Annotated in this window: 53 protein-coding genes, 1 tRNA gene and 2 pseudogenes (2 of these 56 cut by a window edge); 24 read left to right on the top strand and 32 right to left on the bottom strand. The window is 50.7% G+C overall.

The annotated features are described in order from the left end of the window. On the bottom strand, positions 1–18 hold the start of the coding sequence (locus BZK42_RS12670) for a glycoside-pentoside-hexuronide family transporter (protein WP_016155017.1). It extends 1,365 nt beyond the left edge of the window; 18 of the gene's 1,383 nt are visible here — the first part of the coding sequence; its start codon is at positions 16–18; its stop codon lies beyond the left edge, outside the window. A 290-nt stretch (positions 19–308) separates the two neighbouring features. On the opposite strand from BZK42_RS12670, the gene BZK42_RS12665 reads away from it, so the two are divergent. From BZK42_RS12665 to BZK42_RS12650, 3 genes are all read left to right on the top strand, one after another. Continuing rightward, positions 309–403: transfer RNA gene (locus BZK42_RS12665), tRNA-Sec, on the top strand. Between the two features lie 720 nt (positions 404–1,123). Next, entirely contained in the window at positions 1,124–2,302 is a 1,179-nt protein-coding gene (locus BZK42_RS12655; protein WP_080859265.1) for a reverse transcriptase family protein, read from the top strand. Further along, positions 2,299–2,514 carry a retron Se72 family effector protein gene (locus BZK42_RS12650; protein WP_080859264.1) on the top strand — a complete coding sequence of 72 codons (216 nt, stop codon included), beginning with the start codon at positions 2,299–2,301 and terminating at the stop codon, positions 2,512–2,514. The genes BZK42_RS12655 and BZK42_RS12650 overlap by 4 nt, the downstream gene beginning before the upstream one ends. Before the next feature lie 7 nt (positions 2,515–2,521). Here BZK42_RS12650 and BZK42_RS12645 read toward each other — a convergent pair whose 3' ends face one another. Continuing rightward, complete coding sequence (locus tag BZK42_RS12645) at positions 2,522–2,713, bottom strand: toxin-antitoxin system HicB family antitoxin (protein ID WP_080859263.1); 192 nt, start codon at positions 2,711–2,713, stop codon at positions 2,522–2,524. A 126-nt stretch (positions 2,714–2,839) separates the two neighbouring features. On the opposite strand from BZK42_RS12645, the gene BZK42_RS12640 reads away from it, so the two are divergent. Then, positions 2,840–3,130, top strand: coding sequence for a SymE family type I addiction module toxin (locus tag BZK42_RS12640; protein ID WP_080859262.1), 291 nt, complete (start codon positions 2,840–2,842; stop codon positions 3,128–3,130). Positions 3,131–3,266: 136 nt separating this feature from the next. Here the strand turns inward: BZK42_RS12640 and misL are convergent, their stop codons facing one another. Next, positions 3,267–6,101: an intestinal colonization autotransporter adhesin MisL gene (misL, locus tag BZK42_RS12635; RefSeq protein ID WP_080859261.1), complete on the bottom strand. Its 2,835-nt coding sequence runs from the start codon at positions 6,099–6,101 to the stop codon at positions 3,267–3,269. A gap of 75 nt (positions 6,102–6,176) precedes the next feature. After that, the gene (locus BZK42_RS12630; protein ID WP_016157783.1) at positions 6,177–6,794 is read right to left on the bottom strand and encodes a helix-turn-helix transcriptional regulator; all 618 of its coding nucleotides are present in this window, start codon (positions 6,792–6,794) and stop codon (positions 6,177–6,179) included. A gap of 577 nt (positions 6,795–7,371) precedes the next feature. Here BZK42_RS12630 and BZK42_RS12625 point away from each other — a divergent pair. The 3 genes from BZK42_RS12625 (at position 7,372) to BZK42_RS12615 (ending at position 10,446) form a co-directional block, all read left to right on the top strand. Continuing rightward, the gene (locus BZK42_RS12625) at positions 7,372–8,145 is read left to right on the top strand and encodes a winged helix-turn-helix domain-containing protein (protein WP_080859260.1); all 774 of its coding nucleotides are present in this window, start codon (positions 7,372–7,374) and stop codon (positions 8,143–8,145) included. Next, on the top strand, positions 8,142–8,606 hold the full coding sequence (locus BZK42_RS12620; protein ID WP_016155024.1) for a hypothetical protein: 465 nt from the start codon (positions 8,142–8,144) through the stop codon (positions 8,604–8,606). The genes BZK42_RS12625 and BZK42_RS12620 overlap by 4 nt, the downstream gene beginning before the upstream one ends. A 343-nt stretch (positions 8,607–8,949) precedes the next feature. Beyond that, positions 8,950–10,446, top strand: coding sequence for a C69 family dipeptidase (locus tag BZK42_RS12615; protein ID WP_016155025.1), 1,497 nt, complete (start codon positions 8,950–8,952; stop codon positions 10,444–10,446). Positions 10,447–10,508: 62 nt separating this feature from the next. On the opposite strand, the gene BZK42_RS12610 is transcribed toward BZK42_RS12615, so the two are convergent. Continuing rightward, positions 10,509–11,171, bottom strand: coding sequence for a LuxR C-terminal-related transcriptional regulator (locus BZK42_RS12610; RefSeq protein ID WP_016157786.1), 663 nt, complete (start codon positions 11,169–11,171; stop codon positions 10,509–10,511). A gap of 481 nt (positions 11,172–11,652) precedes the next feature. Here BZK42_RS12610 and BZK42_RS12605 point away from each other — a divergent pair, with 481 nt between their 5' ends. The 4 genes from BZK42_RS12605 to BZK42_RS12590 are packed head-to-tail and all read left to right on the top strand — an operon-like array spanning position 11,653 to position 16,419. Beyond that, positions 11,653–12,234, top strand: a complete 582-nt coding sequence (locus tag BZK42_RS12605) for a fimbrial protein (protein ID WP_080859259.1) — start codon at positions 11,653–11,655, stop codon at positions 12,232–12,234. A gap of 54 nt (positions 12,235–12,288) precedes the next feature. Next, positions 12,289–12,993 carry a fimbrial biogenesis chaperone gene (locus tag BZK42_RS12600; protein WP_049282831.1) on the top strand — a complete coding sequence of 235 codons (705 nt, stop codon included), beginning with the start codon at positions 12,289–12,291 and terminating at the stop codon, positions 12,991–12,993. A 25-nt stretch (positions 12,994–13,018) separates the two neighbouring features. Continuing rightward, on the top strand, positions 13,019–15,481 hold the full coding sequence (locus BZK42_RS12595) for a fimbria/pilus outer membrane usher protein (RefSeq protein WP_080859258.1): 2,463 nt from the start codon (positions 13,019–13,021) through the stop codon (positions 15,479–15,481). Continuing rightward, positions 15,472–16,419: a fimbrial protein gene (locus tag BZK42_RS12590; RefSeq protein WP_080859257.1), complete on the top strand. Its 948-nt coding sequence runs from the start codon at positions 15,472–15,474 to the stop codon at positions 16,417–16,419. The genes BZK42_RS12595 and BZK42_RS12590 overlap by 10 nt, the downstream gene beginning before the upstream one ends. A 60-nt stretch (positions 16,420–16,479) precedes the next feature. Here the strand turns inward: BZK42_RS12590 and BZK42_RS12585 are convergent, their stop codons facing one another. Both BZK42_RS12585 and BZK42_RS12580 read right to left on the bottom strand, forming a co-directional pair. Further along, positions 16,480–17,316, bottom strand: coding sequence for a helix-turn-helix domain-containing protein (locus tag BZK42_RS12585; protein ID WP_080859256.1), 837 nt, complete (start codon positions 17,314–17,316; stop codon positions 16,480–16,482). 355 nt (positions 17,317–17,671) lie between these two features. After that, the gene (locus BZK42_RS12580; protein WP_080859255.1) at positions 17,672–18,577 is read right to left on the bottom strand and encodes a LysR family transcriptional regulator; all 906 of its coding nucleotides are present in this window, start codon (positions 18,575–18,577) and stop codon (positions 17,672–17,674) included. A gap of 110 nt (positions 18,578–18,687) precedes the next feature. Here BZK42_RS12580 and BZK42_RS12575 point away from each other — a divergent pair, with 110 nt between their 5' ends. From BZK42_RS12575 to BZK42_RS12565, 3 genes are all read left to right on the top strand, one after another. After that, positions 18,688–19,695, top strand: a complete 1,008-nt coding sequence (locus BZK42_RS12575; RefSeq protein WP_016155033.1) for a zinc-binding alcohol dehydrogenase family protein — start codon at positions 18,688–18,690, stop codon at positions 19,693–19,695. Between the two features lies 1 nt (position 19,696). After that, complete coding sequence (locus tag BZK42_RS12570) at positions 19,697–20,002, top strand: putative quinol monooxygenase (RefSeq protein WP_016157793.1); 306 nt, start codon at positions 19,697–19,699, stop codon at positions 20,000–20,002. A 118-nt stretch (positions 20,003–20,120) separates the two neighbouring features. Continuing rightward, entirely contained in the window at positions 20,121–21,023 is a 903-nt protein-coding gene (locus tag BZK42_RS12565) for a carboxylate/amino acid/amine transporter (protein WP_080859254.1), read from the top strand. A 28-nt stretch (positions 21,024–21,051) separates the two neighbouring features. On the opposite strand, the gene nlpA is transcribed toward BZK42_RS12565, so the two are convergent. From nlpA to BZK42_RS12550, 3 genes and pseudogenes are all read right to left on the bottom strand, one after another. Further along, positions 21,052–21,870 carry a lipoprotein NlpA gene (gene nlpA / locus BZK42_RS12560; protein ID WP_016157795.1) on the bottom strand — a complete coding sequence of 273 codons (819 nt, stop codon included), beginning with the start codon at positions 21,868–21,870 and terminating at the stop codon, positions 21,052–21,054. 128 nt (positions 21,871–21,998) lie between these two features. Then, positions 21,999–22,115, bottom strand: a pseudogene (locus BZK42_RS29285) (ISNCY family transposase); the annotation flags it as partial. A gap of 30 nt (positions 22,116–22,145) precedes the next feature. Continuing rightward, a complete protein-coding gene (locus BZK42_RS12550) occupies positions 22,146–22,562 on the bottom strand; it encodes a GNAT family N-acetyltransferase (RefSeq protein WP_016155037.1) in 417 nt (138 codons plus the stop codon). 130 nt (positions 22,563–22,692) lie between these two features. Here BZK42_RS12550 and BZK42_RS12545 point away from each other — a divergent pair, with 130 nt between their 5' ends. Together BZK42_RS12545 and BZK42_RS12540 are read left to right on the top strand one after the other, a co-directional pair. Next, entirely contained in the window at positions 22,693–22,986 is a 294-nt protein-coding gene (locus BZK42_RS12545) for a YicS family protein (RefSeq protein WP_019078023.1), read from the top strand. A gap of 92 nt (positions 22,987–23,078) precedes the next feature. Continuing rightward, positions 23,079–24,461 carry a glycoside hydrolase family 1 protein gene (locus BZK42_RS12540; RefSeq protein ID WP_080859253.1) on the top strand — a complete coding sequence of 461 codons (1,383 nt, stop codon included), beginning with the start codon at positions 23,079–23,081 and terminating at the stop codon, positions 24,459–24,461. Positions 24,462–24,516: 55 nt separating this feature from the next. Here the strand turns inward: BZK42_RS12540 and nepI are convergent, their stop codons facing one another. The 9 genes from nepI to rbsK form a co-directional block, all read right to left on the bottom strand. Next, on the bottom strand, positions 24,517–25,701 hold the full coding sequence (nepI, locus tag BZK42_RS12535) for a purine ribonucleoside efflux pump NepI (RefSeq protein WP_016155040.1): 1,185 nt from the start codon (positions 25,699–25,701) through the stop codon (positions 24,517–24,519). A gap of 168 nt (positions 25,702–25,869) precedes the next feature. Beyond that, positions 25,870–26,322 carry a DUF1198 family protein gene (locus BZK42_RS12530; RefSeq protein WP_016157801.1) on the bottom strand — a complete coding sequence of 151 codons (453 nt, stop codon included), beginning with the start codon at positions 26,320–26,322 and terminating at the stop codon, positions 25,870–25,872. 148 nt (positions 26,323–26,470) lie between these two features. Beyond that, positions 26,471–27,862 carry a hexose-6-phosphate:phosphate antiporter UhpT gene (gene uhpT, locus BZK42_RS12525; RefSeq protein WP_003023929.1) on the bottom strand — a complete coding sequence of 464 codons (1,392 nt, stop codon included), beginning with the start codon at positions 27,860–27,862 and terminating at the stop codon, positions 26,471–26,473. 142 nt (positions 27,863–28,004) lie between these two features. Further along, complete coding sequence (uhpC, locus tag BZK42_RS12520) at positions 28,005–29,333, bottom strand: MFS transporter (RefSeq protein WP_046276191.1); 1,329 nt, start codon at positions 29,331–29,333, stop codon at positions 28,005–28,007. 9 nt (positions 29,334–29,342) lie between these two features. Beyond that, positions 29,343–30,845, bottom strand: a complete 1,503-nt coding sequence (uhpB, locus tag BZK42_RS12515; protein ID WP_016157802.1) for a signal transduction histidine-protein kinase/phosphatase UhpB — start codon at positions 30,843–30,845, stop codon at positions 29,343–29,345. Continuing rightward, the gene (gene uhpA / locus BZK42_RS12510; protein WP_016157803.1) at positions 30,842–31,435 is read right to left on the bottom strand and encodes a response regulator transcription factor UhpA; all 594 of its coding nucleotides are present in this window, start codon (positions 31,433–31,435) and stop codon (positions 30,842–30,844) included. Before uhpA ends, uhpB begins: the two co-directional genes overlap by 4 nt. Positions 31,436–31,630: 195 nt before the next feature. Beyond that, positions 31,631–32,644 carry an aldose 1-epimerase family protein gene (locus BZK42_RS12505; RefSeq protein ID WP_019078019.1) on the bottom strand — a complete coding sequence of 338 codons (1,014 nt, stop codon included), beginning with the start codon at positions 32,642–32,644 and terminating at the stop codon, positions 31,631–31,633. Between the two features lie 11 nt (positions 32,645–32,655). Continuing rightward, complete coding sequence (gene fucP / locus BZK42_RS12500) at positions 32,656–33,972, bottom strand: L-fucose:H+ symporter permease (protein ID WP_003023919.1); 1,317 nt, start codon at positions 33,970–33,972, stop codon at positions 32,656–32,658. 27 nt (positions 33,973–33,999) lie between these two features. After that, positions 34,000–34,920 (bottom strand): ribokinase, encoded by a 921-nt coding sequence (gene rbsK, locus BZK42_RS12495; protein ID WP_003827124.1) that lies wholly within the window; start codon positions 34,918–34,920, stop codon positions 34,000–34,002. Between the two features lie 325 nt (positions 34,921–35,245). Between rbsK and BZK42_RS12490 the strand changes: the two genes are divergently transcribed. Continuing rightward, positions 35,246–36,031, top strand: a complete 786-nt coding sequence (locus BZK42_RS12490; RefSeq protein WP_016157805.1) for a DeoR family transcriptional regulator — start codon at positions 35,246–35,248, stop codon at positions 36,029–36,031. 1 nt (position 36,032) lies between these two features. Here BZK42_RS12490 and ilvN read toward each other — a convergent pair whose 3' ends face one another. The 3 genes from ilvN to ivbL form a co-directional block, all read right to left on the bottom strand. Then, positions 36,033–36,323, bottom strand: coding sequence for an acetolactate synthase small subunit (gene ilvN, locus BZK42_RS12485; protein ID WP_003023914.1), 291 nt, complete (start codon positions 36,321–36,323; stop codon positions 36,033–36,035). Positions 36,324–36,326: 3 nt separating this feature from the next. Further along, positions 36,327–38,015 carry an acetolactate synthase large subunit gene (ilvB, locus tag BZK42_RS12480; protein ID WP_080859252.1) on the bottom strand — a complete coding sequence of 563 codons (1,689 nt, stop codon included), beginning with the start codon at positions 38,013–38,015 and terminating at the stop codon, positions 36,327–36,329. A 107-nt stretch (positions 38,016–38,122) separates the two neighbouring features. Next, entirely contained in the window at positions 38,123–38,221 is a 99-nt protein-coding gene (gene ivbL / locus BZK42_RS12475) for an ilvB operon leader peptide IvbL (RefSeq protein ID WP_003827118.1), read from the bottom strand. Between the two features lie 522 nt (positions 38,222–38,743). Here ivbL and tisB point away from each other — a divergent pair. From tisB to emrD, 3 genes are all read left to right on the top strand, one after another. Beyond that, on the top strand, positions 38,744–38,833 hold the full coding sequence (gene tisB / locus BZK42_RS12470) for a type I toxin-antitoxin system toxin TisB (RefSeq protein ID WP_003023909.1): 90 nt from the start codon (positions 38,744–38,746) through the stop codon (positions 38,831–38,833). 123 nt (positions 38,834–38,956) lie between these two features. Beyond that, positions 38,957–39,790, top strand: a complete 834-nt coding sequence (locus tag BZK42_RS12465; protein ID WP_049042671.1) for a DMT family transporter — start codon at positions 38,957–38,959, stop codon at positions 39,788–39,790. A 193-nt stretch (positions 39,791–39,983) separates the two neighbouring features. Next, positions 39,984–41,168: a multidrug efflux MFS transporter EmrD gene (gene emrD / locus BZK42_RS12460; RefSeq protein WP_075848952.1), complete on the top strand. Its 1,185-nt coding sequence runs from the start codon at positions 39,984–39,986 to the stop codon at positions 41,166–41,168. Here the strand turns inward: emrD and BZK42_RS12455 are convergent. Beyond that, positions 41,095–42,177: a cellulase family glycosylhydrolase gene (locus BZK42_RS12455; protein WP_080859251.1), complete on the bottom strand. Its 1,083-nt coding sequence runs from the start codon at positions 42,175–42,177 to the stop codon at positions 41,095–41,097. The two genes, emrD and BZK42_RS12455, sit on opposite strands and share 74 nt — an antisense overlap. Positions 42,178–42,255: 78 nt before the next feature. Beyond that, complete coding sequence (gene dsdC / locus BZK42_RS12450) at positions 42,256–43,182, bottom strand: DNA-binding transcriptional regulator DsdC (protein WP_016155054.1); 927 nt, start codon at positions 43,180–43,182, stop codon at positions 42,256–42,258. 229 nt (positions 43,183–43,411) lie between these two features. Between dsdC and dsdX the strand changes: the two genes are divergently transcribed. Together dsdX and dsdA are read left to right on the top strand one after the other, a co-directional pair. Beyond that, positions 43,412–44,749 carry a D-serine transporter DsdX gene (gene dsdX, locus BZK42_RS12445; RefSeq protein ID WP_016157809.1) on the top strand — a complete coding sequence of 446 codons (1,338 nt, stop codon included), beginning with the start codon at positions 43,412–43,414 and terminating at the stop codon, positions 44,747–44,749. A gap of 17 nt (positions 44,750–44,766) precedes the next feature. Then, on the top strand, positions 44,767–46,089 hold the full coding sequence (gene dsdA / locus BZK42_RS12440; RefSeq protein ID WP_080859250.1) for a D-serine ammonia-lyase: 1,323 nt from the start codon (positions 44,767–44,769) through the stop codon (positions 46,087–46,089). Positions 46,090–46,101: 12 nt separating this feature from the next. Here dsdA and BZK42_RS12435 read toward each other — a convergent pair whose 3' ends face one another. The 5 genes from BZK42_RS12435 to BZK42_RS12415 all read right to left on the bottom strand — a co-directional run bounded on the left by BZK42_RS12435 (position 46,102) and on the right by BZK42_RS12415 (position 51,214). Continuing rightward, complete coding sequence (locus BZK42_RS12435; RefSeq protein WP_158083359.1) at positions 46,102–47,214, bottom strand: anaerobic sulfatase maturase; 1,113 nt, start codon at positions 47,212–47,214, stop codon at positions 46,102–46,104. Beyond that, entirely contained in the window at positions 47,211–47,573 is a 363-nt protein-coding gene (locus tag BZK42_RS12430; protein ID WP_019078012.1) for a DUF202 domain-containing protein, read from the bottom strand. Before BZK42_RS12430 ends, BZK42_RS12435 begins: the two co-directional genes overlap by 4 nt. After that, complete coding sequence (locus BZK42_RS12425; RefSeq protein WP_016157812.1) at positions 47,563–47,910, bottom strand: YidH family protein; 348 nt, start codon at positions 47,908–47,910, stop codon at positions 47,563–47,565. Before BZK42_RS12425 ends, BZK42_RS12430 begins: the two co-directional genes overlap by 11 nt. Positions 47,911–48,008: 98 nt before the next feature. Next, positions 48,009–49,502: a sulfatase-like hydrolase/transferase gene (locus tag BZK42_RS12420; RefSeq protein WP_080859248.1), complete on the bottom strand. Its 1,494-nt coding sequence runs from the start codon at positions 49,500–49,502 to the stop codon at positions 48,009–48,011. Beyond that, complete coding sequence (locus BZK42_RS12415) at positions 49,499–51,214, bottom strand: solute:sodium symporter family transporter (RefSeq protein ID WP_046276207.1); 1,716 nt, start codon at positions 51,212–51,214, stop codon at positions 49,499–49,501. Before BZK42_RS12415 ends, BZK42_RS12420 begins: the two co-directional genes overlap by 4 nt. Before the next feature lie 167 nt (positions 51,215–51,381). On the opposite strand from BZK42_RS12415, the gene BZK42_RS12410 reads away from it, so the two are divergent. Further along, entirely contained in the window at positions 51,382–52,275 is an 894-nt protein-coding gene (locus BZK42_RS12410) for a helix-turn-helix transcriptional regulator (RefSeq protein WP_029139706.1), read from the top strand. Here the strand turns inward: BZK42_RS12410 and BZK42_RS12405 are convergent. Together BZK42_RS12405 and BZK42_RS29490 are read right to left on the bottom strand one after the other, a co-directional pair. Next, entirely contained in the window at positions 52,272–53,594 is a 1,323-nt protein-coding gene (locus tag BZK42_RS12405) for a 6-phospho-alpha-glucosidase (RefSeq protein WP_019078008.1), read from the bottom strand. The two genes, BZK42_RS12410 and BZK42_RS12405, sit on opposite strands and share 4 nt — an antisense overlap. Then, positions 53,591–55,217: pseudogene (locus BZK42_RS29490) on the bottom strand (alpha-glucoside-specific PTS transporter subunit IIBC). The gene BZK42_RS12405 and the pseudogene BZK42_RS29490 overlap by 4 nt, the downstream one beginning before the upstream one ends. 223 nt (positions 55,218–55,440) lie before the next feature. On the opposite strand from BZK42_RS29490, the gene BZK42_RS12395 reads away from it, so the two are divergent. Next, positions 55,441–56,157: a GntR family transcriptional regulator gene (locus BZK42_RS12395; protein WP_046276201.1), complete on the top strand. Its 717-nt coding sequence runs from the start codon at positions 55,441–55,443 to the stop codon at positions 56,155–56,157. Here the strand turns inward: BZK42_RS12395 and BZK42_RS12390 are convergent, their stop codons facing one another. Further along, positions 56,158–57,671 carry the 3' portion of a putative transporter gene (locus BZK42_RS12390; protein ID WP_046276202.1) on the bottom strand. It continues 148 nt past the right edge of the window, so only the last 1,514 of its 1,662 coding nucleotides appear in the window; its start codon lies off the right edge, out of view — the gene reads right to left on this strand; the stop codon is at positions 56,158–56,160.

Raw genomic sequence — 57,671 nt, 5'->3', positions numbered from 1 at the left:
CAGAATTTCACTTTTCATTACGCATCCTTGTTAGCACTTTCACACGCCCTGATACCGGTTACAGTTCTTGTAAACCATCCCTGTGAGCGCGGGTATTCCGATATCTCGTTATCAAATTACGATTCTTGTTTTCTGTGATCAGCGTAGCGTCTAAAAATGTGTCTAAGTGTAAGTAATGGATTTTGCGGGGATTTATTTGAAACTGGTCATGGTATAGAGAAACGGAAGTTAAAAAAGTGAGTGAGGGGGTGTGGAAACCTTTGGAAGTAGCTATAATGCGCCCCGCCTCCATGTAGCAATCGAGGCGCGGAAGATCGTCATCTCCGGTGAGGTGGCTGGACTTCAAATCCAGTTGGGGACGCCAGCGTTCCCGGGCAGGTTCGACTCCTGTGATCTTCCGCCAAAGTTCCTCAAGTAAGATCTTCTTAAATCACATCTCTTTTTAGCTTTCTTTATCCTGTGTTGTTCTCTGGCATACTACGTTGATTGTAGCGTTATTAGTCAGGTAACAACGGAGGCTACATGACAGATATGCCACCCCCCACAATCCCTATATTCAGCTATTGCCAATAGAGAGAATTTAAGTATAGAATAAATCTGCAACATTCGGGTGAACTTCGCCTGTTGCTGCTCTTTAAAATGTCACTTTAGAGAAGGTATCGATGCCGAAAGGCGATCCCTTTGGGATCATGACCGGTCATGCGGATATATTGAAAGTTTATGTGCGTTCGGAAGATTGCATCATAATCTATGCAAAATATAGCCGACAGTTGTCTGGCGTATAAGGTTAGGAGTTGTCAGGTCGACAATATTACCTTCATATAAGTTATCTCGGTCTGGCGGCGTAATTTTGCGTCTAAAATCGAGAAATCAACTATGTTTAGTATCTCTTTAAACATGCAAGTGACATTCAAAAAAACGAAGAGCTCAATTTCAGAGAAAATAGATAGTCCTGAAGTTGATATGCAAGTCGACCAAAACAAAAAAAGCAGCCCCAAGACTACGTCAGTGGATTGGTGGAAGCTTGTCAAAGTTACGTATTATCTCTCGCGATTCACTGCGTGGATAGTGACTCTGATTAACTCCTAACCTTTTTTACGTCTCCTCTACAATCGGTATTGCTATGGACAAGCCTTATTACCCTTTCCGCCCAATATCTTCAATAGCTATTCTTGCAAAAACGTTAGGTATCCATGAAAAAATGCTGCTTAATTTAGCAAACAAAGTGGATGATTCTTATACAGAGTTCTTAATTAACGTAAAGGGCAAAGATCGGACTGTGTATGAACCCAAACACGACCTAAAAAAATTACAGAAAAGAATAAATCATAGAATTTTTGAGAAGGTGCAATATCCCGTTTATCTTCAGGGAGGCATAAAAGATCCTTCAAACAAAAGAGACTATGTTGAGAATGCAAAAATTCATTGTGAACGCGATCCTAACATAATTATAAGTATAGATATAAAGTCCTTTTATGACAACATAAAATCAGATTATGTATTTAATGTATATAAAAATTTTTTTATCTTCCCTGATGAAGTTTCTGAAATATTAACAAAATTAACAACCTTCAAAAACAAAGTTCCTCAAGGTGCTTGTACATCTTCATATTTGGCTAATTTAATTTTCTTTAATACTGAATATAGTTTAGTCTCAAAATTTAGAAGTACAGGGATTTGTTATACAAGACTACTTGATGACGTAACTCTCAGCTCAAATAAATTTTTATCTGAAGAAAAAATTTCCTCATCGATTAAAGATGTGGTTGCAATGTTTAGAAAGTACAAACTTAAACATAATAATAAAAAAACTAAAGTTGAGTGTCAAAAAAATGCAAAAAATAGTTTCAAAATAACTGGATTATGGGTTGGTCATTCAAAACCTAAAACAACTCGTCATGATAGAAGATATATTAGATTACTAGTTAAAATTTGTGAAAATAAATTTAAAGATGATAAATACTCTCTTGAATACCACACATTCTGGAACAAAACATCTGGATTGGTTGCAAAATTATCACGCTTAGAACAATCTAATCATGTGAGTCTTCGAGAAAGGATGAGTATGATTCTTCCTCTTTATGATGACAAAGAAAAAGATAAAATAATTCGTGAGTGCAAGGCAATTCTTAAATTTAACAATAAAGTAGCTTTTACTATTGGCCAAGTTGAAACCATCAATAAGGTGATAGGAAAGTTAGGTATATTAGCCAGAAATAATAAGTCTCTTAGCAAGATTTGGCGTAGTCGTATTCGCAAACACTGTCAATCTCTACCATCAAAAAGGAGTATGTGGTTATGAGTGATATTAAAAATAAGGCTTATGGAATTGTTAAAACCTTTGACTCCTTTAAAGGCTATGGATTTATTACTCGTGAAAAAGGAAAAGATGTGTTTTTCTTTTATGGTGAAATAACTCATGAGGATAAATATCTTACTCCAGGGGATAAAGTATCTTTCGAATTAAGAATGATGGATAAAGGTCCAAGGGCATTTGCAATTCAGAAAGTTTAGAGAACAATTATCCTTTAGGTTCTATTCCCTTTTTTAGTAAGGCCTCCCTCGCCAGTTCTTTCAACCAACTGGCGAGACTTACCCCTTCTTCTGCCGCCACAGCATCCAACTGTTCCTTCAATGCCGGATCAATACGCATCTTAAACTGCGGAGATTGCCCGCCGCCTTTTGGTTTTTTTTCGCGCGATATGATTGACATAGGGCCACCTATCCAACTATCTTAATCATATAGGAGGCCACCTAAAAGCCTTCTACACTAGCAACGCCTCGTTGTGCGGGAACACAACCGGAGCGTCTAACCTCACCAACTATCAAGGAGTTGATTATGGCTGATTCGCATTCTACCCCAGACACCGACCAAACCGGAACCGAGCGTTCGGTAATTGTGGGATATCGCCCGAATATTTTCGACAAATCCACACCCAAAATTATTCTTTCTGGCAAGTGGCTACGCGAAGCGGGGTTTGATACCGGCCAACAGATTACCGTAAAAGTGATGAATGGCTGTATCGTCCTGATGGTCTATGGCGAGCAGGAGCAACGCCTGCAGGATGAGCTGAAAGAGGCAAATCAGAAGCTGAACAGAATTGAGAGCACACTGGCTACTCTCCAGTGAAGTACGACTGAGCCTGTAAGCGTTAATTACAGATTTACCAGATGCCGGATGGCGCTAACGCTTATCCGACCTCCCCCCCACAAAAAATAAAGCCGCCGATCGGTTAATCAGCGGCTTTTTGTCACCTGCAGTTACGTCAGAAGTTATATTTCACGCCCAGCATACCGCGGGTATCGCTGTAGCCTTTGTCACCAACCTGTTGGGCCACGTTGCTCCACACGTTGAGGCGCGGAGTGATTTGACCTTCAACACCGACTTTCAGCTCGCCAATGTTCTTGGTGCCACGCATGTCGTTGCTCACATCATCCATCTTCACGCGAGTCGTCTGCGTGTTGTGGATCCAGTTGGCTTCAACAAACGGCTGGAACTCACGAGATTTACCGTCGTCGATGGCGTTGTGACCGTTGATAAAGGCTTTTACCCCCAGACGGGTCATCAGGTTGCCATCGGTGTTGTCCTTCACGCGGGTGCCGTTCGCTTCGCGGTGGCTGTCGGCCTGCACGTCCATCCACACCACCTGAGCTTTCGGTTGCAGCCAATAGCTGTTGCGCTCGTTTTCACCCAGTTTGAAGCTGTAACCGGCTTCAACAGAAGCGGTGATCCCGCTGGATTTATATTTCTCCGTCGCCTGCTCCTGACCCATCACCTTGTTATCAAACCAGTTGTACAGCATCCAGGTGTCTACATAAGTGCCGGTCTTGTCAGCGTCATTGGCATACCAGGTGCCGTACAGTCCCACGCTGTAACCGGTGACCTGACCACGTGAATGGTAGCCGGTCAGACTGGACTGCGTACGGTTCTGGCTGTTGGCATAACCAGCCATCGCGCCGAGGTGCCAGCGGTCGAGGCCGTCGCTGCTCCACTGCGCCAGGTCACCGCCTAACTGCAGGACATAGCTGTTGCTTTGGGTTTTCAACTGTCCGCTACCGTCTTTGAAGCGGGTATGTGCCCCGACGTTACGCATCCACAGACTGGTGACTTTTTTCTCGCCCGTCAGCATATCGACGTACTGCGTTTCCCCCAGACGATCGTGGAGTCGGGTCATGAACAGCGTGTTAGCAGCGTAGTTGTTCGCCAGATAACTGCCTGCTTCCGGGCGGTACTGCTGCTCAGTGACAGGGGGCGCAACAGGTTCTTCCGGCTCAGGGATAATCGGGTCGACAGGATCGACCGGGTCCGGGTCAACAGGACCTGGGTCAATAGGGTCAACCGGGTCCGGGTCAACGGGATCTGGGTCAATAGGGTCAACCGGGTCCGGATCGACGGGGTCCGGCTCTTCCGGATCCGGCGGAGCAGGAATAAAGCTGGTCAGATACCAGTTGCTGCCCTTTTGCACCACGTTATAGTCGTACGCACCGGCAACAATACGGCCCGCTTTCTCAAAAGTACCGTCAGAATTACCGGCCACTTCGATGATCTCAATACCTTCAATGGTTTGCGCCCCGGTTCCGCCAATATTGTTCACTGCCACAAATGCGTTACCCGCGGTGTTGCCGAGCACTTTCAGCTTGTCGGTTTCAGAGGCATCGTCATTCAGGACGGTATTGAAAACGAGTTTTCCGCCGTTGCCGGTAAAATCTTCATTGATAGTAAGCGTCTGCCACGGTTCGCCGTCAGCATGCCCAAAGTTCACCACTGACCCGCCGTTCAGCGTCAGGTCGGTGAGCGTTGAGCTGTTAGTCATGTTCCAGGTCGCATCGCTCATTTGCAGCGAGATAACCCCCGTCCCGGCAGTGGCGCTGGTGACGTATGACGCCCCACTCCACAACGAGTTGTCGGTCATATTGAGTTTGATGGTACTGTTTTGCTGCGGCTGGGTGTTGTTTGCGGCAATAGCACCGGCTGCGTGAAGATCGCCGTCGATAAGGAAACGCCCGCCAGCAGAACCGTCGACGATGCCGCCCGTTTCTGTACTGATGGCATAGCTTTCATTGCTGTGATTGCCCGCCATAGCAATAGTAGCGCCGCCACCGAGATTTACCGTGCCGCGTGAAATCGCATACAGGCCGCGTGGGGCCTTGCTGAATGAGTAAACTTTATCGATGCTGTTAACACGAATCGTCGCATTATCACCCAGATTCACCGTCGCATTATAGGAATAGACCGCATGGGCGCTGGCTCCGCTCACCGAAATAGTGGCGTTATTGCCCAGTTCCGTTTTGGAAGATGAGGCGGCGTAGACCCCTATTGAGGAAGTGCCCGATGTCTCGATGGTGGCGTCATTGCCAAGGCGGATTGAGGACCCGCTCTGTCCGGAGCGGATTCCCTCTGAGCTGTTACCGGTAGTCACAATGTGGGCACGATCGCCGACAATAATCGTATTTTTGGCAAGCGTTGCGTCTCTAAACGCGTTGGCGGTGATGCCACGTCCCTGGTTACCGGTGGTTTGAATATACAGATCGTCGCCGACGTAGATGTTTGCTGAGCCTATCCCACCCTGACCGATGGCGTTGTATCCGGCGTTAATACCATCACCATCCTGGCCGTCCACATAAATACTGGTGCGATCCCCGGTGATAATAAAGACTGGATTATCCGGCGTATTAGCCCCGTGCGTGCGGATACCGTCAACATCTTTACCATTATTAGCGGCATTCTTTGACTGTGTGCGAATCGTAAGGTCGTCACCGAAAATAACGCCCGGGCTACCCGTCGCGCTGTTCTGAATAACGGTAATGGTGTGTTCGAAGGCTTCTCCTCCTGGCCCATTCAGCGTTAATCCATGACCATAAACGGGAATGGTACCGGCACTCCACTGATAAACATAATTCGGCGTTTCGCTGTTTTTTTTGAAACTGTCATTCGTCTGTGCAGGAAATAAAGCCTGCAACTCCGGCGAAAGACTGCTCACCATTCCACTGGCAGGAAGACTATCAATATCAATCCAAGCCGCGTGGGTTGAAAATACCATTGACGTTAACGCGGTTGATACCGCTATCGCAATGCGTGAGTAATGCTTAGGTTTTCTCATAATAGCCTCCTGCTTTCGGGCGTAGGGCGTCCACCACATCGCAAAGATGTGAAAATAGTAAAAATCAAAAATACGTTATAAAATATTCGACAGTATTTGATGAATGCTATGGCCTAATTTATCTTCAAGCCTGAGCTTGTAGACATATATTTTCTTAATATCTATATTATCTATTTTGGTAATTTGCTGAATACTTTTTCCTGACACAAATCGCTTCAGTAATATCATTTCTGTATAGTTGAGTGTGCGTCCGCGTTTACTGTTCGCAAGGTGGCCGGTAAATAATCGGCGAATTTTCTGATGCTGAACTTCATCATCATCATCGGAATATATAATCCCTTGTATTTTATTGCTTTTCGACAGCCAGTAGTTGGCTAACGGCGCGAGATTCCTATCCGCTATCAACACAATATACATACCGCTGTAGGCCAGCCGGTCAACCCATTGCGGGTCGGCGAACAGGCGCAGGTTTGGGAAGGAAAAGTCCACAAAAATAAACCCACGCGACAAATGATTTTGATTATTAAGGAGAAGTTTTTCAATAATTCCTTTTTGCAGAAAACTATTTCCCTCTGGCCAGATCGCAAAAGTGGCTCGGTGACAGTAGTTGGCGCGTACCACAGTATCCGGAAATAATTGACAGGATAATTCACAGCTTATGCAACGAACACTCTGTGATGGTGACCTCTTCATCAAAAATGACTCCTGTTATTTTTCCATAAATATTTCATTGGTAAATAAATGTGTCAATCCAACACGTGTGACATTCCTTGTCAGTTAATAACAGTGACACCTAAAAAATGTAATAAACTCCTGATATGTTATTATGTATAGGCTATAAGTAATGCGATTGCGCTAAGCTTTTTTCTGCTTTATCTCAGAATAACAGTCTGGGTATTAGGAATTTTATGCATAAATCCAAATCCCAGAATAAAAATTAAAAAAGCACTATTTGCTAAAAATTAACCAATGAAAGGGGCTCTTATTAATTACACAATCCTGATAACTCAATCCCCCTTGAAGTGCTGTTGATAAATATAATGAGAATTCAGATAAAACTGTAATGAATTCTCATTATTTAACATTAGTTAATACTCACCTAAGAATTTACACATGTAACACATTGTATTTAAAGTATTTTTAATCCTTAAGCGGAATTCTTATCTTCGATCACGTACAAAGAGTGAGGCATATTCACGATTTGGATGTAAAATTTAAGGTATGTGTAGGCACACGCGGTGATACGTTATAGTTACTGAGGGCTGGGCAATTGTACCTTATCAATCAGTTGGTCGAATTTAATCCTGACAGCAAAAGTCTGGTCAATCGTCAGACCGGGCGCGCAATACAACTTCAGCTCCCAGCTTCGCTTTGCTTTCTCTATTTAATTACTCACGCAAGTGACATTGTTTCGCAGAACACATTGATAAAAGTGGGTTGGGGTGAGAGAAATAATGTGACCACAACCAACACATTTTACCAGGCTATTCTGACGCTACGTAACGCGCTGGCGGATGTGGGTCTGCCACGTGATACGGTGAAAACTATTTCACGACGCGGACTCAGATTAAATGGAAATACGCAGGTAGAGGCGATAACGCATCCTCAGAGTGAAGTTTTCCAGCAACCGCTAATAGAGGAATACGCGCCCCCAAAGATAATTCCTCCCGCGGCACAACAAACGACGCGGGTCCCCTGGTGGAATATTATATTTAGCGCTGGCATCGTTATTGCCACCTTGTTTATCTGGCTGGTGTGGTATCAGACACGTCCTGTTATGCCGTTTAGTAAATTCATTTCTGTTTCTATGCAGGTCCCATCTCGGCAAAACTGTAAAATTTATTACTCACTGAATGATCACGATCAGGAAAATTATTTCAATCTGATGCAACTGCACCCTTCTCTCTGTGAAAACAACAAGCATGTTTTCCTTTCCGGCTACCGTAAAGCGGAGAGGATCGTAGCATTTGTTTGTGATAAAGATGCACGGGTAGATGCGTACGCGTTTTGTACTACCCATTATTACTGGATGCGCGGGCAATGAAAAAAATACACCACCTTATTTTAATCGTAATCGGCGTGGCGACATTGCTCGGCTCAGGCGGATGGCTATGGCATTCACGCTATGCCGAAAAGCAGCTAAATTGCGTTGGAAATGTCGAATGGAATATTGGCAGCAACCGCTTTGCAGGTACGGTTTCATTTCGGATGTACAAAGATGCAGGGCTAGCGACCATTACCGGAAAACTGTACGGACGTAATACCTCAGACATTAGCAGGAACATCTATTTCAGTTATACCCGGCAGCACGAAGCCCGAGTGCTACAGGCAATGCAGGTGGTCAAAACCTTCGCTGATAGCGCCGATGAAGCTGATATTAACAACACATTACCCGGATTTTACCGTCAAAGCGGGCGAAACCTGAGCCTGGTTATGGAGGAGTATAAGGGCGCATGGATTTTTGCCAGCTCAAATGTCCCCTCGCTGTATTGCCGCAAAAGGTAACGTCATATCCGGATACAAAAAGCACGCCCCCTTCAATAGAATTCATATTTGCCATCATCGACTTACGCGACATGGGTCACTGAATCCACTCATATCCCATTGCTATTCTTCATCCCGAATCAGGAAACATCCTGAATACCACGATATCCATTGCGTAATAATTAAGCGAAATGGGCGTTTTATTTTGCCCAGAAGACTTCAACCTACGGATGGATATTTGGAGAAGACGTGGACAGGGGCGTTTATCTCTCTCGCGAGCAATGTCTGAGCGTTCAGGCGTTATCTCATTTCAGGAAACGGTGTGTTTCCGGTGTATTTTTGGCGTACATATGAGGGATACGTAATGTTTACTTTTAAAAAGTGCCTGATTGCACTTTCTATAAATTTGGCCGTTGTTTCATCAGGTTTTGCTTGTACGACCCTATTGGTCGGTAATGAAGCATCAGCGGACGGCTCCATGCTGGTAGCCCGTAGCGCTGACAGTGATGCCCTGAAAGCGCAGCATTTTGTCATTCATCCGGCCAAGCAGAATCAGACCGGGGTATACAGCACCAAAGCACATAATGGCGCGAATGACTTTACCTGGCCGCTACCCAAAAACTCTCTGCGTTATACCACCGTTCCAAACTGGAAAACCCAACTGCACGGCGCGACCGGATTTAACGAATTGGGCGTTGGCGTGAGCGGTACAGAATCTATTTTTGCCTCAGCAAAAGCGCTGGCTGCCGACCCCTATGTCGAGGATAAAGGGATCACCGAAGATGATATCCCGGATATTCTGTTGTCCCAGAGCAAAACCGCGCGTGAAGCCGTGGCGCTACTGGGTCATATCGTTGAGACCGTCGGCGCTGGGGAAGGTTTTGGCGTGGCCGTCGTCGACGATAACGAAATCTGGTACCTGGAAACCGGCAGCGGTCACCAGTGGATGGCGCAGCGCCTGCCGAATAACCAGTATTTTGCCACCGGTAATCAGGGCCGCTTACAGGATTACGACCCTAAAAACCCGGACATGATGGCGTCAAAAAACCTGATTCAATTTGCGACCGAAAAAGGTCTGTACGAACCGGCAAAAGATGGCAAATTCAACTTCTCCAAAGCCTATACCCGTGATGATGAGCGTGACCGCACGTATAACGATCCTCGCGTATGGACCATCCAGAAAGAGTTCAATCCTTCCGTAAATCAGGATATGGCCAAAGGGCGCGAATTCCCGGTGTTCATGACACCAGAGAAGAAGATGACGCTGGATGATGTGAAGGCCGTGCTGCGTAACCATTACGAAGGCACCAGCCATGACCCGTACACCAACGGTCTGAATGGCAAAGAGCCATGGCGTCCGGTTAGCGTCTTCCGCACCTATGAAGCACACGTGATGCAGGTCCGTCCGTGGTTGCCAAAAGAGATTGGTGAAACGACCTACATTGGTCTGGGTATGGCCGACCTCACCGCGTTTGTTCCGTACTACAGCGGCCTGAAAGCGTATCCGGCAAACTATACGATGGGTACCGATAAAGCGGACGATCAGTCCATTTACTGGAAATACCGTAAGTTACAGACGCTGACGATGACCGATTATCCGAAGCTCGCGCCAATCGTCAAAAAAGCCTACAAAGCATGGGAAGATAAAGTGGCGAAGGAGCAAAAAGAGGTCGAAGCAAAATATCTGAAGATGGCGAAAACCGATAAACCTGCCGCAGATAAGATGCTGAATGACTTCAACTTGCGCATCATGGCCGATGCCGAGAAGCTGACGGAAGATCTGACTAATCAGCTCTTTACCATCCGCACTAAAGACATTCAGTCTGATATCTTCTTTGCAAACGCTGCGAAAAAAGACTGAGTAACGACACGATGACATGCTGGCGCAAAGTAAGCTTCAAAACTTTGCGCCAGTAGTACGGTTTACATTTCCTTCCGCGGCAGTTGATCGAGAGCCAGACTTCTTAGATGCAAGTTGGCCCAGCAAGCTGCCTGTGTTCGGTTATTCACAGATATCTTTTTAAAGATATTATAAATATGCGTTCTCACTGTATTTTCACTAATAAAAAATGCGTTAGCAATTTCTACATTAGACGCACCTTTCGACAACTCAGTTAAAATTTCATATTCTCTTTCGGTTAAAATGCCGTAGTTATTATCTGATGGCGTGAGGTTTACATACTCTGGCAGCGGTGACAGTGAGCGTGGTGGACGGGAGGTTTTTAGCCCCTCTTTAAGGAGTTCTAACAAATATTCTGTAGAGCAATTATTTGGTACGATCGACTCAAAATTTGGCCATAGCATGCTCTCATAGAGTGGGAGCGACCGCAGGCAGTTAATAATATAAACGCGCAAACTATATGCGCTGTCATTGAGTAATTTTGACCAGACATTTTTTAATTTACGGCTTGATGCCTGTATATCATAGAGGATGATACTTCCCTCAACGATAAATGACATGTCTGGTCTGCTAATGTTAACAAAATCAACCAAGATATCGTTTTGCTTATTGAGATAATCCAGCAAGAGTTGCGTCTGTATTGATTGGTTGCTAATGAGTATTATCTTACTGTCCATGTTAAGCATATGTAGCCTTCATTCAAATGATGATTGACAATATTCCTTATCGTTATTGCATGCCAAGCCAATAACAAGTCACTACTTAAGATTAAAGATAATCTGATTGAATTATAAGAATTTAGCTAATTGTGCAATTCGATCATTCGCTTTTTCCGAGCGCAGGATTCGATTTTTCTTTATAGCACTTAAAGAATTATCACAATACAAACATAACATATTGTATTCCAAGTATTTTTATTTGACCTTTGAGTAAAGGACTATCTTACTCACAATCTGCTTATAGATAATAATAATTCATTAATACTCATAGTTAATGATCATTATTAATATTATAGGATGAGTGAAATACGTCCAATCTACGATGTACAACAATAATTTATCTAACATAATTGATAGCGGGCGACAGCCTTACAGGGCGCAAGAAAAAAGGAGCCCAGACAATGTTACTGATAATAGGGACGATCTATCTCTAAATGAGGAGCGCATTATGAGTAAACTATCCATTATAAGTTTAATTAGCTGTGCCATCGCAATTCCTTCCGCTATGGCAGATGTTGGACATGGCCCCAACATGGATCAAAAAGGCGTTGTTAATTTTTCCGGTCATGTCTATTCCAATTCGTGCATAATTGAAGCCGGTGATAAAGATAAACAGGTAAAATTAAACCCAGTTCTCAATACATTAGTTAGCAAATTACATGCAACGCAACTCCAGCAATTCAGTATTAAAGTGAAGGGTTGTTATATTAATGAAAAAATAGTTCCCAAATTAGCCTGGAATGTTAATTCCCCTCTAACTCACGATGGATATCTCAAAAATACGACAAGGGGTGGAGCCCAAAACGTAGCGCTAGTCCTTAAGGATAATCGTGAAAAAAATATTAACCTGAGTAATAAGAATGACCGATTTGAACCTGAGAAAGATTATCTCCTACATGGCAATGATAGCCCGACTTTAACTTATAAATTCAGCGTGGGTTACATTATACCACGTGAAAATAGTGGTTCATCATATGTTCAACCGGGACCGGTAAGCGCTCAGGCAAACTATAGCATTACTTATCTCTAAATACACAATGCTATAGCTGCCTTGCGCTATAGCATTTATTTTAATAGAGGCTTCATGAAAATTTTCATTTATTTATTAGCTCTATTTGCTCTCTCTACCGCACATGCAAATAATATCATTGTCAATGGCACCCGATTTATTTACTCTGAAGATTCCGCAGAGATCACGATACAAATGACGAATACGGGAAACTATCCATCGTTGGCCCAGGTATGGTTGGATGAGGGAAATCCAGAAAAGTTACCGGAAGAAATTTCCACTCCATTTATTATTTCTCCACCCATTGCCCGTGTTGACGCAGGCAATGGGCAATCACTCAGAATAAAAAAAGCCGTTGATAAAAATATTGTCGCCACCGACCGTGAGTCTATGTGGTGGCTTAACATACTGGATATTCCTTCCGTGGATAAGAATAGCGTCACGGACAATTCAGCTGTGCTCAATTTAGCCATTCGCTCACGCTTTAAATTTTTCTGGCGACCCAGTGGGTTAGGTGACCGTCAAAACGCGGAAAATAAGATAAAAATTATTGCTAACCAACGTGACATAACGCTGGTAAACCCCACCCCCTTCTTCATCACGGTTGCGGATATTGTGACGTCATCAGGCCATGGACTCATAAACGAAGGGGTCATGGTCGCCCCGAAAAGCAGAACGACTATCAATGCAAAACAACAAGTCAGCCAGGGTGAATCGGTTGTTTTACAAGCAATCAGCGATTACGGCGGAATTGTGGAACACAAAACAACCATTAATTAATAAAAAGGGATAAAAGGAATTAGTAATGGGTTTATGTAAAAGGATCCTCACCATACCCTGTTTCATTATTTTTCATGGTTCATTATTTTCCGTTGGAGCTCACGCAGAAGACAGCACTCGCTACGAGTTCGATAACGCCATCTTAATGGGCAATGCTTCACTTAACGATTTGCAGTCCTTTAATGCCGCAGGCTTATTGCCCGGGACATATATCGTAGATATTTATATTAATGATAACTGGCGTGGACGTCGTGAACTATTATTCAAAAAAGATAATCACGGCGATTTAGTTAGCTGTTATTCAGAAGCATTTCTCAAAGGCGTGGGCATTAACCCAGAAAAAATGAATCAAACGCTGGCAGCTCACCCTTCACGCTGCGGCAGCATTGCCGATTGGGACACCAGCGGGAAAGCAACGGAGAGACTCAACACCAGCCAGCTTGAGCTGCGCATCACCATCCCGCAGGCTTATGTTGATAATATCGAAAACAATTATGTCCAACCTGAACTCTGGCAACCAGGAGTACCGGCGATTAATTTCAGCTATAACGCCGATTACTACAGCAGCCAGCAACGTGGTAACGATCGTTCAAGTACGGACAGCGCCTGGGTGGGGATGGATATACGAAGCTCTGCTGGAGGGTGGCTAATTGAACATTTTGGTAGCCAAAATTGGGACAGCAAAATAGGTAGCCATTACGCCAATAATCGCACGACGCTAAAACGGCCCATCACTCGTTGGAAATCCATGTTAAGCGCTGGCAAGTTCTATACTGACAGCCAGATGTTCGACAGTATGGCTATTCTCGGAGTGGGATTGGCTTCTGAGGATTTAATGCGCCCGGATAGCACGCTGAACTGGGCGCCGATTATTCGCGGCGTAGCTGAGACCAACGCCCGTATTACCGTTACCCAGGATGGTCAAACCATTCATCAGTCCTCGGTTCCGGCTGGGCCATTCTCGATTGATTCCGTGTTGCCCGCGAATACTGGCGGCGAGTTGCTGGTCACGATTCAGGAATCAGACGGGCGTATCCGCCGCTTTACCGTTCCATACTCTTCGGTACCACAGCTACTAAAACCCGGCATTTCGCGCTATGGCATCACTCTCGGCACCGTCGATGAAGATAATTATGATGAAGATCCGTTTTTAGCCCAGGCCTACTGGCAGTATGGCCTGAACAACTATTTAACGTTGTATACCGGGGCCTCTGGATTCGAGCGCTATCAGTCAGCCCTCATCGGTAGCGGTCTGAACACCCAACTCGGCGCATTCGCCCTTGATATCACCCAATCGCGCCTGAAGCTTGAGGACAATCGTCAACAAGGACAGCTGTATCGTCTGACATGGAATAGCACCCTACCCTGGTCGGCAACCGCGCTCTGGCTGGAAGCAAAATACAGTTCACATCACTTTTACGGTCAACGCGATGCGCTGGATGCCCTGGATGCACAGGCATTCGTCAGCCAATATTTCTCGTCACGCGAGAAGCAGTCGTTTAGCGCCAGTATTAATCAGCCGTTATCCGATACCTGGGGATCATTCTATTTATCCGGCTCTCTTAAGAAGTTCTGGGATCAGCAGGATAATTATCGCCAGTATGCCGTGGGATACACCAATGCCTGGGGCAACCTGACCTGGAGTATATCCGCCCAGCGTTTCTGGAATGAGGATCAACAGGGTTCGGTCATCAAAGATGACCAAATCATGCTCTCATTCAGCTATTTCCTGCCCCGGGATAACGCCGGTTTTACGCAGATCTCCTCTGATAGCTACAGCAATAACGGCAAAGCCAGCAATACACGCCTCGGCTTCACGACCTCGACTGATGAGGAAAACAATATCGTTTGGGGGGTCAATACCGGCTATCTCCGCGGCGGTAGTGTGGAATGGGGAGCAAACGGCATGGTGCGTACGCCTTATACCTCGCTGAACGGGACGTGGAGTCAGAGTAACTCATGGCACCAGGTAAGCGGTGGAATGAGTGGCATGCTGGTTGGGCACGCGGGGGGAATAACCTTCTCGCCAGAGCGCTCAGATACCGTCGCGCTGGTCTATGCGCCTGATGCGCATGGCGCTCATCTTGAAGGCGTACCTGGAACCCGCTTCGATAAAAATGGCTACGCCATTCTGCCCTGGCTTCGTCCGTGGCGCGTGAATGACGTTACTATCGATCCAAAAGGTTCAACTGAAGGTCTGAACTTTACCAAAACTCAGGCCAAGGTTGCGCCTTACGAAGGTAATGTCATTCCAGTCACCTTTGAAACGACGCTCAGAAAACAGAACATTATTTATCCCCGCCTGCAGGGTCAGCAGAGAATGCCATTCGGTGCCATCATCCGCGACAATGCCAATAATCATGTCGGCTACGTCGGACAAGGCGGTGCGCTTTATATTGATGAAACCACCTCACCAGAAGTGTTCGTTTCACTGGAAACAGGGAAATGCACGATCGTGTTAAAAAACCAGGAGGCCACATGTCGGTAATACGTACCGCTTTAATTCTGGGCTGTGCCTTGGGCATTCATCAGACAGCCAGTGCTGCATGTACCCTGACCACACAAAAGTTTATTTTGTCGCCGGAAATCGTTAACGATAAGCAATCAATCCAGTCAGGGGGAGTTATTCAGACGCGCACGCTTTCGCTACAGAATATTCAGGCGTCAGGCTGTACTGACAACCACCCTTTTTCCGCACAGATTATTGGCGATCGGTCCGCAATGAAACAACCCGGTATTATACGCAGCAATGTGAGTGGGATTGGCATTAAAGTCACCCTGGAAACCTCAACCGGACAAACGATCCAGTGGCCATCAACTTTCAGAGCGACGGCAGATGAATTCAGGAACAGCAAAATAAAGATTGAGCTGATCAAACTGGATGATCAGCTTGCGGCAGGAGCCGCTGCGGGTTCCATCAACCTGCAAATCAGAAGTGAGGCTCAATCGTTGCCCGTGGTGGATATCATTGTGCCGGCAAAATATATCACGATGCTCAACCGGTCATGTGCAATCAAAGGCAACCGCTCGATCAACGTCAAACTGCCCGATATAGCACTTGAGCAATTCAGAGGCTATGGAAGCACTGCGGGAAGAAAACCATTTACTATCGACCTTCTCTGTAAAAGTGATTTTACGACGCCTTCCCGGGTTATTCTAAGCTGGAGCGACACAGAGAATGGTCACCGCAGTATTATCGGTGTACTAAAGAATATCCACCCCAAAGGCGCTGCTGGCATCGGCATTCAGGTGTTAGATCAACAACAACAGCCTGTTAAATTCAATACACCTTCATATATCAATTTAGCGCCTCAAGATAAAGGTAATCATTCCATCCCGTTTTATGCTCAGTATTATCAAACAGCTAACAATGTCAGTCCCGGCATTGTACGTTCAGTTTTGTATTTCAATGCTGAGTACCAATAATTAATCCTAATTTAGGCGTACTGCGAGGTCTTTGCTCCACGCAAGTGGAGCTTTTTTACATTACACATCTATCGGAATGTAATGTTCACAGGTGATTATTTTATTTTTAAGATCCTCTTGGTTATAATGGAATATTTCAATATCATAGCCTGCCTTTCTTTTTAATTTACTCTCCGGCAACATCTTAAAATAAATATATCTTGAATAGAGTGGATAGTCCTCTTTCTTGAATCTGAATGAAAAACAGGCATACGTTCCCGAAGGACACTCATAACGATTATAGGCATTGGGCGAATGATGACTTTTATTACCAATGATGCTTTTAACTTTCAACCGCATCATTGAGTTTGGATTAGACGAGAAATCAGTTAATGCCCACACATTTTGTTTTGAACTAGTAAGTTGCTCAAATATTAGATTTAATCGATGCAGATGTGAGTCACTGGCAGGCGGGATTGGTGTGTCATAATTGTACTGAAATCCATGCACGGTATCAGCAGGTAAGGTACGTAGTTGCAATTCGCCGACAACAATATCACTGCGCAGTACAAACGACATTAACGGCGAAAGATCCCAACTGGGATTTTTACGGTATTCTGTGGGGGTATAACCGGTTAGTTTTTTGAATTCACGACAGAAAGATTGCTGAGAATCGAATCCCACCCGCACTGAGATATCGATAATATCCATATGATTAAGGCGTAACAAGCTTGCTGCTTTGGTTATCCGTCGTCTACGAATATAAAGCCCCACAGGCATATTTATTCGCTGTTTTAAAATATTCTGTATATGCCTGCGGCTGTATCCGGAAAACTGTGAAATGTCATCAATACCAATGCCTGAAACAAAATTATCTTCTATATAATACAATACATCATTTATAGTCTTTGACTTCAATGGCCCTCTCCTACCCCAATAAATAACGTAATAACAAAAAGCATCAATGCGTTTAACAATCAGGCAAAGAAATAGGCATGTATCGGGGCTATTATGTTTTATATCGTAGCGGAAGGTATCTCGTCAAATATCTTTTAATAAATATACAAGTCATTAAATCATCGACCAAAAAATTCTTAACATAAATATTATAAACACTGCATTAGTTTAAGAAATAATATTTATCGAAGAAACTATACTCAATGAAACAATTATCACTAACTGATCGGCGTTCCGATCAGATTAATGCCAGCAACAGAGATTAGCTATTATTTATGCGTATGACTATCGAATAATATTCCTGCGATTGAACACCTCACGGGGAAATGCCCAACGTGTCACACCGCGCCTTCACGGCGTCATGCAGCAGACGGACAGCCGTTGAAAGCTGCTTACGATGTGGGCAAATCATATTCAGCGGGGCTTTCTCGCCCAGGTAATCAGGCATCAGTAGCTGCAATCGTCCATCACGCACATCCTCGCTGACATCCAGCCACGACTTGTACGCGATGCCTTCTCCGACAATCGCCAGCCGTCGGATTACTTCAGCATCATCGCTCATAATGGTGCCGTTAACCTGCACACTGCTAACCTCGCCGTTATGCGTAAACGTCCAGCGATCGTGCAGGCGTCCGCGTAAAACGAAGGTCATGGCGTTGAGCTGTGTTAAATCATCCGGAGTTTGCGGCGCGCCGTTTTGCACAACCCATTCCGGTGATGCCACCAGCACGCGTCGGTTACCCGGTGCGACAGGCAGCGCAATGTAAGATGCGTCTTCGGTGTTGCCATAGCGAAACGCCACATCGACGGGGTCTTTAAAGACATCCGTCACCTGGTCGGAGAAAAAAATCCGCAGGCGCAGCGCGGGATAGCGGCGTCGAAACGACTGAAAGACCGGCAGCAGTAGGTTCCGACCGAGATCGGAAGGTACGGCGATTTGCAGCGTGCCTGAAACTTCATCTTCCGGGGTCTGAATTTTTTGCAGTCCGGCATGCATCACGTCCAGCATCTGGCGGGCATAGGGTAGCCAGACCTCACCTTCCGGCGTCAGGCGCAGACTGCGCGTGGAGCGGGCGAACAAGCGGATAGCCAGCGTAGACTCCAGGCGCTTAATAGCAGAACTGACCTGAGCAGGCTGAACGCCGACTTCGCGTGCGGCATCGCTAAAACTATTCAGCGCCGCGACGCGGACAAACAACGTGAGATCTTCAAGCCGGAACATTTTCACTCCCCGAGTATAAGTCCTGTCGCCGAAGGGCTATTTTTCCCGTTCTGCTACCGGTTTACCATCGAATTATTCAACAGATAGAAGGTTTATTAACCGGAGAGATTATGAAAGCCATCGCTATTACCCGCGCCGCAACCGACGGCAGTAATATTGAATTTTTACAAGAGATTGACCTGCCCATGCCCGTCGCCTCCGGGCACGATCTGCTGGTTGAAGTGAAGGCCATTTCCGTCAACCCCGTTGATACCAAGGTCCGCGAAGGTTTTAACGCTGATGTGCCCCGCGTGCTGGGTTGGGACGCCGTTGGCGTAGTGAAGTCCGTGGGTGAAGCAGTCACTCTGTTCGCTCCTGGCGATGAAGTCTGGTATGCCGGTGCGCTGGGTCGCGCTGGCAGTAACAGTGAATTTCAGCTGGTCGATGAACGTATTACCGCGCTGAAGCCGCAATCGCTGGACAACGCTTCTGCTGCGGCACTGCCGCTGACCGCCATCACCGCCTGGGAAATGCTGTTCGACCGCCTGGGCGTTGAGGAAAATGGCAATGAAAATGATGTGTTATTGATTGTTGGCGCTGCTGGCGGTGTCGGTTCTATCCTGACGCAACTGGCCAGTAAGCTGACCAAAATGACTGTCATCGGTACCGCTTCACGTCCACAGAGCCAGAAATGGGTACGTGAAGCAGGCGCTCATCATGTGATTGACCACAGCAAGCCGCTGATGGAAGAGCTGGCTCGGATAGGCATTAAAGAGGTGACGCACGTTGCCAGCCTGAACAATACCGAGCAGCACTACCCGCAAATTATTGCCGCCCTGGCGCCGCAGGGCAAACTGGCGCTGATTGACGATCCGCAAACCCTCGATGCACGTCCACTGAAGGCCAAAAGCATTTCGCTGCACTGGGAATTTATGTTTACCCGTTCGATGTTTACCACCCACGACATCATTGCGCAGCATCAGCTATTAACCCGCGTGGCACAGTTGATCGATGACAACACCATTCGCACCACGCTGGGCGAGCATTTTGGCGCAATCAACGCGGCGAATCTGCAAAAAGCGCACGCGCAAATTGAAACCGGTCGTTCAGTCGGCAAGATTGTGCTGGAGGGGTTTTAACATGTCTGATTCAGAAGTGATTTCAATTATTGCGGTACTGAAAGCCAGACCGGGGAAAATCGACGCACTGAAACAGGCGCTGCAGGCTCTGCTGCTGCCCACGCGCCAGGAGCCGGGCAATATTGAGTATGCCCTGTTCCAGTTGCGCGACACACCGGATGTCTTCTACGTTCGTGAATCCTGGCGCGGTCAGGCCGGTCTGGACGAGCATATCGCCCTGCCCCATTTCCAGACGTTTATTCTGCAAATGAACGAGCTGCTGGCCGAACCGCTACGACTGGATTATCTGACGCCGATTACGCCGTAAGATGACTGCCGAAGCCCCCTGCGGTGTGGGGGGCTGTGCCCGTCATGTCTCACTCGCTTCGCTATCTCTGCTATGATGCCTGCACACAAATAAAACAAAACAACATGCAGAGGGAAAGATGAGTTCCACCAGAAGAGGGATGATGAACGTCCTGATTGCCGCCGTATTATGGGGAAGTTCAGGCGTTTGCGCGCAGTACATCATGGAACAAAGCCAGATGTCGTCGCAGTTTCTGACCATGACGCGCCTGATTTTCGCGGGGCTCATTCTGCTGATGCTCTCTTTCGTGCACGGCGACAACGTGTTCTCCATTATCAAAAACCGCAAGGACGCCATCAGCCTGCTGATTTTTTCCGTGGTCGGGGCACTCACCGTACAGCTAACCTTCCTGCTGACCATCGAAAAATCCAACGCCGCCACCGCGACGGTGCTGCAATTTTTGTCACCGACCATTATCGTGGCGTGGTTCTCCGTGGTGCGCAAAGCGCGGCCGGGGATTTTAGTGATGACGGCGATCTTCACCTCGCTCATCGGCACCTTCTTACTGGTCACCCACGGTAACCCGACGTCGTTGTCTATCTCAGCTGCCGCGCTGTTTTGGGGAATAGCCTCGGCGTTTGCCGCCGCGTTCTATACCACCTACCCCTCAACGCTCATCGCGCGCTACGGCACGTTGCCGGTCGTCGGCTGGAGTATGTTAATCGGTGGAATGATCCTACTGCCGTTCTATGCCGGGCAGGGAACTCATTTCGTGGTGAATGGCAGTTTAATTCTGGCGTTTTTCTATCTGGTGGTCATCGGCACGTCGCTCACGTTTAGCCTGTACCTGAAAGGCGCGCAGATGATTGGCGGACCGAAAGCGAGCATTTTAAGCTGCGCGGAACCGTTGAGCAGTGCGTTGCTGTCCCTGCTGCTGTTAGGCATCACCTTTACCCTGCCAGACTGGCTGGGTACGCTTTTGATCCTCTCATCGGTCGTGCTTATCTCAATGGACTCACGTCGCCGCGCCAGAGCGGTTTAACCCCAACCGGCGCGGCAACGGGTGATGATTACCAGCCCGGAACTGCGCCGCCGTTAAAGATAGTTTCTGCCGCCTTCGCCACTTCCGGTGACTGATAAGATTGCAGGAATTCTTTCACATTCTCGGCATCTTTATTGTCTTCTCGCGCCACCAGAATGTTCACGTACGGTGAATTTTTGTCTTCGATAAATACGCTGTCATGTACCGGAGAAAGCCCGGTTTGCTGGATGTAGGTGGTACTGATAATCGCCACATCCACTTTTTGATCGTCCAGCACGCGCGGTAGCTGCGCCCCTTCCAGTTCCATAATTTTCAAATGTCGCGGATTATCCGTAATATCCAGCGCCGTTGGCAGCAGGCCGGTATCCGCTTTCAGAGTGATTAACTTCTCTTTTTGTAGCAGCAACAGCGCCCGCCCAAGGTTGGTCGGATCGTTAGGTATCGCAATCGTCGCACCGTCTTTTAGTTCAGCAACGGTTTTGATTTTCTTCGAATAACCCGCCATCGGGAACACAAAGGTATTGCCCACCGCTACTAGCTTATAGCCGTGCGCTTTATTATCTTGTTCAAGGAACGGACGATGCTGGAAGACGTTGGCATCCAGCTCACCATGATTAGTGGCATCGTTGGGCAGCAGAGAACCGCTAAACCCCACCAATTCCACCTCCAGGCCATATTTTTCTTTAGCGACTTTCTTCGCGACTTCCGCCACATCCTGCTCTGCGCCGTTAATCACGCCCACTTTAATATGCTTTGCATCATTGTTCTGCTGATCGCATCCTGCCAGCAATAATCCCGCCAGTAATAACGCCGCCCCAGCCCCGAAATAAGGTATTTTCAGTTTCACGTTTTATCCTTTTGCAATAACCGCCTGATGAGTAATGAAATGACTATAGCGGGAAGGCCGCTGCGGTTTAAAAAACGAAAAAGCATCAGCAAGAAGAAAAAAGCATAATGCGAAAAGGAAAATGAGTCGGAATGTGCCGTTAGGTCATCAAAGGAAAGCCCAGTAATAATTAGCACCAGTTCACGATCAATCCCCTTTTCAAGCATGGCTTGGGCTATCCGCAACGCTTCTTCCTGTTTGCCTTCAAGTCATCCCTTTTGCAGTCCTTCCGGTCATCAAAACGTTTTCGACAAATAATGGCGCGCGGAACCGGTTTCTGGAAAGTTATCGAGGGTCATTTGCAACTGATAGCCGTTTTTCTGATAAAACGGCAGCGCCTGGAAACTCATCGTGTCCACCAGCGCATGCAGGCATCCTCTCTCACGCGCCGTCTGTTCAGCGGCCTGCATCAACTTTGTGCCGTAACCGCCTTTACGCAGCGAGTCATGCATCCACAGGAAATCAATACACAGCCATTCGCCTTTGATTTTACCGATCAGCCCGCCCAGTATTTCATTGTGCTCATCGCGCCAGTACACCGCCAGGTCGCCAAAATTGGTGGTCCTCAGGAACTGGCGATTGTAGGCGCGCAGTCCAACAAGCAGAGCATTTTGATCGTCTTCAGTAATGGTATCTGTAATCTGTATTTGCATCCTATCCTCCTGAAAAACTAAAACTTCTGGCTGATTTTCTTTTTAGAAATTAACACAGGCTGATGAGTGAGGCGCATGCCGTCTACACTTACTCTTGAGATGATGCGCATCGACAACAAGGATTATTATCATGAAACAAGCCGTTTTACCGCTTATTGCCATTCTTTTCATGCTGCCGGGTTTGGCGCAGGCCGATTCGGCTTATGGCTCTCTACAGTCCGTTCATGAAAAAAACACCGTATTGAAGGATTTACGCAAGATTTGTACCCCGCAGGGGTCGCCATCGGATGAGGTGTGGGAAAAAACGATTATGGCTGATACCCGTAATCAGCAACACATCCGCGAAGCCATTCTGGCAATACAAAGAAACAATCAGAACAACTACTGGGAAGCGCTGGGCAAAGTTGAATGCCCGGATTTGTAACTATCGCATTGAAAAACGAGTGCTGTAACCGGTTTCTGTTTTGCAAAATCGCCTATTGTGTAGGGAAATGAAACACATCAAGGAGCAAGATAATGCGATACCGTTTTCCCGAAAACTTTTGGTGGGGCAGTGCCTGCTCGGCGCTGCAAACCGAAGGGGATAGTCTGAACGGCGGCAAAAGCCAGACGACATGGGACGTGTGGTTCGACCGCCAGCCTGGGCGTTTCCATCAGGGGGTTGGCCCGGCGAACACCTCGACCTTTTATCAGCACTGGAAACAGGACATCGCACTGCTCAAACAGCTGAAGCACAACAGCTTCCGCACTTCGATCAGTTGGTCACGACTGATCCCGGACGGTACTGGCGACGTCAACCCGCAGGCAGTTGATTTCTATAACAACGTCATCGATGAGCTGCTGGCGCAAGGCATTACGCCATTTATCACCCTGTTCCACTTCGATATGCCGATGGTGATGCAGGAGAAAGGTGGCTGGGAAAACCGTGATGTGGTTGAGGCGTTTGGTCGCTACGCACAAACCTGTTTTACCTTGTTCGGCAATCGGGTGAAGCACTGGTTCACCTTTAACGAACCGATTGTCCCGGTAGAAGGCGGCTATCTGTATGACTTCCATTACCCTAATGTGGTGGATTTCAAACGCGCGGCCACCGTGGCGTATCACACCGTACTGGCGCATTCCACGGCGGTGAGCGCGTACCACGCCGGAAGTTATGACGGTGAAATCGGTGTGATCCTGAATTTAACGCCCTCTTATCCGCGCTCACAACACCCGGCGGATGTAAAAGCTGCGCACCATGCGGATCTGCTGTTTAACCGCAGCTTCCTTGACCCGGTGCTAAAAGGTGAATATCCGGCGGATCTGATAGAGCTGCTAAAAGAGTACGATCAACTCCCAGCATGTCAGCCAGGCGACAGTCAGCTCATCGCCGATGGCAAAATCGACCTGCTCGGTATTAATTATTATCAGCCGCGCCGCGTGAAATGTCGTGATACTGCCGTCAATCCTGACGCGCCGTTTATGCCGGAGTGGCTGTTTGATTATTACGAAATGCCGGGGCGTAAAATGAACCCTTACCGTGGCTGGGAAATTTACGAGCCAGGTATTTACGATATTATTACTAATCTGCGTGATAACTACGGCAACCCGCGCTGTTTTATTTCTGAAAACGGCATGGGAGTCGAAAATGAGCAACGTTTTATTCAGCAGGACCAAATCAACGACAGCTACCGTATTGAATTTGTTTCCGCGCATCTTAAATGGCTACATAAAGGCATTAGCGAAGGGTGTAATTGTCTTGGCTACCATATGTGGACCTTTATTGATAACTGGTCCTGGCTCAACGGATATAAAAACCGCTACGGTTTTGTCCAGTTAGATGTAGATACGCAAAAACGTACGGTGAAGAAAAGCGGCGAATGGTTTGCCCATACCGCCGAAAACAAGGGTTTTGATTGATTCAGTCGTCAGATAGCGGTGTTGCCTGAAAGCTGCGCGCCATCAGGCAACAATCTCACTGTATTCTGACCTTCATCGTGACCAGAAGCGCCGTCAGCAGCATCAGGCTGCCGGAAAGCATCAGGGGCGAAAGCAGTCCGAGGTTATCGAGCGCATAGCCTCCCACCGCTGCCCCGCAGGTATTGGCAAGCTGGATCACGGCGACCTGGACGGATCCGGCTTTTTCTGCCTGATCGGCAAGCGATCGGGTGATCCACGTCGACCAGCCGACCGGAACCAACGCAAACGCCAGGCCCCAGATAATCGCAATACCTGCCGCCACAACTTTGTCGCTACCCCACAGGATCAGGACCAGCGCGCTAAGCGCCAGCACCAGCGGCGCACCGGCTAAGGCCAGTTTGACCGAGCGCTTCAGAACTACCGAGGAGAGCGATGTCCCGACAAAGCTGGCGATACCAAAACTCAGCAGCACCAACGTCAGGCCATCAACTTCAAAGCCTGCCAGATTCATATAGATCGGGCGAATATAGGTAAAGAAGGCGAACTGTCCGGCAAAGGACATAAAGATGGCAATCATCCCGGCCATCACCCCCGGGCGCTGCAGCAGGCTGAACATATTTTGTTTCTGATGCGAAGGTTCACCTGGCAACGACGGCAGCGCTCTCACCACCCAAATCGTGCACAGCACGCCCATTACCGCCGCCGCATTAAACACGTTGCGCCAGCCGATAATACCGCCCAAAAAACTCCCCAGCGGCGCGGCAATCACCAGCGCGACAGAGACCGCACCAAAAATCACCGACAGCGCTTTCGGTACCGTACGGGCGGGAACCAGACGCATGGTCAGCGACGCTGACATCGCCCAGAATCCGCCAAGCGCCAGACCGAGGCAGGCGCGGCCAATGAGCAGCAGTGAAAAAGAGTTGGCAAAGGAAACCAGCAGGCAAGAGAGCGTCAGCAGCACCGAAAACACGATCACCACGTAGCGACGATCGGTCGCCTGGATAATTTGCGTCACAAACAGGCTGGCGAACATGGCAACAAATGCCGTCACAGTCACCGATTGTCCGGCAACACCTTCAGAAATCCCCAGATCCTGCGCCATCGGCGTTAACAGGCTAACGGGCAGAAACTCAACGGTTATCAGGCAGGCAACGCAGAACGCCACGGCGAATACCGCCGACCAGTTCGGTCGGGCATTTGCCTCAGCGCGGGATTTTTGTTCAACAGCTTCACTCATTTTGTTACCTGCGTGGGGTTATTGCAGAAAAGTTACGCAGTGTAACACTAAATTTGTGACGCATTTAACGTTTTGGCAACTTTACCGCTGAATGTCGACGCGTCTTATTCGACCAGCGGCAGGGTCCCTTTGTCGGCCTGAGTCACGTAACGCCAACAGGCATGACTGTCAGTGCAGCCAGTGCACGCCATCTTCGGGCTGGAAAAAGGCGTTATAGCGCATCTGAAACGCATTAAACTCCTGCATATCCGGCTCTATCTCGCGCAGAAAACCGAGCGCCAGACGCACCTGTGCGTCAGTAATCGGCGTGGCCAATCGGGCTTTTTGCAGCCAACGGTGCCATTGCAGCAGATTCGACTCACTGCCGTCGACAATAACGATTTGCCAGATCAACAACACCTGGGCAGCATTTTGCAGATGCGATTCATCTGGGCGGTGGAGGTACTGTAAAAAAGCCTCACCCTGTACTTTTCCCATCTGATCGATCATCGACTCTACCGGCACAACATCAATATTCAGTCGCTCGCTCAGACGGCGAATTGCCCGTCGAGATCCGGACGTCAACACCCGAAAACCCACTACAAAAACAACGACCAATGTGGCCAGCATTATCCAAATCATGCGCACATCCATTACCAGACAGGATGCCCATCATAACGGCAAATTCCTCTCTGTCGACGACTGAACGTATCAACACGATTCAGGATGGTTCCGCGACATAAAAAAGCCCGCCATCCAGGCGGGCAAAAGTTACCAATGCACACTTAACTTAAGCGACTTTCAATTGTTGAATTTTTTTCTCGCGGCGAATTTTACGTTCTTCAAACACGGCCACGATGGCCATCAGGCAGATACAACCGATGGCGGCGGTATCCAGCGCGGCGAACGTGCCCGCCCAGCCGGTCAGACCGAAAATCGGCGTGCCGTCGGCAATCATCCCCAGACCCAGCTTGGCGAAGCTGTCACCAATCAGATATGCGAAGGTGCCTTTAATCCCATCGGCTGCGCCGATCGCTTTTTTCGGTACGAATCCGACGGCTGCAACGCCGATTAACAGCTGAGGACCAAACACCAGGAAGCCCAGCGCAAACAGCGAAGCCAGATAGACATACTGGTTGCTGGCGTGCTGATAAACGCCCAGGGTCGCGATAATCAACGCCAGCGCCACGCAGGCTACCAGCGCACGACGACCGTTAGCCAGGTCAGAGAGCCAACCCCACAGTAACGTGCCGACCAACGCGCCCACTTCAAACAGGGTAAAGCCCTGAATCGCCACCTCTTTGGAGAGCTTCAGCTCCTGGAAAGCGTAGACAGTGGACCACTGGTCGATACCGATGCGCACCACGTACAGGAAAATGTTGGAGAAGCACAGCAGCCAGATCACTTTGTTTTTCAGCACGTACTCAACAAAGATCTGCCATTTGGTCATCTCATTTTCTTCAGTCTCTTTGTCCTCTTCGCTTATCTCCTCGCCGAACAGCTCTTCAGCTTTACCGAGGCCATAAGACTCCGGGGAGTCGCTGCCGTAGCGCAGGCCGATAAAGCCGACAATCAGGGCGATAATCGACGGGAAGATAAACATACCAATGACGTGACCGTCGAACAGATAGTTGGCGCCAAACAGCGCCACGCCAGCTGCACCCGCACCACCGAGGTTATGGGAGATATTCCACATACCGAGGTAAGAACCCCGCTTGCGACGCGGCGTCCATTTGGTGATGGTGGAATAGCTACACGAGCCACCGGTACTCTGGAAAAAACCGCTCAGCGCGTAGAAGGCGATCATCAGGAACAGGCTGGTTGAACCCGCCCCCATGCTGGCGCTGAAGCCGAGCATACAGATGGCGGAGAGGATCAGCATAAACGGCAGGAACTGCTTGGTATTTTTGCCGTCGGCATAGTAGGAAACCAGCGTTTTACCCACGCCGTAGGTGATGGAGAAGCCCAGGCCAATCATTCCCAGCTGCGTCATGCTCAGCCCGTAGGTGGAGATCATGTCGTTCTGCGCGATGTTGAAGTTTTTGCGGATCAGATACATGGTCAGGTAGCCAATAAAGACTACCAGATAGGACTGCATGAACGGTTTGAACCACATTTTGCGCCGCACATCGAGCGGCAGATCCAGGGTCGGCTTGCGTACCTGGTTTAGAAAGGCCAGCATTTGACACTCCCGAGCTAATTTTTATACCTGCGAATGGCAGGCATTGTAAAAATCAGCCGGGAGACGCGCCTGAGACAGCGTCCAGGTGAAACCGGGAAAATTTCTTAGTTTTACCCTACTCGGGGCAAAAAGGTGAGGTGCATCACGCTTCGTTGAGTTCGCGTGGAGCCTGGGCGTTCAAAAACGGCAGCAGCAGCAGCGCGGAAATCCCCGCCGCAATGGCGATCACCACAAAGAATCCGGTCCAGTGCCAGACCTCCATCACCTTCGCCAGCGGCCAGCCGGAAAGCGATGCCCCCAGATAGGCAAACAGCCCGACAAATCCGGTTGCCGCGCCCGCTGCCTCTTTGTGCGAGCACTCCGCCGCCGCCATGCCGATCAGCATTTGCGGGCCGAAGACGAAGAATCCGGTGGTGAAGAAGCACGCCGCCTGCATCACGTAACTGGCGAACGGCATCAGCCACAACGAGCCCACGGAGAGCAAAATTCCGGCAGCGAAAATCAGGTTCATTGGACCGCGGTTGCCGTTAAACAGTTTGTCCGAGCCCCAGCCTGCGACCAGCGCGCCGATGAATCCGCCCAATTCGAACATGGTCACAGCGGTATTGGCGGTCACCAGATCCACGCCGAGCGTCTCCGACATATACAGATTGCCCCAGTCGTTGATGGCAGCGCGGACGACGTACACCAGCACGTAACACAGCGACAGCAGCCAGATATAGGGATTCAGCAATACATAGCGGGTGAGGATCTCTTTACGGCTCAGCCCTGCGCCTTCCTGCTGCTGGGCGATTTCCAGCTCATCATGGCGCCAGTCGCCAATCGGCGGCAGACCAATCGCCTGCGGCCTGTCGCGCAGCCGCCAGCAGAGAAAAATCCCCACCACAATCGCCAACAGCCCAGCGATCATCATCCCGGCACGCCAGCCGTAGTGCAGCGCCGTCGCCGCCATCACGATAGGGATCAGCGCCCCGCCAACATTGTGCGCAGTATTCCACAGCGCCCACCAGCCTCCGCGTTCGGTACGCGAATACCACGCGGTCAATAAACGCGCGCAGACCGGCGATCCCCAGCCCTGGAAAAAGGCGTTCAGCGCCCAGAGCACCGCAAAAGCCCAGAGCGAGGTGGAGAAGCCAAACAGAATGTTCACCACGCCGGTGGCGATAAGCCCAAACCCCATAAAATAACGGGCGTTGGAACGGTCACTGACGATACCGGAAACAAACTTCGACAGGCCGTAGGTGATGTAAAACAGCGTCGCCAACAGACCAATGTCGCTGCGGGTCAGCACGCCGCTGGTGAGGATATCCGGTACGGCGGCGTTGAAGCTCTTGCGTGTGAAATAGAACAGCGCGTAGCCGAGCCAGATAGTGGTCAGAATATGCCGCCGCCAGTAGCGGTAGAGGGCATCCACTTCACGCTTATCGGTGATGAGCGGCGCGCTGACTGGGGATTTTAAAAACGAAAACATGACCGCTCCTTACACATAACGCTGGGGTAACGACACGCTGACCCGCGTGCCGTGCGTACAGGAAATCGAGAGCGATCCCCCGAGGGCGGTAATACGTTCACGCATCCCGGTGAGGCCAAATCCCTGCTGATTCGACCCCGGCGGCAGGCCGCTGCCGTCGTCCTCAATCACCAGCATCAGCCGTTCATCCTGCTGCCAGCCCTGAAGCGTCACCGCGCTGGCGTTGGCGTGCTTAACGATGTTGTTCAGCCCTTCCTGACAGACGCGAAACAGCGTCACCCGCTGACTTTCGCTGAGTGCAGATTCGTCAATTCGCCAGTCAAGGTGGCTGACAATGCCACGGCTTTCCAGCTCCATTTCACGCATCAATGAGCGGATCGCTTGTTCCAGCGTGAGATCATCCAACTGGCGCGGACGCAGACGACCCAACAGACGACGCACCGAATCGTACACGCCAAGAGAAAGTTGTTCGATATGCGCCCCGCTGCGCTTCACCCCTGCGTTTTCCGGTGCCAGCCGCTGGACAATGCCCGCCTGGGTGCGAATGGCGGTGATGGTCTGACCGATATCATCGTGCAGTTCGCGCGCCACATCCCGGCGCACGCTCTCTTCGGTCTCCAGCAGGCGTTCAGCCAGACGGTGGTTGCGCGCTAATTCGTTTTGCAGCGACTGGTTAAGCTCGCGCAGACGCTGGATCCCCGCGCCGAGCAGCAGCCCGGTCAGGCTTTGCACCAGCAGGGAGAGCAACAGGTCGACGGGATGATCGTGCCAGGTCTGGCTGGCAATCAGCGCAATGGCGTTCATTAACGTGGCAATCAGTGCCCCCTGCCAGCCGTAGTGCCAGGCGAGCGCAATGATCGGCAGCGCGAGGCAAAACGGCGTGAAGCGCGACAGTTCATCGGGCAGGCCAAGCTGCAACCACAGGCTGACGCTAAACAGCAGCAGATACCAGACCAGATGCCGCCCGCGCCAGTTCACCGGCTGAGACACCACCGCCGGACCCAGCGGCAACCAGGTGGTGCTGGTAAGATAGTGCCAGAAAACCAGACAGATCGGAGCCAGCGTTAATCCACCGGTGAGCGTCAGCAGTAGGGCATTCCACGCCTCTTCGCCTTGCCCAAGCCAGGGCAGCGATTGCAGCAACGCCGCCGCCGTCAGCGCCGCGCCCTGCAACAGCAGCGTGCGCCAGTCGCGCTGATGGCGGTAGCGCGAAATCAGCATCACCGGGAGTAACGTGAGGAAGCTCCCGATCATCAAAAGTGGCAAGTGAGCCAGCGCCACTTCCTGCGCCAGCCAGAAAAGAAGCAGCCATTCCGCACCCAGCAGCACCGGCCAGTAGCCGCGTGGACATTGCAGCATCAGCCCCAGACGCAGGCCAAACGGAAACAGCAGTACCGCCAGCTCCGGGCGCTCAACCAGGTGCAGGCTGATACTCCACAAGCAGAACCACGCGGCAGAGAAGATAAAGAAGCAGGCAACAACGGTGATTAACCGGGAACAGAGCGTGTTCATTGCCAGCCGTCAAACATCCGGCGGGCCAGTTCGACATCGTTGCTAACGCCCAGTTTTTCCATCAGGTTAGCGCGATGCACGTGCACCGTTTTCGGCGACAGGCCCAGTTCGGCGGCAATCTCTTTTACCGCCATGCCTTGCGCCAGTTTCTCCGCCACCTGACGTTCGCGTTTGGTCAGCGGATCCTGACGACCAGCCGCCAGTTTGACGGCGATATCCGGCGTCAAATAGCAGCCGCCGGTCGCCACGGTATGCACCGCCGCGATCAGCTCATCAGGACTACAGCGTTTAGAAAGGAAACCACGCGCGCCCGCGTTGAGCGCCTGCTCCACCAGCGCGGGGCTGTCGTGGACGGAGAGCATGATAATCGCCATCCCTTTTGGCAACTGGCTTAACAGTTCAAGACCGGAGATATCAGGCATCGAGATATCACAGATACATACCTGCACGCCACGTCCCGGTAATCCCACCAGCGCCTCACTGCCTGAGCCGAACTCAGCCACAACCTGCAAATCAGGTTCCAGCCCCAGCAACTGGGCAAAGCCGGAGCGGACGATAGTGTGGTCGTCAATAAGGGCAACGGTGATCATGGGTTCTGTCCTGGGGGATAAAAAACGTGCTTACCTTAACGATATACACTTTATCCTTCAAGCAGCCTCTGCGTTGGCTTGGTCTGCTCACCCGAGTCACTGACTTGAGTAAGCTTCTGAGGTGAGCAGACTTGCCGCCTTATGCAGCTTGAAGGATTTTGTGTTCCGACGCGCTGCTGTTTAAGCCTTGAGCGATCAGGCGATGCCAGTTGTGACGGTAAATGTGCGGGTGTGCTGCGGTTCTAGCTGAATCAACGTGCCTTTTCGCTGCGCCGCCAGGAAGCCTTCAGGGCGACAGGTCGCAGGTAGGGCGAAGGCTGCCACCTGTTGATCGCCGTTATAGAGGATCCAACGGGTGACATAATTCAGCTCCGCGCTGGAGAAACGCGTCACGAACGTGGTGCCATCAGGTGCGATCATGCGAAATTCAGGCTTATCCGTGTATCGGTCCAGTTGGTCAGCGAAGAAAACGATTTCCGGATCGTAAAAATCGGGCTCGTTGAGGCGCCCCAGCGAGGTCTCGCCCTGGATGATCCGCTGATTAAACGCCAGCCACTGCTCGGTAGGCTTAACATGCGCGGGTACCGACTCACGCAACTTCATGGCTTCATCCGGGATATTCTGGCTGAAGGTCGCTTCCGGTACGTAGGCATAGTTCATATGGCACATATACTGTAAAGGCATTGCCACTGAGGCGAGGTTGGTGACCGCCATCTGAATATCAAACAGCGCACTCGCTTTGCGCATAACCACCGCAGGATGCGCCTGATAATGATGACCGAACCCCATCACATACTCGTAGCGTCCGCTCACGCGCAAATTCTCTCCCTCCAGCTCCAGCCAGGCCTCATCCATCGCGGCACAGGCCATTTCGCCATGCAACGGGTGAGAATCTTCCGGCGAAGGGCAGCCATTAGCCAATATACCCGAGTGGAAAGCAAAGCAGCCGTAAGTCGCTACCACTTCCGCAGCCGGTTTTGGCTGACTGAACATGTTGCGCATGGTCAGTTCATGCCCGTCAAACTGAGCATCCCAGATCATCTGCCCCATCCAGGGCAGAATAACCAGATGTCCACGACTGTTTTCTACCTTCAGCCCTTCCACACCGCTGGCGTAACGAAATGCGGTAACCGTGAAGTCGCTATTCTTCAGTAAGATTCGCGGATGCTCTGCAAAGAGTTCCCGCCACAGCGTGATACGTGTTGTCATGATCGCTCTCCTCAGGAAACAGTCGCTTCAGCCAGGTTATTGCGCACTTTGCTTTCACGCCAGAAGTAGATACCGACGTACACGAAGCACAACATGGAGACCAGGAACGAGAGTTGTAGCGAGTGGAACATATCGGCCACATAGCCCTGAATTGCCGGAACCACCGCTGCACCAACAATCGCCATGACAATGACTGCTCCCGCCATTTCAGTATGTTCGTTATCCACGGTATCTAGCGTACCGGCATAGATTGTCGCCCAGCAGGGTCCAAACAGGACGCTCACCAGTACGGCAACGTACACGGCGCTGAAGCTTGGCGCCAGCGCAACATAGACCAGAAACAGTGCGCCAATGATGGAGTAGAGGATCAGCACTTTTTCCGGATTGAAGCGTGTCATCAAGATGTTGGCGATAAACTTGCCGATAAAGAAGCAGGCAAAGCTATAGACCATGAAGGTTGAGGCGTCGCGCTCGTTGATATCACCCAATTCCAGCGCCAGACGGATGGTAAATGACCACACCGCGACCTGCATCCCCACGTACAGGAACTGCGCCACAATCCCACGGCGGAAACGGGCATTGCTGGCCAGATAACGCAGCGTATCCATCGCTGACGGACGTTTATGACTCGCCGTTTGCGCGACTTTACAGGTCGGGAAGCGGGTCAGCAGGAACAACACCATCACCACAACCAGCACCATAATCATGTACTTGTAAGGCTCAAGGGTATTTTCCAACATCAACACTTTAAAGTTGTGGATCTGCTCCGCGTTCATCCCAGCCATCTGTTTTTCCAGACTCTCGCCTTCAGAGAAGACCAGATATTTACCCAGCAGAATACCGGCGGCTGCACCAATGGGGTAAAAGGTCTGGCTGATGTTCAGGCGCAGGGTGGCATACGCTTTTGGGCCAATCATGGAGCTGTAGGTGTTGGCTGCAGTTTCCAGGAAGCTCAGGCCAATCGCAATCGCAAAAATTGCCGCGAGGAACATGGTGTAGGTGGCCATGTGCGATGCCGGGAAAAAGAGCGTACAGCCAACAATATAAAGGGTCAGTCCCATTAAGATGGCGATTTTATAACTGGTCTTTTTAATCACCAAAGATGCCGGAATCGCAATTAAAAAATAACCGCCATAAAAGGCACTCTGAACTAATGCCGAAGCAAAGTTGCTGAGTGAAAATACGCTTTTGAATTGCGTAATCAGAATATCATTTAATGCGGCTGCGCATCCCCATAAAGGGAATAAACAGGATAACAAAATAAACTGGAACAGAGGCGTCTTATTCAGATAGCCGTCGGGCATCTGAATGATGTTTTTATCGTTCATAGTGCTACCTTTTACAATGCAGGAGTATTATTCGTTTAAGGTAAGAAACTCATTAAATTGTTCGATGCTTGGATAAGATGATTGAGTGCCTTTCCCGGTAACGCTGAATGCAGCGAAGAGAGCGGCTTTTTTCATGGCGGCTTCGACATCACCGCTTTGAACGTAATAGTGGGCAAAACAACCGATGAAAGCGTCACCTGCGCCACTGGTATCGACAGCGTTCACTTTAAACGCCGGGACATGGACTTCCTGGTCACGCGTCATCCACAGAGCACCTTTCTCCCCCATGGTGACGATAATATTGTTCAGACCTTTATCGACCAAAGAACGTGCCGCGGCGCGAATATGGTCATAGGTATCCACCGGCATACCGGTTAATATTTCGAGCTCGGTTTCATTTGGCACGAAGAAATCGCATTTACAGGCATAAGACATATCTAATTCCCGTAATGCAGGGGCGGGATTTAATAACACTTCAATACCGTGTTTTTTACCGAATTCAATCGCGTGATAAACCGTTTCCAACTGTACTTCCAGCTGCAGGACAATAAGTTGACACTTTTTCAGATCTTCCGCTGCGCGATCGATATCTTCCGGGGAGAGAAACTTGTTGGCGCCTTTAATAATCAGAATGCTGTTGCTGGAGTTTGCATTAACAAAGATCGGTGCAACGCCGCTGCTGGTGCAGGGTACCTTTTCGACATAGGTCGTATTAATCCCCCAGGATTCGAGATTACGAATGGTGTTATCCGCAAAAATATCATCACCGACTTTCGTCAGCATCAGCACTTTGGAATTGAGCTTAGCAGCCGCAACGGCCTGATTTGCCCCTTTACCGCCACAACCAATTTTAAAGGCGGGTGCTTCCAGCGTTTCCCCTTCTTTGGGCATCTGGTTGATGTAGGTGATGAGATCCACCATGTTGGAGCCAATAACCGCGATATCCATTTTACTACCTCTCAGAAACAATCACACAACAATGATATTAAAATAACATTATCATGTTACTTTCGTATCATTTGTGACTAGGATCGCGATTGGAGGATCATTTTATTGTTTATTTATTATGCTAAATGTTGCATCTCTATCACACTCAAAATGATTAACTTGCTTACAATTGACTGAAAACTCGCTGCTTATAATCAATAAAACGTGTAAAAACACGCTTTTATTTCCCAATGGTCAGACGTATAGTAATGCAGCAATATCATGTTCCCAGAAACACATAAATGTTACTGAAGGAACATGAAAACATGATTCGTGGAGAGTGTGCATGGAAACCAAGCAAAAAGAACGTATTCGACGTCTGATGGAATTGTTGAAGAAGACCGACAGAATCCATCTGAAAGAGGCGGCGCGCATGCTGGAGGTTTCCGTGATGACCATCCGTCGGGATCTCAGCCAGGATGACGAACCATTGCCGCTTACGCTACTCGGTGGTTACATCGTGATGGTGAACAAGCCCGCCACCCTCGTTAACGCTCCGCTCCCCGTGCAAAAGCAGTATCATCGCGACGATTTACCGGTTGCCATTCTGGCCGCGGGACTGGTCAGTGAAAACGATCTGGTCTTTTTTGATAATGGTGCGGAAATGCCATTAGTCGTCAGCATGATCCCGGACGATATTACCTTTACCGGAATTTGCTACTCACACCGGGTATTCGTGGCGCTAAATGAAAAACCCAACGCCACGGTGATTCTTTGCGGGGGCACCTATCGGGCGAAAAGTGATGCCTTTTACGACACCAGCAATCCCTCTCCGCTGGATGCGCTCAACCCACGAAAAGTGTTTATCTCTGCCAGCGGAGTCCATGAGCATTTCGGCGTTAGCTGGTTCAATCCGGACGATCTGGCCACCAAACGCAAAGCGATGGAACGCGGATTGCGCAAAATTCTGCTGACGCGCCACGCCCTGTTTGATGAGGTTGCTCCCGCCAGCATTGGCCCGCTTTCCACTTTTGACGTACTGATAAGCGATCGCCCGTTGCCGGCAGATTACGCAACCCACTGCCGGAACGGCTCTGTCAAAGTCATCACCCCGGATTCAGACGGCGACTAACTCACTCAAAGAAAACCGTGATTTTGTTAAACATCGACGGGTCGGACTGGTTGCGGGCCACTTTCACCACATCTTCCAGCTTGTCGATCTGGCTTATCATCTGCTCAAGACGCTGATCGTCATTGACCAGTAGCCAGATGCGGCTCTTGTCGCTGTCCTGAATCGGTAGACAGAGAATGCCTTCCACGTTGAACGCGCGGCGGGCAAACAGCCCGCAGACGTGGGTCATTACGCCCGGATGGTTGCGTACGGTGAGTTCCAGGATTACGTTGTCATGAGTCTGCTGTTGCATGGCTTATTCCCCCACCATTTCTGTGTTTGCCGCACCCGGCGGCACCATCGGGTACACTTTTTCTTCGGCATCGATGCGCACGTGGATCAGCGCAGGTCCAGGGCGATTAATAATCTCCTGCAACGCTGCCTGTGGATCCGCTTCGTTATTCAAATCGCAGGTTTCGAGGCCAAACCCGGCGGCTATCTGCATAAAGTTAATCATCCCCGGATATGTCGCTGCAAAAACGCCCTGCTTATAGAACAAACTCTGCTGCTGATACACCAGACCCAACGCTTCGTTATTCATCAGGATGATTTTAATATCCAGCTGATTTTCGCTGGCCGTCGCCATTTCCTGAATATTCATCATCAGGCTACCGTCGCCGGAGAAGCACAGCACCTTTTTGTCCGGGTTGACCAGCGCTGCGCCAATTGCCGCCGGCAGGCCAAAGCCCATGGTTCCCAGACCGCCGGAGGTCAGCCACTGACGCGGACGGTTCAGCGGGTAAGCCTGTGCGGCCCACATCTGATGCTGACCTACGTCGGTGGTGATAATGGCATTGTCATCCACGCAGGCCGCTACGGCGTTGATCAGCCCATAGTGGCTGAGCGGGTCGCTTTCCTGCGGAATGCTGCAGGGGAATTCGCGTTGTAAATCGGCCACCATTTGATGCCACAACTCTCGCGGCTGCGCGTCAATTAATGGGATCAGTTGCGCCAAAACCTCATCGACATCCGCCTGAATCGCCACATGTGGCTGTTTGATTTTACCCAGCTCCGCGCGGTCGATATCCACATGGATGATTTTGGCGTTCGGACAGAACTGCTCGGTTTTACCAATAGCCCGGTCATCAAAACGTGCGCCCAGAACAATCAATAAGTCCGCTTCTTGCAGAATAAAGTTAGTGCTGCGCGCGCCGTGCATACCTAACATGCCTAACGACAGCGGATGCGCTTTCGGCAACATACCGAGCGCCATTAAGGTCATGGTGGTGGGCAGCATGGCTTTTTCTGCCAGTTCACGAACCCGCTCAGGCGCGTTAATCACGCCGCCGCCGAGATACAGCACCGGACGCTGTGCGGCGTTAATCATGGCTGCGGCATCGCGAATGCTGTCCTGGCTGAACGCCGGTGCCGCCATTTTCTGCGCGGGCTCCGGCATCTCTTCAATCTCAAAAACGGCGGTTTGAATATCCTTAGGAATGTCTATCCACACCGGGCCCGGACGGCCGGACTGCGCAATGCGGAACGCATCGCTCATGACCTGCGGTAATTCACTGATATGGCGGACCAGATAGTTGTGCTTGGTGATGGGGATAGAGATGCCGTAGGTATCGACTTCCTGGAAGGCGTCAGTCCCGATCATTGAGGCCGGAACCTGCCCGGTGATACACACCAGCGGGATAGAATCCAGCCGCGCGTCGGCAATGGCGGTCACCAGGTTGGTCGCGCCCGGTCCGCTGCAGGCCATACAGACGGCGGGTTTACCATCGGTTCTCGCCATCCCCTGCGCGATAAACCCCGCGCCCTGCTCGTGGCGCGCCAGGATATGACGGATTTGCGTGCTTTGGCTCAAGGCGTCATAGACGGGAAGAATCGATCCGCCAGGAATACCGGTGACCACCTGAATCCCCTGGCGTTCCATGAAATGAACGATGAATTCTGCGCCCGTAAAACGCGTACGCTTGGATGTTATGCCCGAACTTGCCATGCTCCAGTCCTTTTATTCTGGGCCTTTGCTTCGGGCAGGTCTCTTAAACGAAAAACCCCGCCCGGTTTGCGCCGGCGGGGTTTTGGAATCGTGTGTTGATCCGGACCCTACGGCGCATTGCCGACGACCACCACCACACGCACGACGACCGCTGCGCGAGATGGCGCAGTTTTTAGTAGGGTCGCAGTCAGCATGGAAGGGTTCATTAGGGACCTGTCTGTTTGTTGATTAACTGGATTTATACAAACACAGGTTTTTCAGCGTGACAATGGAAAAATTTTCATCTGCATAAAAATGCGTCAACGATCACATTTCGCTGTGCAGAGTCGGAAAACAAAAAACCCCGCCGGAGCGAGGTTTTTTTCAGCGCTGTGCGGTTGGTAGCCGCCGAACACACTGTGTTATGTCAACGGAAAAAGTATACGCGTTCTGCGAAGAACACGCAATTTCGGCACGAATTTTGATGGTTTTGAGTATGGAACATGAATGGCACAATGTCCACAAAATACTGTTAATTTATACAGTGTATATCTATAATGTCTCGGTACGCAATGTGTTATGCGGGGGCCGCATCGTAAACCGGCGCATCAAAGTCCTGGCTGAAACGGGTGGTGCCGTCAGCGCCTTAACCCCCGTGTGAGCACACTGTGTTATGTCAACAAAGGTGCTGGCAACAGGCAGCGGCGAGGTACGTCAGCACCGTGCTCCTTGTACCAAAAGGAGAGCGTATGAGCCTCGTGGATATCGCTATTCTTATCCTCAAACTCATTGTTGCAGCACTGCAACTACTTGATGCCGTTCTGAAATACGTTAAGTAATTCGGATTCAAGTCGCACCTAAGGGGAGCGGGTAACACTCCGCTCCCCTTTCACCTTCTCCCTGGTGCTTGTCTCGCGCCAATATGTTACGTTTTTATGACATTCTCAGGGAAGAACGCCACCATGACGCTTTCTGTTTTCTGCATTTTGCTGTTCGCCGCACTGCTGCACGCCAGTTGGAATGCCATTGTTAAAGCTGGAAACGATAAACTGTACTCGGCGATTGGCGTCAGCGGCTCCGCGGCGATTATGGCACTGATCTGCTTACCCTTCGCGCCTCAGCCTTCCACCGCCAGCCTGCCGTTTTTGGCCATCTCAACCGCGTTGCAAGTGGTGTATACGGTCCTGGTCGCCAAAACCTATCAGGTTTCGGATATGAGTCAGACCTATCCTCTGATGCGTGGGACAGCACCGCTGCTGGTTGCGATTATCAGCGTCTTGTTCCTTGGCGATAGCCTGTCTGTGTTTGCCTGGGTGGGGATTGCTACGATCTGTCTGGCCATTCTCGGCATGGCATTTAACGGACGCAGCAGCTCACAACGCGGGATCGTACTGGCGCTCATTAACGCCTGCTTTATCGCCGGCTACACGCTGGTTGATGGCACCGGCGTACGCTTATCAGAAACCGCGCTCGGTTATACGCTGTGGACCTTCTTTCTGAACGGTTCCTGTCTGCTGGGCTGGGCGATGATCGCCCGGCGCCGGGAAGCGTCACGCTATCTGGTACAGCAGTGGAAGAAAGGTATTCTGGGCGGGATTGGCACGATGGGTTCTTACGGTCTGGCGCTGTGGGCCATGACCCAGGCTCCGTTGGCGGTGGTCGCAGCGCTGCGTGAAACCTCCATTCTGTTTGGCGCTCTGCTCGCCTGGCTGCTGCTGAAAGAAAAGGTTGCCGGAATACGCCTTGTCGCGGCCGCCGGTATTGCCGTAGGCGCTGTCTTACTTCGCTTGTCATGATCGCGCCGTAAAGCCGATGCAATCCGGCAACATTTGTTGCCGCTTTTTGTTTACATTTCCTGCCGTTCATCGCGTAAACATTCCAGCCCACTATCTGGCCTTCTTTTTCTGTTGTGGTAGATTCCACGCGCATTTATGGGAAAGTACAGCACCTTATTCTTATTTTTTCTCTTTTTTAAAAGTAATCAGCGAAATGAAAAGGCATAGAAGCGTCAATTTGTTGTTGATGTTGGTATTACTGGTGGCGGTAGGTCAGATGGCGCAAACCATTTATATCCCCGCGATTGCTGATATGGCGCGTGAACTGAACGTTCGCGAAGGAGCGGTGCAAAGCGTAATGGCCGCCTACCTGCTGACCTACGGCCTGTCACAACTGTTTTACGGCCCACTTTCCGATCGCGTTGGCCGCCGTCCGGTGATCCTCGCCGGAATGTCTATTTTTATGCTGGCCACGCTGGTCGCGATTACCACTCACAGCCTGACGGTACTGATTATCGCCAGTGCAATCCAGGGCATGGGCACAGGCGTCGGCGGTGTAATGGCGCGAACCTTACCGCGCGATCTGTACGAAGGCACGCAGCTGCGCCACGCGAATAGTTTGTTAAACATGGGGATTCTGGTGAGTCCGCTGCTGGCCCCGCTGATTGGCGGCATGCTGGATACCCTGTGGAACTGGCGCGCCTGTTACATTTTCCTGCTGGTTCTGTGCGCGGGCGTCACGTTTAGCATGGCGCGCTGGATGCCGGAAACGCGTCCTGCGGGCGCACCGCGTCCACGCCTTATCGCCAGCTATAAAACGCTGTTTGGTAACAGTTCTTTCACCTGTTACGTGCTGATGCTGATCGGCGGCCTGGCGGGCGTTGCGGTCTTCGAGGCCTGCTCCGGGGTATTGTTGGGCGCAAGGCTCGGTTTAAGCAGCATGGTGGTCAGTATCCTGTTTATTCTGCCCATCCCGGCGGCATTTTTCGGCGCCTGGTTCGCCGGTCGCCCGAATAAGCGTTTCTCGACGCTGATGTGGCAGTCGGTTATCTGCTGTCTGGTAGCCGGTTTAATGATGTGGATCCCGGGCCTGTTTGACGTGATGAACGTCTGGACGCTGCTGGTTCCCGCCGCACTATTTTTCTTCGGTGCCGGGATGCTGTTTCCGCTGGCAACCAGTGGCGCAATGGAGCCTTTCCCATTCCTGGCAGGCACTGCCGGTGCGCTGGTTGGGGGATTACAGAATATTGGTTCCGGAGTGCTGGCGTGGTTCTCTGCAATGCTGCCGCAGACCGGGCAAGCCAGTTTGGGCCTGCTGATGACCCTTATGGGACTGTTGATTTTTGTTTGCTGGCTTCCGCTGGCGTCACGCGTGTCGCATCAGGGGCAGGCGGTTTAAGCGTATGATGGCCCGGCTTATCGCCGGGCTTTTCGCATTCAGGCGCGATCATCGTCGTCAGTAACGGCTCCAGCGCCGGACGCCAGGCGCCTTCCTCGCCATCATAAAACTGCGTATCCGCATTGATAGCATAGGGAATTTTCGCTTTTTTCAGTTCGCACGCCATAAAGCGGGCAAACGCCATTTGCGAGGCAGAAGGCGCGTTCCTGATGGTTTCTCCTGGCGACCACCCTCCCACCCAACTGACATGACCCGTTTTCTGCTGCCAATGAATGGCGGTATTGATACGAGCGCGAATAGCGGCCTTTTCTGCCGCTGTGCCTGAGGTCCACGGATATTTACCGTTATTTTTCAGCGGCCCCCACGGAAAAATATGCCATTGAGCCAGCACGGTATTCTGACTTTGCGGCGGCAGTTTCAGGTCAGGCAAATCTTCCGGCGCGGCGCGTAGTCGCGGCGCGATAAAAATCATCCGCTGCGGGTCGATGGCATGGACAGTACGAATGGTTTTGTCATACACCCGATTGAGCGATACCTGATTATGGTTGAGCTTATCAGAGGGTTCGTATATCAGGTCGAAACCCAGCAACGGCGAGCTTTGACCAAAGTAATGCGCCACCGCCACCCACCAGTTAACCACCTCTTTTTCGTTACCGGTACTGGGATCTTTTTTATATTCGTCAGCCTGATAGGCAATTATCGGGATCACGCCATACTGCTCGCAGGCTTCCACCAGCTTGCGCAGATGTATAAGCCGCGCCTCCGTAGGCTCTCCCGCTACGCGAATGCGCACGTGGGTTAACCCTTTCGCCTTGTAATCCCGCACCACCAGCGGATCGAATTCACGAATACCCCGATCGGTGCGCGCCCAGTCTACGTCCATCCCAACGCCAAGCTGCTGCGCATACTGCGCCGCGGTCAGCACAGGTTGCGCGGCACACACGGTGGCGCTGGCTAACAGTAAAAGGAAAACTATCGGCTTTAACACGGTCGTCCTTACGCAAATCATCAGGAGTGATATCACGTATTTAGCATGCTTTTTCACTTTGCGTGTAGCGAGAAAGCGTAAAAAATATTCGCGGCCCGCTTATTTAACCTGTTCCTGAAGCCAGCGAATAAACGCCTCGATTTTCGGCCACTGTCTGCCAGGAAGGGTAGTGATGTAGTAGTGCTGATGGCATTTCAGTGCCATATCGCCAAAAGGCGCAACCAGCTCTCCGCTGTCGAGGCGTTTTTGCACCAGCCGCTTTCGGCCCATCGCCACGCCGATATGATTCATCGCCGCAATCACCGCCAAATCAGAACGATCGAAACCAATTCCCGACGATGTCGGCAGATTCACCGAAAAATGCTGCGCCCAACTGTGCCATTCATCGGTCCCGGAGTCGTTACTCCACGCCTGTCTGTCATGCAGCAACGTACAGTGCGGTAAATTCACCAGCGAACCGGTAAGGTCATGGCGGCGAGCGTAGTCCGGGCTGCATACCGGCAGGATCTCTTCATCCATCAGGAAGTGGTGCGTGAGCTGCGCGGAGGGCGCGTCGTCAAAATAGATGGCCAGATCGACCCCGGCACGCTGCAGATTGACGTTGTCGTTCCCGGTCAGCATGGTCAGCGAAATCGACGGATAGCGACGGGTAAAGTCGCCGAGCGCCGGAACCAGCCAGCACTGAGCGATAGAAGGCCGTGAGTAGACGGTGAGGGTCCCGGACAACTCCTGATTTTTAATATCAAGGATTTCCTGATTCAGCGTATCCAGCGATGATTTCAGCGCCCAGAACACGCGCTTGCCCTCGTGGGTGAGTTCCACTTTACGATGCGAACGAACAAACAGCTGAATACCCAGCTCATCTTCCAGCTGATTAATGCGATGGCTGACAGCGCTGGGGCTTAATGACAGCTCATCTGCCGCCAGCGCAAACGACTGATGTCGGGCCGCCACTTCAAAGGTATACAGCTTTGACAACTGCCAGCCGTTGAGCAGCCGATTTCTGACCTCGCGTAAGGGATCCATGTTCACCTCCTGTCCTCCTGATTCATTCGCCGGAGTGTAAAAAAGTTCGCTGCAAAAATCAGCACAAAGATGAATCAAGGTGAACCATATCGCATAAACAAAGCGTAATTAGACGTAAATCACCTACTTGATGCAATCTGGCTCATGTGAAAGGGGATTTATATCGTTTGTCAGACTATGCCTTATTTTTGTCCAATAACCCTATATTAATCACAGGGCAAGGTGAGTTATGCACTCTCAAATCTGGGTTGTGAGCACGCTGCTGATAAGCATCGTGTTAATCGTTTTGACCATCGTGAAGTTCAAATTCCACCCGTTTCTGGCGCTGCTGTTAGCCAGCTTCTTCGTGGGTACGATGATGGGTATGGGGCCGCTGGATATGGTCAATGCCATTGAGAGTGGCATCGGCGGTACGCTGGGCTTCCTCGCCGCGGTTATCGGCCTTGGGACCATTCTTGGCAAAATGATGGAAGTGTCCGGCGCGGCCGAACGTATCGGCCTGACGCTACAGCGCTGTCGCTGGCTTTCCGCTGACGTCATTATGGTACTGGTCGGGCTGATTTGCGGGATCACACTGTTTGTTGAAGTCGGCGTAGTGCTGTTGATTCCTCTGGCCTTTTCAATTGCCAAAAAAACCAATACCTCGCTACTGAAGCTGGCGATTCCGTTATGTACAGCGCTGATGGCGGTACACTGCGTCGTGCCGCCGCATCCAGCCGCCCTGTTCGTGGCGAACAAGCTGGGCGCGGACATTGGCACCGTGATTGTCTACGGCTTACTGGTGGGCTTAATGGCCTCGCTGATCGGCGGTCCGCTGTATCTGAAATTCCTCGGTAACCGTCTGCCGTTTAAACCGGTTCCGGCTGAGTTTTCCGACCTCAAGGTGCGCGACGAAAGTACGCTGCCATCGCTGGGCGCTACGCTGTTTACCGTACTGCTGCCGATTGGCCTGATGCTGGTAAAAACCGTCGCTGAGCTGAACATGGCGAAAGGCAGCACGGTTTATACGCTGTTGGAGTTTATTGGTAACCCGATCACCGCGATGTTTATTGCCGTTTTCGTGGCCTATTACATTCTCGGCCTGCGTCAGCACATTGGCATGGGGGCGCTGCTGACCCACACCGAAAACGGTTTTGGCTCCATTGCTAACATTTTGCTGATTATCGGCGCAGGCGGCGCATTCAACGCTATCCTCAAGAGCAGCGGACTGGCGGATACTCTCGCGCTGATCCTCTCGAACATGCATATGCACCCGATTCTGCTGGCTTGGCTGGTGGCGTTAATCCTGCATGCTGCGGTGGGCTCTGCCACGGTGGCGATGATGGGCGCGACGGCAATCGTGGCCCCGATGCTGCCGCTCTACCCCAACGTTAGCCCGGAGATCATCGCCATTGCCATCGGTTCTGGCGCGATTGGCTGCACGATCGTCACCGATTCCCTCTTCTGGCTGGTGAAGCAATATTGCGGCGCCACCCTAAATGAGACGTTCAAATATTATACGACCGCGACATTTATCGCGTCCGTTATTGCACTGGTTTGCACATTCCTGCTTTCCTTTATTATCTAAGCGCAAAGAGACTGACTATGGAAAACATTCAAACACTTATCGCCCAGCATCCTTTAGTGGAAGATCTGGTCGCTCTCAAGGAGACGACCTGGTTTAACCCTGGCACTACCTCTCTTGCGGAAGGTTTACCGTATGTTGGCCTGACAGAGCACGATGTTCAGGATGCCCACGCTCGTCTGACGCGCTTCGCGCCGTATCTGGCGCAGGCATTCCCGGAAACCGCAGCCACCGGCGGCATTATCGAATCTGAACTGGCCGCAATCCCAACGATGCAAAAGCGGCTGGAAAAAGAGTATGGGCAGCACATCAACGGCGAAATTCTGCTGAAGAAAGACAGCCATCTACCGATTTCCGGCTCAATTAAAGCGCGTGGCGGTATTTATGAAGTGCTAACCCACGCGGAAAAACTGGCGCTGGAAGCCGGTCTGCTGACCACACAAGACGATTACAGCATTCTGCTTTCGCCTGAGTTTAAACAGTTCTTCAGTCAGTACAGCATCGCCGTAGGCTCCACTGGCAACCTTGGGATGTCGATCGGCATTATGAGCGCCCGTATCGGCTTTAAGGTGACGGTTCATATGTCTGCCGACGCTCGCGCATGGAAAAAAGCCAAACTGCGCAGCCACGGCGTGACGGTCGTGGAGTATGAAGAAGATTATGGCGTGGCGGTTGAGCAGGGCCGTAAGGCGGCACAATCCGATCCGAACTGTTTCTTTATCGATGATGAAAATTCCCGCACGTTGTTTTTAGGTTATGCGGTCGCCGGCGAGCGTCTGAAGGCGCAGTTCGCGCAGCAGGGGCGCGTGGTGGATGCCGACCATCCGCTGTTTGTTTACCTGCCGTGCGGCGTCGGCGGTGGGCCTGGCGGGGTGGCGTTTGGCCTGAAGCTGGCATTCGGCGATAACGTGCACTGCTTCTTCGCAGAACCGACCCATTCACCGTGCATGCTGCTGGGGATTTATACCGGGCTGCACGATAGGATTTCTGTGCAGGACATTGGTATCGATAACCTGACAGCGGCTGATGGGCTGGCGGTGGGCCGCGCGTCCGGCTTTGTTGGCCGGGCAATGGAACGTCTGCTCGACGGTCTGTACACCCTGGACGATCAGACTATGTACGACATGCTGGGCTGGCTGGCGCTGGAAGAAGGCATTCGCCTTGAGCCGTCGGCGCTGGCCGGGATGGCCGGTCCGCAGCACGTTTGCGCTTCTGCTGACTATCAGCAAATGCACGGCTTCAGCGCAGAGCAGCTCAATAACGCCACCCACCTGGTGTGGGCGACCGGCGGCGGCATGGTGCCGGAAGCCGAAATGGCGCAGTATCTGACCAAAGGACGTTAAACGCCGCTGAACTTAACGCAGCATCGCCATCAGTTCCATCGGTGAGCGATGTTGCTTCAGAAGGTCACGCATCACGCGCATATGCGGCGCGGTATGATTGAAGAAAGCGCTGTATCCGCCGCAAATCGCACTCTTTCCACTGCTGTCGCGATGCTTTGGGCAATCACCATGGCAAAAGCGTAATAGCGAACACGCCTGGCATTCCGCGCTCAGCGTGGTTCTCTTGGACTGACCAAACGCCGCTGCCCTCGGGCTGGCGTTGAGCTCACTCAACGACGTGCGATGAATATTACCCAGGCGAAAATCAGGGTGAACATAGTGATCGCACTGATACAAATCGCCATTCGCTTCCAGAGCAAAAGCATGTCCGCAGGTGGAGCTTAGCGAACACATCTGCGCCGGGTGTCCGCACCATACGCCCAGAGTTGAATCAAATAACTGGACGAATACGCGGCCAATATCTTCTCTGACCCAGATATCAAAGACGGAATTCAGGAAGGTTCCCCACGCCTGAGGCGGGACGGATTCGGCGGTAAGCTCGCCGTCTTCATCATTTTCAACCAGCGGAATGAACTGCAAAAAAGGTGTGCCAAGCTGGCGTAGGTAGCGATACATCTGCCCTGGTCGCTGGCTGTTCAGAGAATTAACCACTACCAGCAGATTGAACTCCACCTGATGCTTACGGAGCCTGGCAATGGCGTCCACCACCTTATGGTGAGTCGGTTTTCCGCTGCGGTTAACACGATAAGCATCGTGCAACTCGGCGGGGCCATCCAACGAAATCCCCACCAGCCAGCCGTTATCGCGCAAAAACTGACACCATTCGTCGTTGAGCAAAATCCCGTTGGTCTGGAACGCGTTATGGATTTTCTTCCCTTCCCCGTACTGTTTTTGCAACGTCACTACGCGGCGGAAAAAGTCGATGCCACAGAGGGTTGGCTCTCCGCCCTGCCAGGCGAACATCACGTCAGCCCCCGGCTGTGCGGTGATATGCTGACGAATAAACGTCTCTAAGGTGGCGTCATCCATTTCGGGTTGAGTGGGTTTATCGATGTAAAAACAGTAACGACAATCCAGGTTACAACGAGAGCTGGCTGGTTTGGCCATGACCTGACATCCTGTCATGCTAAATTCCCGATAAACGCAATAAGTTGGCGGACATGCGTTACAGCAAACAGTATTGCGAGGGATAACACCGCGAGGGAGATCATAAATTTGTCACGCACCGCGCGAGATTCAGAAAAATCGCTATGCGTAACATCCATCAGATTACGGCTGCGGGTATAGCGCCACAGAACGATCGCCACCATCGCCAGCACCACAATTGAAACCCAAAACAGGAAGCCCGCCTGATGCCAGTTGTGCTTCAGCGCCAACGCCATTAGCGCGCCATAACCCAGAAGCGTACGAAACCAGGCCAGCGATGTTCGCTCCGGTTGTAACCCCGGATCGGCGATACGTCGCGACTTACGGCTATCCGGCATACAGCACCAGTCCCATGACAATCACCGCGACAATAAACAAAATCAGACTGATGATTAACAGGCTATGGGTATAGGGCAAATCCTCTTTCAGGCGCATCGCCCTCTCATTACGCAGCCAGCGCAGGTAGCCATAAATCGCCAGACCACCGGCAAACAGGCACAGCAACAGCGCCAAAAGCTCACGAATTACCGGCGTGGCAAAATCCGGAGCCAGTTGGTCGAGACCAACCCCCGCCGCCAGAAACCCCAGCGCGGTACGGATCCACGCCAGAAAGGTACGCTCATTTGCCAGTGAGAAGCGGTAATCCGGGGCTTCTCCAAGGCGGGAAATTTTCATTCAAACTCCTCTGGCTGTCATTGCCGGATGGCGGCTAATGCCTTATCCGGCCGACAGGTAAGTGCAAATATGAGTATCTGCGCCAATTGGCATTGTAGTCAGAACTTCTGCTTTTTCTCCTCCACTTTTACGCCCTGGGTTGGTAAACCGGTGTCGTAATCGCGTACCACCGGAGAATAGCCGTCTTGCGGGCGCGGGCGAAAAGCACCCATCCAGCGCGGTACGGCGTCAGGACGCCAGGGACGCAAACTCCAATGATAGGTGCGGAATGGATCGCGGATTTTATCCATATAGTCCAGCAGCGCGTCGTGCATCTGGCAGCGAACATCGGCTAATTGCGGCGAATCTATCTGGTTGTGTAGCTCATCGGGATCGTTTCGTCTGTCGTAAAGCTCATCACTGGTAAACAGGTTCAGCACCAGCTTCCAGTCATCCGTCACCCAGCAACGTACCGGTATAAATCCGCCAAAACTGTCATGTTCAATCTCATAACGATTGAACTCCACCATCACACCGCGTGGTTTTTCAACGGTAAGGATGTTTTCACCCGGCAGGATTTGTGGCTTCTCAATACCCGCCAGCGCCATCATCGTCGGCAGCAGATCGATATGGCTGACCGGCGTGTCTACCTGCATGGATTCTCCCTGAGGCGAGCGCATAATCAGCGGAATTCGCGTGATGTCGTCATACATCGCTGCCCCCTTACTGATGAGCTTATGCGCCCCCATCATCTCGCCATGATCGGAGGTGTAAATGACCCAGGTGTTGTCCCGCTGCATGGGCGTTAAGGTATTAATAACCCGGCCAATCTGGTCATCGACAAAGTCGTTGCAGGCAAAATAGAGCGGATGGTGATAGCGCCCATCATCACCTACCGGCGAAGGCATCGCTTCAGACCAAAGACGATGATGTTCAGGTTTGTTACTCAAAGAGTCGTGCGCCTTCATCCCCAGGTCATAATAAAAATCCTGATATTTCTGCAGATACTCCACGGGACAGGTAAACGGGTGATGCGGCTCGTCGTAGGAAACTACCATCAGGAAGGGTTCTTCATCACGTGCAGGGTGGCGGAGGAAATCAATCGCCCGGTTACTGATGCGGTGCGCCCAGGTAAAGGTTTCATTGATATTGTTAGCCAGCAAATCCTCCACGCTGTTCAGACCGTTACGCCACAAACCGATCTCTTTGTCCGTCAGTTCCGCGAGGTAATTTGCCCCGTCATACCAGTAGTCAGCATCCCATTCGGGCGGGCACTCGCCGGTACCAAAGTAATCGTGCCCGTCGAGATGCCACTTGCCGATGTAGCAGGTGTGATAGCCCGCATCCTTAAAATAGCGTCCCATGGTGGAGATATTTTTCCCCGGCGCGACGTTATTGGTCCACGGGCCGGACTGGTTGGCATAAATCCCGGTAAACAGCCCAGCGCGGGCCGGAGTGCACACCGGTGAGCAGGTATAAGCAGAATTGAAGCGAATACCTTCCGCCGCCAGGCTATCAATGTTATTGGTATTCAGCGACTTACCACTATAACAGCCGACCATATTGGTCGCCTGAGTATCAGTCATAATGAACAGGAAATTAGGGCGGGTCATGCTTTATCCTTAGCGTCAGAGACAGAAAGTGCAGTGGCCAAACGACGCGTCTGCCAGGTGCTGTAAATTAAATACATCATCACTGCCGCCGTAATTGAGTAGCAGAGAATCGTCAGCCATTGGGTGTTGTACCCTCCAAACTGCGCCAGTCCAGCATAGACGCCGAGCATCGCGGTCAGGATACCGACAGAGGCAAGTTTGGCGTTTTTCCACGGCTTCATGTCTACCGCAAAAGCATCATGGAATTTAAACGGCGTCGCACGCGGCTTGATAATGCCGATAACCAGCATCACCACCACGTTGATGCAGAAGGTACAGGCCAGTACGTAAAGGAAGTGAAAGTCGAACTTCACCAGATAATTAATGGTGATGTAGCTGACGATACCGAGTCCCATAGCGACTTTCGCTGCCAGCGCAGGAATGCGCGGGAAAAAGAATCCCATGATGATGATGGTCACCAACGGCACGTTATAAATACCGTTGAGCTGTTTCATCCAGCTGTAGAGTCCTTCCGGTGCATTAGCGATCCACGGTGCTACCAGCACGGAAATTACCGCGATAAAGAATCCGAACTTACGCCCAACCCGAACCAGCTGTTCCGGTTGGGCGTGTTGATTAATAATCCGCCGATATATTCCCATGCTAAATAAGGTACTGGCGCTGTTTAAAAATCCATTGAATGTACTGATTACCGCGCCGAATAAAACGGCACCGAAAAACCCCACCAAAGGGACAGGAAGCACGTTATTTACCAGTGTCGGATATGCCATATCCGCCTTTGGCAGATCCTGGTATAGATGAAAAGCAATTAAACCTGGTAATACCAGCACCAGTGGATCGAGCATTTTCAATACCGCTGTGAGCAATGCTCCTTTCTGCCCTTCGGCGAGGCTTTTGGAAGCCAGCGTACGTTGTACGATGCCCTGATTAGTACACCAGTAGAAGGTATTCACCAGAATCAAACCGGTAAAGGCTGCACCTATCGGCAGCGGATCGTTCGCTCCACCAATTGAGTTTAATTTCTCCGCATGTACGGTGGTCAGTTGCTCAACACCTTGTAAAAAACTGCCTTTTCCCATCGCAATCAGGCCGAACACGGGGACCATCAATCCACCAATCACCAGCCCTATACCATTGATAGAATCGGCCACCGCCATCGCACGTAAACCGCCGATCACCGCATAAATAATCCCGGCAAGGCCCAGCAAAATAACCAGTAACCAGATTGCTGTACCCTGAGAAATATTCAGCGATTCACCGATGTGAAAAAGGCTATTCAGCGCCAGCGCCCCTGAATAAAGCACAATCGGCAGGAAGCAGACGCCAGTGGCAATAAGAAAGCAAAAGTCGATAATGATTCGCGTGGTTTTATCGTAACGCTCTTCCAGAAAATCTGGGATCGTAGCGATACCACGTTGCAGATAGCGAGGTAGAAAAATCAGCGCCAGAAAGATAAGCGTCACCGCAGAGGTGACTTCCCAACCCATAACCGACATTCCGCTTTTGTAAGCCTGACCAGACAGACCAACCAACTGTTCGGTTGAAAGGTTAGTTAACATCAATGACGCGGCAATCACCGGCGCTTTCAATGAACGCCCGGCAAGAAAATACCCTTGTTGCGATCCGGTATCCGTTTTACGTACCTTCCACCAGGTGATTAGCGCCACCAGCAGCGTAAAGCCCACAAAGCTCAGAATTTGTAGCGTATTCATCTCATAGCCCTTATTTTTCATTATGTCCCGGCAGCTGTAGGGGGAATGCAAGGTAATGTGCGCCGGGTCAGGCAGTCAGATTTCTTAAAATAAAAACGTCATATCCCTGAACAGATTTTTTCTGTTAAGTTCAGGTTGTGGGCATAATTCTCCGGTGGGAAATTAAAATGAATGGAAAGATGCAAAGTTCGCATGTAAAAAACGAAACTACGTACAATATTCCCCTGTTGATTCATGAAAGTGTGATCTCCAGCGGGATTTCATTGATCTCGCTGTGGCACACCTATGCCGACGAACATTATCGGGTTATTTGGCCACGTGATAAGAAAAAACCGCTGATTGCTAATTCATGGGTTGCGGTCTACACCGTCCAGGGCTGTGGAAAAATCCTTCTTAAAGGCGGTGAACAAATCACGCTTACCGGAAACTGTATAATCTTTTTAAAACCAACCGATATACAGTCTTATCACTGTGAAGGGTTGGTATGGGAACAATACTGGATGGAATTCACACCAACCAGCGTAATGGATATTCCGCTACGACAACAAAGCATTATTTATAATGGTGATATTTATAATCATGAGCTGACCGAAGTTTCGCGATTAATTACATCCCCAGATTCAATAAAAAATAATCTGGCAGTCGCCTTTCTCACAAAAATAATTTATCAATGGATTTGTCTTATTTACGCCGAAGGTAAAAAAGACCCACAGCGAATACAGATTGAAAAACTGATTGCCACTCTACATGCCAGTCTACAAAAACGGTGGAGCGTGGCGGATATGGCAGCCACTATCCCCTGTAGCGAAGCCTGGCTACGTCGTCTTTTTTTACGCTATACCGGAAAAACACCGAAAGAATACTATCTGGATGCGCGGCTGGAACTGGCGTTATCGCTGTTAAAGCAGGAGGGAAATACGGTCGGGCAGGTCGCTGATATACTTAACTTCTTTGACTCGTTTCATTTCAGCAAGGCGTTTAAACACAAATTTGGCTATGCGCCGTCGGCGGTATTGAAACATGCGGACCGGCACCCAGAGGATGCCGGTCAACTGGGTTAGCGCAGTTCCGGCCAGTACTCTTTGTTAGCGTCGATCAAATCATCCAGAATCGCTTTAGCTACAGACGCACTCGGCACGGTTTTCGACAGGGTGATAGCCTGCCACAAACGCTGGTAAGAGCGGTGCTCCCAGGCATCGACCACCAACTTCTCAACCGCCACCTGCTGGCTCATCAACCCTTTCTGGAACTGCGGGATATCCCCCACCGTCAGCGGCTCCGGGCCGTTATGCCCCACCAGGCATGGGATCTCGACCATCGCTTCATCATCAAAGTTATGAATCGCACCATTATTTGGCACAATCAGCAGCATCCGCTCCTGAGTGTTAAAGGCGATGGCCGCCGCCAGATCGACAATGTAGGAAGCATGTTCGTCAATCTCCAGTTCACCGGCCGCAGAATGGCCCGCCTCAATAATGGCCCGGCAGGAACCGAACACCTGTTTTTCGCGGTGATCCATAACCTCGTTGGCACGGGTACGCTGCGGATTGGAGTGCTGGACCACGTAATCCGGGAACAGATAGTATTTCAGGTAGGTATTTGGCATGGTGTCCGGATCCAGCGCCTGCACATCCTTCGCCTTAGCGAAGGTATCGTTCCAGCTCGCCTCCGTATGCGGGTCGTTCGATGGCGGCACATAACCATGCTTCGCCACGTATTCACGCAGCTTCGGCATCAAATCGTTACCCTGGAGATCTTCAATTGATGTCCACCAGCCAAAGTGGTTCAGCCCGTAGTAGCGCACGCGCATCTGTTTACGATCTTTAAGGCCGACGATCTGCGCCATCCGTCCTTCAATACCGATGGGCATATCGCAAATATTGAGGATTTTCGCATTTGGACGCAGTCTACGCGTGGCTTCAGCCACAATTGCCGCCGGGTTAGAGTAGTTAAGCATCCAGGCGTTTGGTGAATATTTTTCCATATAATCCACCAGTTCCAGCACACCGCCAATAGATCGCATGCCGTAGGCAATCCCGCCCGGCCCACAGGTTTCCTGGCCTAACACCCCGTGACGTAATGGGATTTTCTCGTCTTGTTCACGCATTGGGTATTTACCCACGCGGATATGTGCCATCACAAAATCAACATCGGTAAACGCAGTTTTGGGATCGGTGGTGTAACTAAACTCTATCTCCGGCGCCTGCTCTTTGAGGATGATTTTACACGCCTCGGCAATCACCTCCTGACGCGCGCCATCGTTGTCATAAAATTTCAGCGCACGAAGCGGGAAACGGTCCTGATTTGCCAGCAACATCAGCACGATGCCCGGCGTAAAGGTACTACCACCACCTGCGATAACCACTGAGAATTTTTTCATGATACTGCCTCCGTCATGGGGATCTGTTCGTTTGATAAAGTAGATTTCATTAGCGTTTCGAGCTGGTCGCGTACCTGAGGGACGTGTAAACCAACAATGACCTGAATACCATTGCCGCGACGCACAACACCGTGTGCACCCAGCGCTTTGAAGACGTCATCGCTTTGCGTTTTCGCCATGTCGTGAAGCGCAATCCGCAGGCGAGTGGCGCAGTTATTAATACTTTCGATATTGCCTGCGCCGCCTAACGCTTGCAGAAAACCGGCCGCCTGTCCCAGTTTGGTGTCTGGCGTAGCGGCGGTGGTTTGCCCACGCGCGGCTTTATAGTCAGCTTTGGTGTAGAGTTTGATTTCGCTGTCTTCCCGGCCCGGCGTTTTCAGGTTGAAGCGCAGGATCAGCGCGCGGAAGATGGTGAAATAGATCGTGGTAAAGGCCAGGCCAATCGCTATCTGGGTGAACATCATTCCGGCATGGTTGTGGAACATTGGGATCCAGTTTTGCGGTAAGAACTGGTCAAGCAGGCCGCCACCCATATTGCCTACCACGCCGCAGAGATACATTACCGTCGCCATGGAGGCCGCCAGCACGGCGTGTACAGCAAACAGCAAGGGTGAGATAAACAGGAAGGTGAACTCCAGCGGTTCGGTAATCCCAACCAACACAGCCGTTAGCGTAGCGGGGATCAATAATCCCGCCACCTTCACCCGGTTTTCCGGAGAGGCAGTGAAGTAAAGCGCCAGAGCAATACCTAATGAACCAAAGATTTTCGAATTGCCGTGCAGAGCAAAACCCCCTTCCGGGAACAGCGTTTTCAGCGACTCTGTGCTTTGGCTGAATTCCTGCAAGTGCTGCGCCCAGTAGACCTGGATGCCGCCTTCCACCGCCGCAGGGCCGAAGATAAATGGACCATAGACGAAGTGATGCAGCCCGGTCGGAATCAAAATACGCTCAAGGAAGGTATAAACCCATACCCCCAGCGCACCCGCAGAACGCAGAACGCAGAAAAGCTTGCAGAGATTCAATCCCCATCTGCACCTTTGGCCAACCCAGCAGCGTCAGCCAGGCACAGGGAATCATCACCAGGAAGGCAATGATCACCACAAACGATGTTCCCTGAAAAATACCGAGAAATACTGGCAAGGGTTTGTCGAAATAACGGTTATGCAAGGCAGTAACAATACCGGAAATGACAATGGCGCCGATGATGCTGGTATCTAGTGTTTTAATCCCGGCCATCATCGTTAAGCCGCTACCTGCCGTCGGGTCTGCGCTAAAATCCACGCCGAAGAAATCTCCCCAGGTCATGCCCATGGCATTGATGAAGTAATTCCACGTAAGAAAGCTGACCAGTACCGCCAGACAAGCGCGCCCCTGAGCCTGTTTCGCCAGACCGATCGGCAGACCAACGGCGAAAATCAGCGGCATATTGCGAAATACCGTCCAGCCACCTTCTTCGATGATATGAACGATTTGTGCGAACAAACTGTTGGGATCGGTAAGCGCTTCACCCACAAACAGCGGGTTGCGCAGCATAATAGCGATACCGACGACGATACCGGCAAAGGGAAACAGCAGCACCGGGGTGAACATCGCGCCGCCAAAGCGTTGTATTTGACTGAGCATTTTCACATCCTCATATAACAACCAGTAGGGGAGAGGCCTTTTTTGTAGTGATTGCTGGCCTGATACGAGAATAGAAAGTTGCGATCCTTCAGACATGGCATGCCGCTGCGATTCGTGATCGCTTTCATGGTTTTAATTTCGGCAATGAGGTCTACTTTTTACGTAAAAGTTAGACATCAAAAGGTTTATGGTGCAGTAATTAAAAGAAAAAAGAGGTCTGGTAGTGATCTACAAATCAATTGCGGAACGACTACGAATTCGCCTGAATTCTTCTGATTACAACATCGGTAGCCCGTTGCCTGGTGAAAAAAAGCTTGCCCAAGAGTTCGCGGTTTCACGAATGACGATCCGTAAAGCAATTGATATGTTGATTGGCTGGGGATTGGTCGTACGCCGTCATGGGAGTGGAACTTATGTGGCGCGCAAAGATGTCCATCATGAAACCACAAACCTGACCGGACTGGCGGAAGTACTGAAGCGACAAGGGAAAGAGGTCACCAGTGAAGTACTGGTATTTGAAGTGATGCCCGCACCACCAGCAATTGCCAGCCAACTGCGTATCCAGATTAATGAACGCATCTACTTCTCACGTCGCGTTCGCTATGTGGACGGCAAGCCGCTGATGCTTGAAGACAGCTACATGCCGGTAAAATTATTCCGTAATTTATCGCTGGCGCATCTGGAAGGGTCAAAATTCGATTACATCGAGAAAGAGTGCGGAATAACTATCAGCGGCAACTATGAAAGTCTGACTCCCGTTCTTGCCGATAAGCAGCTTTCCGCGCAGATGAACGTACCTGAACAGACGCCATTGCTGCGGATTACCTCACTGTCCTACAGCGATAGCGGGGAGTTTTTGAATTATTCGGTGATGTTCAGAAACGCCAGCGAGTACCAGGTGGACTACCACTTACGGCGCGTCCACCCAGACTCAGCCTGACTAACCCATCCCCCAAAAAATCACCGCCAGCAGTTGCGGCGTGATAATTCGCAGGAACATCACTAGCGGATAAACGGTCGCATACGAAAGCGCCGCTGCCCCGCTGGTGGCATGCAGGTTGTTAGCAAATGCCAGTGCAGGCGGATCGGTCATTGAGCCAGCCAGCATGCCGCACAGCGTCAGGTAGTTCATTTTGACGAAAATCCTCGCCAGCAGCCCCACGGTAATCAGCGGAATCGCGGTGATGAAAATACCGTAGCCCACCCAGCTCAGGCCATCTCCCTGCGTCAGGGTATGAACAAAATCACCGCCTGACTTCAGACCAACCACTGCGAGAAACAGCACGATACCCAACTCTCGCAGCGCCAGGTTAGCGCTGGGGGGCATAAACCAATACAGCTTACCAATGCTGCCAATACGCCCCAGGATCAACGCCATAATCAGCGGCCCACCGGCCAGCCCCAGTTTTAGCGCCACCGGGAACCCCGGAATGAATAGCGGGATTGAACCCAGCAGAACACCCAGCCCGATCCCGATAAATACCGGCAGCATCTGCACCTGCTGCAGTTTTTGTTGGGCGTTACCCACCACATTGGCAACAGTATCAATCGAGGAAGGTCGGCCGACCAGATTGAGGATGTCGCCAAACTGCAGGCTGGCGTCGCTGCTGGCTACCAGCTCAACCCCCGCACGGTTCAGACGGGAGATAACCACGTCGTAACGTTCTTTGAAATGCAGGTCGCGGATTCGTTTCCCCAGCACCTGTTCGTTGGTCACCACCACGCGCTCAACGCGTAAATCGGTACCTCGCGTCGACAGCGATGTGTCCACCTCCTGCCCAATCACTACCTGCGCGTTGTGCAGATCAGCAGGCTGACCAACCAGGTGTAGCAGGTCACCCATCTGAATAATCGTCCCCGGCGACGGCACCATCAATGTTTCTTCACGTTTCAAACGTGAGCAGATGATTTTGTCGCTGTTCAGGATTGGGACATCCTGAATCGCCATATTGTTGAGGTTCGGGTTTTCCACACGGATATTCATCGTCTGAATCAGCGCGTGTCCGTTGGTCAGCGTGGATTCATGCTGATGGGCTTCGGCATCGACGTTAACGCGAAAAATTAGGCGCATCAGCCACATAGTGAGCAAAATACCGCAGATACCAAAAGGATAAGCCATGGCATAGCTCATCCCCATCTGATCCACCACATCAACAGGAGTACCCAGATCGCGCAGAATCTGCTGCCCCGCGCCTAACGCCGGAGTATTGGTGACCGCACCGGAAAAAATGCCCAGCACCACGGGAAGGGGAATGGCAAAAATCTTATGCAGGATCGCGGTGACCAGGCCACCCATGATAACAATCAGCACGGCAAACAGATTCAGCCGCAGGCCCGAAACGCGCAGTGACGCAAAAAAGCCCGGCCCCACCTGAATACCGATGGTGTAGACGAAAAGAATCAGGCCAAATTCCTGAATAAAATGCAGCATGTCGCCGCTCAGGGTCATCCCTG

The organism is Citrobacter braakii (assembly GCF_002075345.1).
GTDB lineage: Bacteria > Pseudomonadota > Gammaproteobacteria > Enterobacterales > Enterobacteriaceae > Citrobacter > Citrobacter braakii.
Note: the sequence above shows the minus strand (reverse complement) of the source record. Positions and strands in the feature narration are given on the sequence as shown.

Excerpts from the sequence above, each read along its gene's own strand:
- BZK42_RS12410 (WP_029139706.1), top strand. The coding sequence starts at position 51,382 with ATGAATGGAAAGATGCAAAGTTCGCATGTAAAAAACGAAACTACGTAC.
- BZK42_RS12580 (WP_080859255.1), bottom strand. The coding sequence starts at position 18,577 with ATGTTCCGGCTTGAAGATCTCACGTTGTTTGTCCGCGTCGCGGCGCTG.
- ilvB (WP_080859252.1), bottom strand. The coding sequence starts at position 38,015 with ATGGCAAGTTCGGGCATAACATCCAAGCGTACGCGTTTTACGGGCGCA.
- BZK42_RS12645 (WP_080859263.1), bottom strand. The coding sequence starts at position 2,713 with ATGTCAATCATATCGCGCGAAAAAAAACCAAAAGGCGGCGGGCAATCT.
- fucP (WP_003023919.1), bottom strand. The coding sequence starts at position 33,972 with ATGAACGATAAAAACATCATTCAGATGCCCGACGGCTATCTGAATAAG.
- BZK42_RS12655 (WP_080859265.1), top strand. The coding sequence starts at position 1,124 with ATGGACAAGCCTTATTACCCTTTCCGCCCAATATCTTCAATAGCTATT.
- misL (WP_080859261.1), bottom strand. The coding sequence starts at position 6,101 with ATGAGAAAACCTAAGCATTACTCACGCATTGCGATAGCGGTATCAACC.
- BZK42_RS12605 (WP_080859259.1), top strand. The coding sequence starts at position 11,653 with ATGAGTAAACTATCCATTATAAGTTTAATTAGCTGTGCCATCGCAATT.
- BZK42_RS12615 (WP_016155025.1), top strand. The coding sequence starts at position 8,950 with ATGTTTACTTTTAAAAAGTGCCTGATTGCACTTTCTATAAATTTGGCC.
- BZK42_RS12435 (WP_158083359.1), bottom strand. The coding sequence starts at position 47,214 with ATGACAGGATGTCAGGTCATGGCCAAACCAGCCAGCTCTCGTTGTAAC.
- tisB (WP_003023909.1), top strand. The coding sequence starts at position 38,744 with ATGAGCCTCGTGGATATCGCTATTCTTATCCTCAAACTCATTGTTGCA.
- BZK42_RS12630 (WP_016157783.1), bottom strand. The coding sequence starts at position 6,794 with ATGAAGAGGTCACCATCACAGAGTGTTCGTTGCATAAGCTGTGAATTA.
- BZK42_RS12565 (WP_080859254.1), top strand. The coding sequence starts at position 20,121 with ATGAGTTCCACCAGAAGAGGGATGATGAACGTCCTGATTGCCGCCGTA.
- BZK42_RS12415 (WP_046276207.1), bottom strand. The coding sequence starts at position 51,214 with ATGAATACGCTACAAATTCTGAGCTTTGTGGGCTTTACGCTGCTGGTG.
- ivbL (WP_003827118.1), bottom strand. The coding sequence starts at position 38,221 with ATGAACCCTTCCATGCTGACTGCGACCCTACTAAAAACTGCGCCATCT.
- dsdC (WP_016155054.1), bottom strand. The coding sequence starts at position 43,182 with ATGGATCCCTTACGCGAGGTCAGAAATCGGCTGCTCAACGGCTGGCAG.
- BZK42_RS12650 (WP_080859264.1), top strand. The coding sequence starts at position 2,299 with ATGAGTGATATTAAAAATAAGGCTTATGGAATTGTTAAAACCTTTGAC.
- BZK42_RS12425 (WP_016157812.1), bottom strand. The coding sequence starts at position 47,910 with ATGAAAATTTCCCGCCTTGGAGAAGCCCCGGATTACCGCTTCTCACTG.
- uhpB (WP_016157802.1), bottom strand. The coding sequence starts at position 30,845 with ATGAACACGCTCTGTTCCCGGTTAATCACCGTTGTTGCCTGCTTCTTT.
- uhpC (WP_046276191.1), bottom strand. The coding sequence starts at position 29,333 with ATGTTTTCGTTTTTAAAATCCCCAGTCAGCGCGCCGCTCATCACCGAT.
- dsdX (WP_016157809.1), top strand. The coding sequence starts at position 43,412 with ATGCACTCTCAAATCTGGGTTGTGAGCACGCTGCTGATAAGCATCGTG.
- BZK42_RS12620 (WP_016155024.1), top strand. The coding sequence starts at position 8,142 with ATGAAAAAAATACACCACCTTATTTTAATCGTAATCGGCGTGGCGACA.
- uhpT (WP_003023929.1), bottom strand. The coding sequence starts at position 27,862 with ATGCTGGCCTTTCTAAACCAGGTACGCAAGCCGACCCTGGATCTGCCG.
- BZK42_RS12595 (WP_080859258.1), top strand. The coding sequence starts at position 13,019 with ATGGGTTTATGTAAAAGGATCCTCACCATACCCTGTTTCATTATTTTT.
- BZK42_RS12455 (WP_080859251.1), bottom strand. The coding sequence starts at position 42,177 with ATGATTTGCGTAAGGACGACCGTGTTAAAGCCGATAGTTTTCCTTTTA.
- uhpA (WP_016157803.1), bottom strand. The coding sequence starts at position 31,435 with ATGATCACCGTTGCCCTTATTGACGACCACACTATCGTCCGCTCCGGC.
- nepI (WP_016155040.1), bottom strand. The coding sequence starts at position 25,701 with ATGAGTGAAGCTGTTGAACAAAAATCCCGCGCTGAGGCAAATGCCCGA.
- BZK42_RS12575 (WP_016155033.1), top strand. The coding sequence starts at position 18,688 with ATGAAAGCCATCGCTATTACCCGCGCCGCAACCGACGGCAGTAATATT.
- BZK42_RS12405 (WP_019078008.1), bottom strand. The coding sequence starts at position 53,594 with ATGAAAAAATTCTCAGTGGTTATCGCAGGTGGTGGTAGTACCTTTACG.
- BZK42_RS12465 (WP_049042671.1), top strand. The coding sequence starts at position 38,957 with ATGACGCTTTCTGTTTTCTGCATTTTGCTGTTCGCCGCACTGCTGCAC.
- BZK42_RS12505 (WP_019078019.1), bottom strand. The coding sequence starts at position 32,644 with ATGACAACACGTATCACGCTGTGGCGGGAACTCTTTGCAGAGCATCCG.
- BZK42_RS12610 (WP_016157786.1), bottom strand. The coding sequence starts at position 11,171 with ATGCTTAACATGGACAGTAAGATAATACTCATTAGCAACCAATCAATA.
- BZK42_RS12545 (WP_019078023.1), top strand. The coding sequence starts at position 22,693 with ATGAAACAAGCCGTTTTACCGCTTATTGCCATTCTTTTCATGCTGCCG.
- rbsK (WP_003827124.1), bottom strand. The coding sequence starts at position 34,920 with ATGGATATCGCGGTTATTGGCTCCAACATGGTGGATCTCATCACCTAC.
- BZK42_RS12640 (WP_080859262.1), top strand. The coding sequence starts at position 2,840 with ATGGCTGATTCGCATTCTACCCCAGACACCGACCAAACCGGAACCGAG.
- BZK42_RS12570 (WP_016157793.1), top strand. The coding sequence starts at position 19,697 with ATGTCTGATTCAGAAGTGATTTCAATTATTGCGGTACTGAAAGCCAGA.
- BZK42_RS12550 (WP_016155037.1), bottom strand. The coding sequence starts at position 22,562 with ATGCAAATACAGATTACAGATACCATTACTGAAGACGATCAAAATGCT.
- BZK42_RS12600 (WP_049282831.1), top strand. The coding sequence starts at position 12,289 with ATGAAAATTTTCATTTATTTATTAGCTCTATTTGCTCTCTCTACCGCA.
- ilvN (WP_003023914.1), bottom strand. The coding sequence starts at position 36,323 with ATGCAACAGCAGACTCATGACAACGTAATCCTGGAACTCACCGTACGC.
- BZK42_RS12430 (WP_019078012.1), bottom strand. The coding sequence starts at position 47,573 with ATGCCGGATAGCCGTAAGTCGCGACGTATCGCCGATCCGGGGTTACAA.
- BZK42_RS12420 (WP_080859248.1), bottom strand. The coding sequence starts at position 49,502 with ATGACCCGCCCTAATTTCCTGTTCATTATGACTGATACTCAGGCGACC.
- BZK42_RS12490 (WP_016157805.1), top strand. The coding sequence starts at position 35,246 with ATGGAAACCAAGCAAAAAGAACGTATTCGACGTCTGATGGAATTGTTG.
- dsdA (WP_080859250.1), top strand. The coding sequence starts at position 44,767 with ATGGAAAACATTCAAACACTTATCGCCCAGCATCCTTTAGTGGAAGAT.
- BZK42_RS12540 (WP_080859253.1), top strand. The coding sequence starts at position 23,079 with ATGCGATACCGTTTTCCCGAAAACTTTTGGTGGGGCAGTGCCTGCTCG.
- emrD (WP_075848952.1), top strand. The coding sequence starts at position 39,984 with ATGAAAAGGCATAGAAGCGTCAATTTGTTGTTGATGTTGGTATTACTG.
- BZK42_RS12530 (WP_016157801.1), bottom strand. The coding sequence starts at position 26,322 with ATGATTTGGATAATGCTGGCCACATTGGTCGTTGTTTTTGTAGTGGGT.
- BZK42_RS12590 (WP_080859257.1), top strand. The coding sequence starts at position 15,472 with ATGTCGGTAATACGTACCGCTTTAATTCTGGGCTGTGCCTTGGGCATT.